Source organism: Prevotella sp. C0026C3 (genome assembly GCF_056590795.1).
In genome coordinates, this window is record NZ_JBWPWW010000003.1 from 173,014 (window position 1) to 230,684 (window position 57,671).

Below are 57,671 nucleotides of genomic sequence, written 5' to 3' on the forward strand. Positions count from 1 at the left end.
GTTTTTCATGACTTTGATGCCTTTGTGTTTATTGGTGCCATGGGTATTTGTGTGCGTACGATAGCTCCTTTTGTGGAAGATAAACATACAGATCCGGCTGTAATTTGTATTGACAGCATGGGCAATAATGTCATCAGTGTGTTGAGTGGACATGTGGGTGGTGCGAACAAACTGACCCATGAGATTGCTAGAATGCTTGGCACTATGCCGGTCGTAACTACGCAAAGCGATTATGAAGGACTTTGGCCGTTGGATACATTGGCTAGACAGTTTGGTTGGACAGCCTCCAAAACGGAACTTAATGACTGTATTTTTGCCTTTACGAACCATAAACCGACGGCCTTACTCTTGGAGGTGAAAGATAGAGGAACAGAGTATTTAGAGCGTACTTGTCCTGATTTTGTGGATATTTATTATTGTTCGGAAGATATTGATACCTCTCGCTATGCTCTCATTTTGTCGGTTAGTTACCGGCAACAGCCTGTTGTTACTGATAGTTTGACGCTAAATTATATACCTCGTTGTATACATGTGGGATTGGGTTTGGCTCATCAGGCACAACCAACAGAGCAAATTCTTGATGAAATTTGGTGTGCTTTGTTGCGTCACAATGTTTCTCGCGATGCTATTATAGACTTGAATACAATAGATGTAAAGGCCGATGAGCCAGTTGTTGCTGTATTGGAAGAAACGTATCCCTTTCATTTCTATACGGCTGAAGAGCTACAGAAGGTAGATGTTCCTAATGGGAGTAAAGTGGTAGCTAAACATGTAGGTACGCCCAGTGTGAGTGAGGCTTCGGCATTATTGGCTGCAAGTGGGGGGCAACTTGTTGTGGAAAAGCAGAAAGGTGAGAAGTGGACATTGGCGGTAGCAGTTGATGTGGCTTTTCAACGTGGTGCGCATATTGAGTTTGTAGGAGCAGGGCCGGGCGATCCTGATTTGATTTCTGTTCGGGGACGCAATCTCCTTGAAACGGCCGATTTGATACTCTATGCAGGTAGCTTGGTGCCCAAAGCAGTGGTAAGTTGCACTAAAGCGGGGGCGACGGTAAGAAGCAGTGCGGATTTAGACCTTGAAGAGCAGGTGGAATTGATGCAGGATTTCTACCAAAAAGGAAAGCAAATAGTACGTCTGCATACCGGAGACCCTTGTTTGTATGGTGCCATTCAGGAGCAAATGGCTTTGCTTGATAAGGCTCATATGAATTATCATATAACACCGGGAATTAGTGCTTTTCAAGCGGCGGCGGCAGAGTTGCGTTCTCAATTTACCATTCCGCAGAAGACACAGACGATCATTCTAACCCGTGGAGAGGGGAGAACCCCTATGCCTGAAAAAGAAAAGCTACACATGTTGGCTCACAGTCAAAGTACAATGTGCATCTATTTGAGTGCGACACTCGTAGATGAAGTGCAGAAAGAATTGTTAATGGAATATCCGGCTGAGACTCCTGTTGCAGCTTGTTATCGTTTGACATGGCCTGAACAGAAAATTTTTAGAGGTCAGTTGAAGGATTTGGCAAAGATAGTAAAGGACAATCGGCTGACACTTGATACATTGTTGGTAGTAGGAGAAGCCATTGGCAACAGGTCAGGATTGAGTGAATTATATTCTAGTCATTTCACCCATTTGTTCAGAAATGCAAAATCCTGAGTTGCGAGACAGAGACCAAGTGGTTGCCGGCAGTGTGCTTGTTTATGGCGGAACGACCGAAGGGAGGATTGCTGTGCAGGTGTTGGAAGAAGCCGGACGAACATTTTATTATTCTACAAGAACCGACTCGCAAGAGGTGACATTACACCATGGTACTAGATTGGTTGGTGCAATGACACATAAGGAGAAGATTACTTTTTGCGAAAATCATGATATTCGTCTCGTCATAGATGCTACGCATCCTTTTGCGGAACACATCCATGAGTCTATAGTGCGATTGGTTAGCGAATTGGAAATACCTTTAATACGCTTTGATAGAAAATCTATAAATCAAAGCTTAAATGTTTGTTGGATAGATAGTTATGCCTCTTTTGTACAAGAGATAAAATTGTTAGAGATGCAATCTCAGAAAACTGTTGTTTTGTCTCTTTGTGGAGTCTCTGCTGTCAAAGAACTTCATACTTTAGAGAGTGTGGCAAATGTGCATTATCGGATACTCAATACGCCTGCAAGCAAAGAAAAGGCTTTGGCTGATGGAGCTGATGAGAGCCATCTATATGATAGTCAGGAGGAACTGGAACCGCTCTTGGAACGGCTGCGTCCGGACATTATCGTTATCAAAGAAAGTGGAAGTTCTGGTGGATTCCAGCAAAAGGTAGAGGCGGCTTTACGTATAGGTTGTAAAGTATATGCTATTAAACGTCCCGATTATCATGCTGTGTTGTCTCGTTTTCGAATACTGAAGAGTTGTTATCAGATAGTGAATGGCCCCTACGGACTACGACGTGCAACCGAAAAACTCTTCCCCAATTTCTTTGAATTGAAGAGTGGGCTCACTACAGGAACATATGCGACGGTAGCCGCTATCGGTGCTTGTAGACGTTTATTGCAATTAGATGAAGCTCCCATTGCGAGTGTTAAAGTTGTCATTCCGAACGGTGAATCGCTCTCTGTACCTATATATGATGGTGAGGATGAAAGCGGAAAAGTTTATTGTATGTGTATAAAAGATAGCGGGGATGATCCTGATGTAACCAACGGATTGGAGGTTTGTGCCTACGTAGAGGTTGATGCTACTGCCAAAGGACAACCGGATGATATTGCAATAGATGGTGGAGTAGGGGTTGGCATAATTACCCTGCCGGGATTTGATACGCTGCCCGGTGAGCCAGCTATCAATAAAGTGCCACAACAGATGATTCGACAAAACCTGCGATTGTTGACTGATGAACCATTACGTGTGACGATTAGCGTACCTCGTGGGGAGGAAATTGCCGGTCGGACTTTTAATCCCAGACTTGGAATAAAGGGAGGAATAAGCATTGTAGGAGTGTCGGGGATTATCAAACCATTCTCAAAAGAGGGTTTTCTAAATTCTATTCGTAAGTGTATGCATGTTGCTAGAGCTACAGATTGTGACCATGTCGTCATCAATAGTGGGGCAAAGAGTGAGCGATATGTAAAGGATTTTTATCCACATTTGCCCTCACAAGTGTTTGTAGAATATGGAAATTTCATAGGGGATACAATTAAAATGGCTGCTGATGAGGGGTTCACTAAACTCTCATTGGGTATTATGCTGGGAAAAGCGGTGAAACTAGCGGCTGGTCATCTAGATACACATAGCAAGCATTCTACAATGGACAAGGCTTTTATTGCGTCGATGATGGTAGAAGCCCGTTGTGGAAAAGAGGTTTTAGAAGCACTTGACAAAATCAAATTGGCTAGAGAGTTATGGAAAATTATGCCTCAATCGGATGTGCAGAACTTTGTGAATGTAGTTCGCAGATATTGTTTATTATATTGTGAACCGTTAGCTCCGGACTGTGAGGTGGAACTCTTGTTAATAGACAATGATGGTCGAATTTGGTAGAATGGAGTCTTAGTACTTTCGTTGTCTAGAGAAAATGATGGAGGCAACGATGGGTGCACCGACTAAAGCTGTGACCGAATTGACAGGTAAAGCCCCTTCAATGCCGGGGAAACGTACCAAAAGATTACAGACAAGAGCCAGTAGACTACCTGTTAACATGGTTGCAGGCAGGAGTATACGGTGGTCGGATGTCTGGAAGATAGAGCGACAAAGGTGGGGGACGGCCAAACCTATGAACATGATAGGACCGCAATATGCCGTAATGATAGCAACGAGTACGCCACTCGCAATAATAACTAAAGTGCGGGCACGCCGTACATTCAGTCCTAAATTTCGTGCATAGTCATCACCCAGTAGAAGCAAATTGAGCGTCTTAACCATTAGCAATTGTAAAGGTAATAGAATACCCATGATACATACAAAGAGCCACATCTCGCCACCACTGACACGAGCAAAGCTGCCCAATCCCCATACTACGAATGCTTTGACGTCTTCTTCAGGCGAAAAGAACTTTAATACTCCAATGATGGCTGTAGCTAGATAACCAATCATGACACCTATGATGAGAAGTGTTACGCTGCCTTGTACCTTCTGAGATACGGCTACGATAAGTGCCATAACTGCCAATGATCCAATGATGGCAGCTGATGTCATGGCTACATCGCCAAAGAAACCAAGTCGGCTGAGAGCTACACCTCCGATGGAACCTGATAATAAGACAACGAAAGCAACGCCTAGACTGGCTCCGCTGGAGATGCCTAATACAGATGGACCAGCCAATGGATTGCGGAAAATAGTTTGCATCTGGAGACCGCTTACAGCCAATCCTGCACCGGCAACAAGTGCCACCATTGCCTGTGGAATACGTGATTTGAGAACGATGTTTCGGGAGATAATCCCTACATCTTGCCCATCTACTAAGAGGTGATAGACGTCATTGAAAGGAACATGCACTGAACCAATCATGACATTGAGAATCCAAAGCAGGATAATCAGTAGGAATATAAGGACAAATATGATGAGATGCTTGTTCAAATGAGCAGGGTTTTTATTTCAGAAGTTGATAATATTTGGGTTTGTAATCTTTGAGTAATTCGGGATGGAAGATGTGAATGAGATCTTTGAGCAGTATATCCGGCTCGACAGGACTACTTTCATAATAAGGAGATTGCTTCATGTTGCAATAGATGACATGTTTTTTCTGCCATGCTTTAAAATCCTTGTTACGTGGGTCGCTCTTTGCTAATGCGTCGTAAGAAAAGTGTCCTTTAAAACTGTTAAGAATACGCCAATAGTCGGCATTAGCCCCTTTAGCATACATTTCTTCGTATTCTAGTGGATAACCTCCGCTGTGTTTATCATGTTGTAGAATGTATTCTGCTCCTGCATCGTGAAAGAGTTGAGCAAGATGGTTGCGCCCTCCGACAGCAAACCAACGTCCGAAATGCATCTCACCACTCATTACGGTAGGACGGTTAGTAGTCCTTAAGGCTAATTTCTTGGCTTCTTCGTAACGCTGTACGATTGCGTTGAATAGCGAGTCGGCTTCTCTTTCCTTTCCTATAAATAGTCCAACAAATTTTAACCATTCTGCTTGACCGAGTGGAGTTTCCTCTTTATATCCTAAGTGTGGAATCAAGACGACACTGGTTTGTTTGATAGCGTCATATCCCCCACGCTTAAATGGAGAGATAAAGATGAGTTGTGGATCGGCTGCTATAATCTTTTCGTTGTCGAAATTGCCCTCGTGCCCAATTTTAACTATGTTACCAGCCTTTACAAGTTGTTTGACTTCTTGGTTGAATAGGTTCTTTGTACTTGTGATACCTGAAACCTTATCTAGTGCATGGAGAGCAATAAAATCGGCCAACTGTAGAGTTGTCATGGCAATACAGCGAGTGATAGGAACTTCAATACGGGTGTATCCGGCTGGAGTTTTTATCTCTGTTCCTCTTGGAATTAAGGCGAATTTGTAGTCTGTGGGCATTTCTTCAACACCTTTCATCGCCTTTATTGGCTTCACTTCAACGAGTTTTACGCCATTAGGGAGACTTTGTACGCTAAACCCTTGAGCGTAGTTGATATGAGTGGTATCGCTCGTTTCTGATTCAATGTTCTTATTGCTGATAGTTTGTTTATTACTTCCTTTGCAAGCAATAAATAATAAGGATGTAAATAACAAGACATATGTGGCATATTTGTTCATATTCATTGTATTCTTATATTATTCGCAAAATTAGCAAAAAAAATGATTTTAGGTATATGTAGACGTATATTTTGGGTAGTTGTATCTATATTGGAATGCGAAAGGAGATACTAAAAATGCCGCTTTTTTACATAAATTTATAGGTCAGATGCGCTTGTTATATGTTTTTTCTATACCTTTGCCAGCATGTCTAAATCTAATTATTAACTAATTAACAATCTATTATGCAAGAAACACTTCACAAAGTTTTATCGGGTGATTTCAATAAAACGAAATTCCTGATGTTTGCGATTACGATGCTTGTCACCGTAATCGTATGGAATCTTCCAACTTCTTTTTTCGGTATTGATGGACTTACTGTAGTTCAGCAACGCGTTATTGCTATCTTCGTCATGGCTGTCTTGCTGTGGATAACTGAGGCGATTCCCGCGTGGGCAACCTCCGTTTGTATTATCTTCGTGCTGCTCTTCTTTGTATCCAACAGTTCTTTTAAGTTTTTCCAAGGTGCAGAAGGGCAGTATGGACAGTTGCTTGACTCTGTGGGTATCATGGCTTGCTTTGCCGAACCAACAGTTATTCTGTTCTTAGGTGGTTTTGTTTTGGCTATCGCTACAACCAAGAGTGGTCTTGATGTGATGATGGCTAAGGCGATGATAAAGCCCTTCGGTAATAAATCAGAGAATGTTCTTTTGGGCTTTTTGCTTATTACCGGTATCTTCTCTATGTTTATTAGTAATACGGCTACAGCTGCTATGATGCTGACATTCTTGGCTCCTGTGTTTCGTGCATTGCCTCCTGAGGGAAAAGGGCGTATCGCTTTGACATTGGCAATCCCTATTGGTGCAAACATCGGTGGTATGGGTACACCTATTGGAACACCTCCAAATGTATTCGCAGTCAAATATCTGAATGACCCGGCAGGATTGAATATGGGGATTACTTTCGTCCAATGGATGATGATCATGATACCACTTGTTATTGTCTTATTGACTATTGCATGGTATCTTCTTACTAAATTGTTCCCCTTTAAGCAAAAGACTATCAATCTAGAAATCAATGGTAACATGAATCGTAATTGGCGTACGGTTGTTGTAGCTATTACATTTATTGCCACGATTTTGTTGTGGGTATTTGGCGATAAAGTCGGTATTAATGCTAACACTACAGCTATGTTACCAATTGCTGTGTTCGCTTTTACCGGTGTTTTGAGTGCTAAAGATTTACAAGATATTGACTGGGGCGTCATTTGGATGGTAGCTGGAGGATTTGCTCTAGGTATGGCTATGAATGGAACAGGCTTGGCTGAACAGGCTATAAAGAGTATTCCATTCGGCAATTGGAATCCGTTTGTTATTCTTATTGTGGCATGTTTGATTTGCTATGTGTTAAGTAACTTCATTAGTAATACTGCTACAGCGGCTCTATTACTTCCTATTCTTGCCGTAGTTTGTAAGGGTATGGGTGAAAATTTAGGTGCTATTGGTGGTACAGTAACCGTTCTTGTGGGTATCGCAGTCGCTGCTTCTGCTGCTATGTGCTTGCCTATTAGTACTCCTCCTAATGCTATAGCCTTCTCAACAGGGTTGGTTCGCCAAAACGATATGCTTAAAGTTGGTATCATGGTGGGTGCTATCACGCTTGTACTAGGTATTAGTGTCCTAATCGTATTTGGTAAATTAGGTATATTCTAGCAAGATATTAGATTAAAAAAATATTTCTATATCGTATTAGGGGCTAATTCTTTATTGAAGGATTAGCCCTTTTCTTTTGGGTAAAATAATTACTCTTTAAAATAAAAATACATAGTTCTCTAAACAACATTGGCTCTTTAACTGTAGTTTACATTCCTAAATAGAACATAATTATTTGATTTGGAAAGCATTATAGGATTAATTAATTGTTAAAATGATACTGAATTAACAATTCTTATTATTAAGAATCGAACTTCCTTTTTAATTTAATTTTATATTTGTATCAATCGAAGTAAAATAGAATTATACGGATACTATGTCGCAATCTATCATGAATAAAAACTCCATTTAGATTTGTGTATCATGTATTTGTATGGTATTAGAATATATTTATAAGATGTTAAGTCTGATTGCTATAGTATTCAAAGAGTATGAATACTGCATGAAGGGTAGATATTAGGTATTTTATCTATCTGGTTTTTAATTCAAATTGGGATATGGTTGGGATTTCGCCGTGAGGTGTAATCCCTTCTTTTTTATATAGTGGTTGGAAAATTATAAATTGTTTGAATCTTAAAAGAATATATATGACTTTGATATAAATATAGTATCTTTGTAGCAAACTATTATACTAAACAATCAATGAAAACATTTAAAACATTTTTTTTTGGGGGGTATTATATCTTGTTATGCCTTAAATGTAGCGGCAAAAGGCTATGTACAACAAGGTGATAAGTTTACCATTCAAGTAGAGAAACAGTCTTCGGAGAGTCCAAGACTAGTTCGTCTTCAAGTGATTAACGATAAGATTATCCGTGTAGAGTCTACAAGGGAAACTTCTTTCCCTGTGAAGAGTAGTCTTATCATCGTCCCACAATTGGTGACACCGAAGTATAGTGTGACAGAACAAGATAATACGTTAACAGTCACTACAAAGCAGTTGCAAGCAATTGTGGATAAGCAGACTGGCCGTGTACGCTTTTTAACTCGTGATGGTAAGCCTCTATTATCAGAATCAGAGTCGCAAGGCAAGACTTTTAAACCATTTGTAGTTCCACAACGTGAGATTGGAGTAGGAACACTTACCGATACTCAAAAGAATGGATGGACGTGGCGTGCTGTTTTTGATAGTCCTGCCGATGAGGCTTTCTATGGATTGGGGCAGCATCAATCTGAAGAGTTATCAATGAAAGGTAAGAATGAAGATTTATTTCAATACAATACGAAGATTAGTGTTCCTTTTGTGATAAGTAATAAGAATTATGGCCTATTATGGGATAGTTATTCTTATTGCCGATTTGGTAATCCAAATGATTATTTACAGTTGAGCAGTGCTTTTAAGCTGTATGATAAGAATGGAAAGGTCGGCTCGTTGACAGGAACTTACATTTCAAAGGATGGACATAAGTTGGAACGAACCGAAGACAGTATCTATTTTGAAAACTCAGAGACGATAGGTAATCTTCCTCAAGGATTTAAACTTAACGGTTCACATGTGACGTATGAAGGATTTGTAGAGGCTCCTGTTGACAACCTTTATCGCTTTATCCTTTATTATGCCGGTTATATCAAGGTGTTTATAGATGATAAGGAAGTGGTTCCGGAACGTTGGCGTACGGCTTGGAATCCCAATTCTTATAAGTTTACCTATCCCTTGAAGAAAGGTGTAAAGGCACGTTTACTGATAGATTGGTATCCGGATGGTGATGTTTCCTACTGTGGATTGCGAGCTGCTGTGCCACAAAGTGAGGCAGAACAAAATAAACTCAGCATTTGGAGTGAGATGAGTCGTGATATGGATTACTACTTTATTGCTGGACAAAATATGGATGATGTAATTTCCGGTTATCGTACATTGACCGGTAAAGCACAAGTATTTCCTAAGTGGACATTGGGCTTCTGGCAGAGTCGGGAGCGCTATAAGTCATCTAATGATATTGAAAGTACGCTTGCGGAATTTCGTAAACGTCATATTCCTATTGACAATATTGTACAAGATTGGAACTATTGGAAACTAGATAGTTGGGGAAGTCATGTCTTTGAACAGTCACGTTATCCCAATCCGCAAGCTATGCTCGATAGTGTACATGCTATGCATGGGCGTTTTATGATTTCTGTTTGGCCAAAGTTCTACTGCTCTGTAAAGAACTATAAGGAGCTGGATTCCAAAGGTTGGATGTATCATCAGGCTGTCAAAGATAGCATTTACGACTGGTTAGGTTTCATGGGTTCGTTCTATGACGCTTATGATGCGGATGCTCGTAAGATGTTTTGGCGTCAGATGGATGAGAACCTATACACTAAATATAAGTATGGTATAGATGCTTGGTGGATGGATGCGAGCGAACCAAACGTCCGTGACTGTACCCCGATGTGGTATCGTAAGGCTTTAAGTGGCCCTACTGCGCTAGGTTCAAGTACAGAGTTTTTCAATGCCTATAGTATTGTTAATGCCGATGCCATCTATAATGGGCAACGCTCGGTAAATCCTAATACTCGTGTATTCTTGCTTACTCGTAGTGGTTTTGCCGGCGAACAACGCTATGGAACAGCATCGTGGAGCGGTGATATTGGTACACGTTGGGAAGATATGCGTGCTCAGATGACGGCCGGTATGAACTATTCGCTGTGTGGATTGCCTTTTTGGGGCATGGATCAAGGAGGCTTCTGTGTAGAGAATCGCTATATGGCTGCTCAGCAACATTTTGATGCTACGGGTGAAGAGAATGCTGACTTGACGGAATGGCGTGAATTACAAACACGTTGGAATCAGTTTGGTTGTTTTATTCCATTGTATCGTACACACGGTCAATGGCCTTTGCGTGAGGTGTGGAACATAGCTCCTGAGTCTCATCCGGCTTACAAAACGATAGTTGCTTATGATAAGTTGCGTTACCGATTGATGCCTTATCTTTATAGCATGGCAGGTGCTGTACACTTCAAAGATTATACGATGATGCGTGCTTTGGTCATGGACTTTACCAGTGATGCAGCTGTTAATGACATTAAAGACCAATGGATGTTCGGTCCGGCATTGATGGCTTGTCCTGTCAGTGTGTACAAGGCACGTAGTCGTCAAGTATATTTGCCTAAGCAGACGGGTTGGTACGACCTTTATACAAATCAGTATTATCAGGGTGGTCAAACCATTACGGCGGATGCACCGTATGAGAAAATTCCTGTATTTGTACCACAGGGTGCTATCATTCCTTTCGGTCCTGAAATAGAATGGAGTGATGAGAAACAGCCCGACTTGATTACTTTGTATGTTTATGCCGGTAAGAATGGAGAGTTTACGCTGTACGAAGACGAAGGTGTGAACTATAACTATGAAAAGGGAAAATATACTACTATCGCAATTAATTACGATGATAGCAAGCATACTTTGACCATCGGTAATCGTCAAGGAGAGTTTGATGGCATGTTGAAGCAGCGCAAATTTAAAATAGTATTGCGTACTCCCGATCAGAAAGTGGCGGGGCTCAATGTAGAACAAGCGCAAGGTCGTGTCGTGACTTATAACGGTAAATGTATAACAGTAAAGTTATAATATGAAGAAAACTTTTGCTTTTTTATTCCTACTGATGGTCTGCCGACTATCAGTAGGCTATGCGCGTGAACGCCAACTGTTTACTGACAGTTGGCTATTTGCTTTAGCCGATTCTGTGGAGATGTCTCAACCTGATTACCAAGACAAGTTTTGGAGACCGCTCAATTTACCACACGATTGGGCTATAGAGGGCGATTTTCATGCCTCAAATCCGTCCGGAGCCAATGGTGGTGCTTTGCTGGGGGGCATTGGTTGGTATCGTAAATATTTTACATTACAAAATATAGAACGAGGAAAACGCTATTTTATCGAGTTCGATGGTGTTTATATGAACTCTACTGTTTATATAAATGGACATAAACTAGGTCAGCGCCCGTATGGATACATTGGATTTGAATACGATCTTACCCCGTACTTGGTTAAGGGAGACAATGTGATAGCTGTCAAGGTTGATAATTCCGATCAGCCCAACTCGCGTTGGTATTCGGGTTGTGGTATCTATCGTAATGTTTGGTTTACGAAGACAAGTTCTCTACACATTGCTCATTGGGGAGTACATGTACAAACGACTCCTAAAGGGAAAGTCGCAATAAATGTCTCATTGGTAGATGAAGACCATTTAGGACAGAAGCCCACAATTCGTAATACCATCTATAATGCTAATGGAAGTGTAGTTGCACGCCATGCAAGCGGAAGTTCTACGTGTCAAGAATCCCCGCTTGTGGTCTACGGATATTCCTTATATATATAAGGTGAAGACAGAAGTTATTATTGCAGGAAAGACGATAGATGAGGTAATCACCACTACCGGTTTTCGTGATTTCCGCTTTGATAGTAAGACCGGTTTTTGGCTGAATGGTAAGAATATGAAGATAAATGGTGTCTGCGAGCATCACGATTTTGGTTGTTTGGGCTCTGCTATCAATAACGATGCCATTGTACGAAAATTACATTTACTAAAAGAGATGGGCTGTAATGCTATTCGCTGTTCTCATAATCCACCTGCTCCTGAGCTACTTAACCTCTGCGATTCTTTAGGATTCATAGTGATGGATGAGAGTTTTGACATGTGGCGACAGAAAAAAACGGAGTTTGATTATGCTAGATTTTTTGATCAGTGGGCAAAACGTGATTTGACAGATTTAGTACTTCGTGACCGTAATCACCCCTCTATTCTCATGTGGAGTTTAGGAAATGAGGTGTTAGAGCAATGGAATCCTAAGAAGGGGGTAACAACTGGTGATGTCAATATATTGTTAAATGCAGCCCGTGACTCATCTGCTCTCCGACAAAATGGCAAGTCATTAAGCGACAATGCACGTTTGACGATTTGGCTAGCTGATATAGTTCGTAAGTTGGATACTACACGTCCCATAACAGCAGGTTGTAGTGAACCCTCTCCACAGAATCATCTTTTTAAGAGCGGAGCACTTGATCTCATTGGCTTTAATTATCATCATCAGAACATCAAAGATGTTCCGACCAATTTTCCCGGTAAGCCTTTTATCATGTCTGAATCGGTATCGGCTCTTCAAACTCGTGGTTACTACATGATGCCAAGTGACTCTGTGTATGTAGCTCCCACAGATTGGCGCCTGCCTTATACAGATCCTTCCTTCTCATGTAGTGCTTATGACAACATGCATGCACCATGGAGTAGTACGCATGAAACTACTTGGGATGTAGTGAAACATACTCCTTATGTGGGCGGCCAGTTTATATGGACCGGTTGGGATTACATTGGTGAACCCACTCCGTATAGTTTCCCGGCACGTAGCAGTCATTTTGGCATTATTGATTTGGCTGGTTTCCCGAAAGATATTTATTATATGTATCAGAGCGAATGGACTGGCAAGCCTGTTTTACATTTGTTCCCACATTGGAATTGGTTACCGGGGCAGGATATTGACATGTGGTGTTATTACAACCAAGCCGACGAGGTGGAACTTTTCGTCAATGGGAAGAGTGCCGGTGTTCGTAAGAAAGGAGAACACGATTACCATGTGATGTGGCGTGTAAAGTATGAGCCCGGTGCGGTGAAAGTGGTTGCTCGAAAGGGTGGAAAAGTTGTACGTGAGCAGGAAATACATACAGCCGGAGCACCAGCCCATCTACGTATGTCTGTTGATAAGCCAACTTTGAAGGCTGATGGAAAGAGTTTGGCATTTGTAACTATTGAGGTTGTGGATAAAGACGGAAACGTTTGTCCGAATGCCAACAATCAACTTTACTTCTCGATACAAGGGAATGCGAAGATAGTGGGAGTAGATAATGGCTGTTCATACTCTATGGAACGCTTTAAAGATAATAAACGAAAAGCATTTAATGGGCGTTGTCTAGTTGTGTTACAGGCAGGGAAAGAGGCCGGACAAATTCAATTGAGTGCACGTGGCGTTGGGATAAATGATGGAATAATAACCTTGCAGGCAAAATAATTCCTCACTCCTGATTCTTAATTGATAATTTGTTTACTTATCGGCGAGTAGACTTCAAAAAACTGTATGGGCTTTTCAAGTCTGCTGTTCGGGCTTGTCAGCATTGCTGCCATGGCTCTTCAGAGTGGTTGCTAGGCCATAGCAGTGATTGAAGAATAGTATTTAAGGAATAAATTAGAAGTGATATGAACTATTCATATCACTTCTTTTCATTTGTTTGGAATGTGATACGGACATTCTCATAACCCATGGATTTGAAGAGACTATAGAATTGCCGTGTGGCATTTTCTTGTGCATGTTCTATGTTTTGCGGCGTAAGACATCTTTGTTTCATCAGCTTATATGCTTTCTTATAAAGTAATTCACGGTCGACATTGGTCCATTTGCCTTCTTCATAAAACGATTGTGTTTTTGTCTCATCAATGAAATCGTTGTCTAGAAGTTTGATAGGTGGGAGCGTGGCTTGGATGGTATCACCATCGGTTTGAATCCAATCGGGTGTGGCTTCATGCATGTTGATACCTATTCGGAGCGTTCCGTAATAGATACGTGCAAGTTTAGAATCGCCGAAGAAGCCTCGTTTCACAGTGTCTACAAACTCTTCGTCGCTGATAGACAAGAACTCCCATTCACCGATATTCTCGATAGACCGAATCTGAGTAGGGGTTATATCTATACGATTGTCGCTGTTGATGGCTACATGATTGTCGCGATTATACCATGTAAAGGTAGTAATGGCGAGTATTATCAATAAGAATAGGGTGATGATGGTAATCCATACAGCTTTTGAGAGATGTTTTAAAGCTGCGAGTATGGGATTGTTATTGGGGTGCTCCATGTGTCTAATTGTTGATCTTCTCTATTGTTGAATAGTCTAATAGTGTTGGTAAGTCGCTGATAGTAAACTCTTTGCGGAATGTTATAATGACATTTTCTTCTGTATATCCCATTTGTTTGATGATAGGAATCAAGGTCCGTGCAGCGCTCTCTTTGGCTTGATTGATGATGCCTAAATGGGGAATATCGTTGATGATAGCTTGTCGCCCTTGCTTCTCGAACGATGTAAGTTCGGCATCACTGAAGTCGGAACGAGTGAACGCTACATATTGTTTTACTTCTCGATGGTTTATCTTCGAACTGGTAAGAACTAGTTTCGGGTCTGGTAATATAATGTTGATTTTATCTCCTTTTTTACGTATGTTCTCTTTTGAGAAGTTGTCGAAGTCAATGTATGCTTTGATGGTTGCGTTCATTGGAATGGCAACTTTGCGATTACCGAGGGGAAGATTGATACTGAAATCCTTGCTCATGAACGAGCCAGAAATCTTCTTTTGGTCATCATGGGTGATGATTTTATGTACCTTACATTCTGCCGTATAGAGCCGAGATGTTCGCTGTATTTGCATAATCATCTGTGGGATGGTGTCAATAGGAGACTCGTTCAATATTTCTGTAGTCTTATGTTGAGAACAGGAACAAAAGAAAACTACAGACATAAATATGTAAAAAAAGAGATATTTCATTTAATGATACTTGTTTAATTGGTGCAAAGATAGTGTAAATGAGCCCAAAGAAAACTTTTTTCTATTTGCCAAATGCAACCTATCTTATGCAAAGATAGTAAAAAAACATAGATGTCTCGTATTTCATATATATTTATTAATTGGGCTTGAATCTTTTGGCAGTAGAAACTGCTAAATTTGTTTTAGCGGTAGATGCCGTTGTTTTTATCGCGGTTTTTTATTAACTTTGCTTCCTAAATGAACCATTGTACGATGCAACGATTTTTATCTTTCATAGTGATAAGCATGCTTGTTGGTGGACTTACTGGCTGTAAGGAAGCCAAAAAGAGCCAAGATATTATCACCCATAAGCCTAAAGCTCAGGTGATAAATAAGAAACCGCAAAAGATTGGAGACTATTTACAAACGCGAAATGTGGAATGGATTGGAGCAACTTATAAGGTTGTGGTATCCAGACAGGCCGACGAAACTTTGAAATTGGTTGTTGATGATAGCGGAAATCGCTACTATGATAACAAAATAACTGTGAAAATACTGCGTAAAGATGGTTCGGAATTCTTTAATCGTACTTTCACTAAAAGTGATTTCGAATCTTATGTGGATGATATTTACAAGAAAAATAGTGCGCTGTTAGGCGTCGTGTTGGATGCAGCACAGGGCGACAGATTGCGCTTTGCAGCCAGCGTGGGCTCACCAGATAAGATGAGTGATGAATACGTTCCTCTGGTTTTGATGATTTCAAGGACAGGAACTGTTGCCATTTCGAAGGATACCCAATTGGATACAGGAGATGGAACACAAAAGACAGAAGACGAGTTGTCTGAGGAAGAGGGGATTTAGTCCCCTCTAATTGTTTATTTTAGAAGTTTTTTGCGAGCAGCTTCAAAGGCTTTGGGATACTTGCTGATGAAGCACATGTTGACTAGGCAATTGGCCAAAATCTCTGCGTTGCTGAGGTCTACACCGCCTTCTTTTGAGATATCTTTGCCAAGGCATACCTCCCATGTAGTCATGAAAGCACTGTCCTCTGCCCCCATATACTGTTCTCCCTTATTGTCTGAATCCATTATTTTATAGCGGATTGCAGCTTTGTTTGGGACTGGTTTCATCTGAAGGATGAGATTGTATGCTGTTTCTAGTGGTTCTCTGTACTTGCTAGTTCCGGGGAACATATCGTTGATGATGGGCATGACTTCATCGAAATCGTATGCCTGAAAGAGTTGATGTAATTTCATTTTGTTTTATTGAATGGGTTGCTTATAATATCTTAATAGCTATATGGGCGCATGCTTCAGCATCGGCTAAGGCGTGATGGTGGTTTTCTAGTATGTAACCGCACTTGGCTGCGACTGTATGTAGTTGATAGTTGGCAATCTCAGTCTTGCGGAATCGTCGGCGTGCACTAGCGAGAGTACAGAAGAAAGGATAGTTTGGATAGGCCAATTCGTAGGCATTGAACACGGCTTTCAAACAGCTTTCGTCGAAAGCTTTGTTGTGAGCGACGAGTGGAAGATGCTTAATCTTGGGAGCAATCTCAGCCCAAACATCAGGAAAACTAGGTGCATCGTCAGTGTCTTCGCGCGTCAATCCATGTACAGCAGTATTGTATGGATTGTAATAATTAGGTACAGGACGAATGAGGTGATAGTATGAATCGGTTATAATCCCATTCTCTACTATCACCACACCTACACTACAAACGCTTGTTCGGTAACCATTTGCAGTCTCAAAATCTATAGCTGCAAAGTCTTTCAACTATACTATTCTTTAGAATTTAGCCATCTTAATGGCAACAACCGCGCATTCATCCCCCTTGTTACCCAGTCGACCACCACAACGATCTTGAGCTTGTTGCAAGTCGTTAGTGGTCAATAGACCATAAACTACGGGAATTTCACTTGTGGCATTGAGCCTTGCGATGCCGGCAGTTACGCCTTGACAGATATAATCAAAATGCGGTGTTTCACCACGAATCACGCATCCTAGAATGATAACAGCGTCATAGCCGCCATTGAGAATCATCTGATGTGCTCCATAAACAAGCTCGAAACTTCCGGGAACAGTCTTCACATGGATGTTCTCTGGCAACGCTCCATGCTTCTCAAGAGTCTTCACTGCGCCATCAAGTAAGGCTCCTGTTACCTCAGGGTTCCATTCTGAGACAACGATACCGAAGCACATGTTGCTTGCATCAGGAACCTTGCTGAGGTCGTAATCTGAAAGATTATGTAATGCTGTTGCCATTATCGTGAAGCGCGTTCTATGTATTTGTCTATTTCCTGACTTTGAACGAGGGCTGAGTTTACATACTTGCTCTTGATATCTTGATAGATTTTCAGGGCTTCATCTTTCTTACCTTGGCTCTCCAATAGTTCACCGGCTTGCAATAAGAAAGTTGGTGACAGACTTACATTTACACCATCATTGCCTTCGCTATCGGCCATATCTGCAGCTTTCTTCAAGTTGCTGATAGCCTTATCCAATTGGTTTACATGAGCGTAAGCATTGCCTAAAGCAGCAACTGCAGCCGGACTTATCATCGCATCATCAGCAGGTGAATACTGATCGAGATATTTTACAGCATCATTCCACTTCTCTAAATTGGCGTAGCAAAGACCTGCATAAAGGTTAGCCAAGTTAGCTGCGTCTGTTCCACTGAAGTCATCTGCAATCTTAACGAAGCCGGCATAACCAGCACCATCGCCATTGAGAGCCTTGTCGAACATCTCGTTGTTAAAGTATTCCTGTCCCTTTCCTAGTTCCGTGCTTGCTTTTTCTTCACGTGGACCGGCTACATAAGCCTTGTAAAGGAAGAATCCTACAATGATAACAATAAGGGCAATGACTGCACCGATGATGGCTTTCTTGTATTTATCAAAGAAAGCTTCTGACTTGTTGAGAGCTTCATTAGCTTCGAAAACTCCCTGTTCGTTCTGTTTTGACATTACTTTATATGTTTTTTATTATTTCGGCTAAAAAGCAAAGGTATACATGTTGAGACCTGTATACCATATTTGTCGCAAAAGTACTGAATATATCTCATATATTGAAATTTATTTATCCCTTTTTTTCGTTTATGAATATCAAAACCCCTAACTTTGCATCTACGATGTTATTGGATAAGATTTCCATTATTAATTTTAAGAATATTGAGTCGGCTGATTTGCAGTTGTCTCCGAAATTGAATTGCCTAATAGGAAGTAATGGTGAAGGGAAGACCAATTTACTAGATGCTATTTACTATCTTTCTTTTTGCCGAAGTGCTTTCAATCCGATTGATTCCCAAATCATGAAGCACGATTCCGACTTCATGGTTTTGGATGGTAAGTATCTCAATGATGCCGGGGATGTAGAGGATGTGTACTGTGGTATGAAGCGCGGACAGCGTAAACGATTCAAGCGGAATAAGAAAGATTATAAGCGATTGGTTGAACATATAGGACTAATACCATTGGTCTTTGTGTCTCCTGCCGACAGTATTTTGATTGAGGGGGGCAGTGATGAGCGTCGCAGATTGATGGATATTGTGATTTCACAATATGATCATGGCTATATGGAAGCCCTGATGGCTTACAATAAAGCGTTGCAGCAGCGTAATGCTTTGCTCAAAATGGAGGCCGAACCTGATGTGCAACTGATGGAAATTTGGGAACAACAGATGGCTGAGAATGGTGAATTTGTGTTCCAAAAACGTGATGCTTTCATCCGGGAATTAGTGCCATTATTCCAACAGATATATCAATCTATTTCTGAAAATAAGGAGACCGTATCCCTAAACTATGTATCACATTGCCAACGTGGCCGCCTTTTGGATGTGATACAACGTGATAGATTCAAAGATAGGGCAGTGGGTTATTCGCTTCACGGTATCCATCGTGATGACATAGAGATGCTTCTTGGAGGCTATCAGTTAAGACGCGAAGGGAGTCAGGGACAGCATAAGACATTTGTATTGGCACTTAAATTGGCGCAATTTGATTTCTTAAAGCGCACATCTTCCAATACAGTTCCTTTGTTATTGCTTGATGATATTTTTGATAAACTGGATGCTCGCCGGGTTGAGCAAATCGTAAAACTGGTATCGGGAGATAGCTATGGGCAGATATTTATGACCGATACTAATCGCGACCACCTTGATCAAATTTTGCAAAGTAGCCATTGTGATTATAAGCTATTTTCAGTTGAGAATGGCGAAATAATAGAGAAAATATAATCAGATATGTTCAAACGACAGGTCTTAACACTCGATGAAGTCCTTAATAAGTTTTTGCGTGTAGAGGGATTGGAGATTCCTCTCAAGCAAAAACGGCTGATTGATTCATGGCCGACAGTCGCAGGACCGACCATAGCTCGTTATACTCAGTCTCTATTTATCAAAAACCAAACCCTCTTGGTCAAGATTTCTAATCCGGCATTACGTCAAGATCTCAGCATGATGAAAGGAAAGTTAGTCACTCGTTTGAATGAACAGGTGGGGGGATTTATCATCTCTGATATTAAGTTTTACTGATTCTCGGCGTTATAAGACTTCATCCATAGGAACATCGTATTCCGATGTCGGTACATAATCTACTTTCTGAAAGTCGAAACATACACCTATTTTATATAGATGTGGTATCTGTGTGAGCAATCTATCATAATACCCTTTGCCCCTTCCGAGTCTGTTTCCATGATTGTCGAAACTCATACCGGGGATAATACCTACCTCTATTTTCTCATACTCAGTAAATAATTCGCCCGTCGGCTCCAATATATGAAAGGCATTATCTGCTTTCAAATCTTGTGTGCCGGTGTATCTTCTAAGGATTAAATCAGTCTCACCGACTATGACAGGTAGGAGGATTTGCTTTCCCATAGCTATCAGTTGGTCGGCTAAGCAATGCGTATCAATTTCGTCGGGAAGCGAATAATAGAGTAGTATATATTTAGCTTGCAGGATACGAGGATGTGAAAGCAATCGTGTAACAATTTCCTTTGACATGGCAGTCAATTGTTCTGGAGTATATTGTTTCTTTCGTTCCCGTATGATTCTGCGTAATGCTTTCTTATCTGTTATTTTCATATTATGATAGCAAATAGGAGTGTGGAATTTCCACACTCCTATCTTTTTATTTCTTGTTCTTTGGAGTCGCAGGCTTTTCAATTACTTTTGGGAAAGCTGCATTTGCTTTGAATACCGCCAAAGTTCGACTGATAACCGGATCTGAAATGTTGATATATTCATTCCATGCTTCTTCATCTAGCATATTATAGATGATTCGGCTGTTGATATACTTGTTGAGTAGGGAGTAGCTACGTTTGATAAGTAGATTACGGCGTTGCAGTCCTTTACCCTCTGCATAGGTTGCAAACTTATCTACTAAGTTCTGCTTTGCAAGATAATCGCTTAACTCCGACATTTCTTTAAAGTTGTTCAACTTCAGTCGATTGTCGTCTGTATAGGTGAAAGCATACTGCAAGATGAGTCCGCTTATGGCTGCTTGCTTGTAGTAAGAAGTCATACCAAGCGTATCTTCCGGTACGAATATGTCCGGCGTAATGCCACCTCCACCATATACTGTACGTCCTATGCCAGTGTGATATGCTGGTCCTGTATGTTTAATACTGTCTTGCGAGAAGTATTCACCATGCTGATAACGGCTTATCAAATCCTGTTCATACTCATTGTATTTGCCGCCTGTATAAGGCTTTTGGATACATCTTCCCGATGGAGTGTAGTAGCGTGCGATGGTTAGTCGAATCATGCTGCCGTCCGGAAAACCGATTTGTTTCTGTACCAATCCCTTTCCGAACGAGCGCCGACCGATGATAGTAGCGCGGTCATTATCCTGCATGGCACCGGCAAAAATTTCAGCCGATGAAGCCGAACCTTCGTTGATAAGTACTATCATTGGGATTTTCTGATAACTTCCATGTCCATCAGAACGATAGTCTTGGCGTGGACTCTTACGTCCTTCAGTATAAACGATAAGCTTATTCTTTGGTAAAAACTCGTTAGCCATTTGTACGGCAGAGTTCAAATAACCGCCTGTATTGTCGCGAAGGTCTATCACTAGATTAGAGAAACCTTCTTGTGAGAGCTTCGCCAATGAGATAAGGAGCTCCGGATATGTAGTTTCTCCAAAGTTCTTAATGCGTATGTAACCGGTATTATCATCAAGCATATAAGTGGCAGCGATGCTCTTTACCGGAATATCAGCACGTGTAACAGTGAAGTATTTAGCCTCTTTGACACCATAGCGCAGTACTCCAATCTTGACTTTTGTGTCTTTCGGACCTTTCAATCGGTGCATAGCTTCGCTTTGTGTTACCATCTTTCCGGCGAAAGGTTTACCGTCAATGCTTACGATTTTATCCCCTGCCAAGATGCCAGCCCTTTCTGCCGGCCCGTTTTTAATGACGTTTTGGACGTGTATAGTATCTTCTCTAATGGTGAATTCAATACCGACTCCAGAGAAAGAACCTTTCAAATCATCACTGGCAGCCTGTACGTCTGCTGCACTGATATAGACTGAGTGGGGATCCAATTCAGACAGTATCTGCGGGATGGCATGGTCTACCAAAGAGTCCATATTCACCTTATCCACGTATTGATCATCAATGATGTGCAGCAGATTGTTGAGCCTGTTACTACCCGAATTGATAATATTCAGTCTGTTTCCAGAGAAATGATTGGCGTAAAATGTACCGATAATAATACCTAAGACAACACTAAGTGCCATCAATAGCGGCATATAACGATTCTTATTTTGATTCATTGTCGTCAGGATTTAAATATATTACTTCTATATTTGCCCTCTTTAATAAGTTGATACCATCTTCCAAACGGTACTTCTCACCGTAAACAACGCGTTTGATACCGGCTTGGATAATCAGCTTGGCACACTCTATACAGGGAGAAGCCGTCACATAGAGCGTACTCCCATCGCTGTTGTTTGACGATCGTGCCAACTTGGTGATGGCATTGGCTTCTGCGTGTAGCACGTAGGGCTTGGTCAACTTGTTCTCGTCTTCGCACACATTTTCAAAACCACTGGGCGTTCCGTTGTAGCCGTCACTGATAATCATCTTGTCTTTAACCACCAATGCGCCTACCTTTCTGCGCTCACAATAAGAGTTTTCTGCCCATATTCTAGCCATGCGCAGATATCTTAAATCTAGTTTCTCTTGCTTCTTATTCATGGTTATGCTTGCTTGATACCATTGCGAACCAACAATGCTTCAATGGTAGGCTCTTGTCCGCGGAATCGCTTATAGAGCGTCATAGGGTGCTCAGTACCACCTTTTGATAGCACGTTATCTCTAAAACTTTGGGCTGTTTTTACATCGAAGATGCCGTTTTTCTTAAATAGACTGAACGCATCAGCATCTAATACCTCTGCCCACTTGTAGCTATAGTAGCCTGCCGCATACCCTCCGGCCATAATGTGTGAGAACTGCACGGTCATACATGTATCGGGTTGTTGCTTGGTAATGATTGCTTCTTCCCATGCCTTCTTCTCAAATGGGATGATGTCGGCATCGAAAACATCTTTCCGTGTGTAGTAAGCCATATCTAAAAGTCCAAAACTTACTTGGCGTAAACAGTTGTAGGCGGCCATGAAGTTGCGGCTACGGACAATGCGGTCTATCAACTCGTCGGGTAATGGCTCGCCTGTTTGATAATGGAAAGCAAAGGTGCGTAGAAACTCTTTCTCTATCGAATAGTTCTCCATGAACTGTGATGGTAGCTCAACAAAATCCCACCATACGTTGGTACCACTTAGGCTCTCGAAGCGAGTATTGGCAAACATGCCGTGGAGGGAGTGTCCAAATTCGTGTAAGAAAGTTTCTACTTCGCTCAGTGTCAGCAATGCAGGCTTCTCGTCGGTAGGTTTGGTTAAGTTCATTACTACGCTTACGTGCGGACGCACGTTCACTCCTTTGTGGTCTATCCACTGGCCTTGGAATTCTGTCATCCATGCCCCGCCTTGTTTGCCTTTGCGCGGATGGAAGTCGGCATAGAATACAGCCAAATAGCTTCCGTCTTTGTCGTAGACCTCGTATGCTTTTACATCAGGATGGTACACCTGTATATCTTTGGCTTCTTTGAAAGTGATTCCATAAAGCCGGTTGGCCAATCCGAATACGCCATCAATAACTTTTGACAATTCAAAATAGGGGCGGAGCATTTCTGCATCAAGATTGTACTTCTCCATTTGCAGCTTGTGGCTGTAGTAACCGAAGTCCCATGGCTCCAGTTGGAAGTTGTCGCTTTCGGTCTGTTTAGCCAACTGTTCAATCTCTTTTACCTCTTCTATGGCAGTCGGTTTGTATGCTTTGAGGAGGTCGTCTAGGAGTTTATATACGTTGTCTATATTGCTGGCCATACGATGTTTCAGTACATAGTCAGCGTAAGTGTCGTATCCTAACAGTTGGGCAATCTCTCTTCTAAGGTTTACTAGTCGCTTGCATATCTCCAGATTGTTCTCGCTGTTGTTGTGTGTACACTCAGTGTTGCGAGCCATGTACATTTGCTTGCGTAATTCTCGACATGCAGAATAGGTCATGAAAGGACTGTAGCTGGGGTAATCGAGTGTGAATATCCATCCCGTCTCATTCTTTTCTTTTGCTGTTTGCGCAGCAGCTTCGATAGCTGTATCAGGCAGTCCTGCAAGGTCTTTCTCGTCTGTCAGGTGTAGCGTGAAAGCTTTATTCTCTTTCAACAGGTTTTGTGAGAACTGTAAAGAGAGTACGCCGGCTTCTTCTGTCAGTTTGCGTAAGGTCTCTTTTTGTTCATCATTGAGCAGCGCACCACTTCTAACAAAACCGTCATAACTGGTTTCGAGCAACATTTGCTCTTCGGGTGTAAGGTCGCGATGATGGTTGTAGACATATTGGATACGCTCGAACAAACGCTTGTTTAGTTTGACATCGTTGGCGTGCTGTGTCAATATTGGGCTGAGTTTTTGAGCCAATTCGTCTAGCTCATCGTTGGTCTCGGCACTCAACATGCATGAGAAGACGTTGGATACGCGGTCCAATAAGTCGTAATAATGTTCGCCTTTCTCTGTGTCTACACGTATAATGGTGTTCTCGAATGTCGGTGTTTCCTTGTCGTTGATAATCTTCTGAATCTCTTCATCATCACGACGGATTCCCTCCATGAACGCCTCTTCAAAGTCAGATGTCTGAATGGAGTTGAAGGGGATAGTATCATGTGGAGTATTATACGGTTTTAAAAAAGGATTAATACGATTTTCTTTCTCTATTTGATTCTCATTCATACTAATTTAGTAAAAGCTATTTGCAGCTGTAAAGTTACGCTAAATCAGGATAATAACAAAATTTACTATCGCTTTTTTAGCTAATTTATGGAACCGAGCATACTATGCTTGTTTTGCTGCAACAACTTGGCAATATTGCTGTTTAGATTTTTCAGTAAAACTGCCGTTTTTAGGCAGGGAAATTGTTAGGCCTCTGCAGTCGTCTGATAAGAAATATATGGTAAGGTAAATGAGTCATGAATGCATCATAACGATGTCTTGATAGACTGTATAAAAAGAAAATCGAGTAGTCCGATAACAGACTACTCGATTTTCTTGATGCTTATAATCCCTTTGCCTTGAGCAGTGCTGCGGCATCAGGTTCTTTTAATCCTGTGAAATCGGAGAAGATGCTCATTAAGTCAAGGGTGTTGCCCTTGCTTAATACTTTGGTGCGGAAAGCGTCACCAACTTGGCGTGTCAATGCTCCATGGGTAGCGAAATAGTCGGCAACATTGACTGCTAACACCTCACTCCAAAGATAGCTATAGTATCCGGCTGCATATCCACCGCCCCATACATGATTGAAATATGAAGTGTGATAGCGGGGAGGTATCTGATTGTCTAAGAGGCCAATCTCTCTCAATGCTGTAGCTTCAAACTCGTTAGCCTTATCTGCTGAAGGCACTTGAGAAGCCTCAAGGCAATGCCATGCCATATCGGCACAAGTGGCAGCGAGGTTCTCGCCAAGGGCGTAAGCAGATTGGAAGGTGAGCGAGTTCATCATCTTGGCTTTCAAATCTTCGGGCATCGGCTCGTTGGTTTGATATTGGCGAGCATAATTGTTGAACACTTCGGGAATGCTGGCAAATGATTCATTGAATTGCGATGGCATTTCTACGAAGTCGCGTGTTACAGCTGTTCCACTTAAAGTATTGTATTTACAATTGGAAAGCATACCGTGGAGGGCGTGTCCAAACTCGTGGAATAGCGTACATACATCGTCCCATGTGATGAGTGTTGGTTGTCCTTCGGGAGCCTTTGCGTAGTTGCAAACGTTGTAGATGAGTGGTAATTGATCACGTAGTTTGCTTTGTTTGGCAAACGAACTCATCCACGCTCCACCTCGTTTGGTTGGTCTACGATAGTAATCGCAATAGAATAAAGCTATTTGCTTGCCGTTCTCGTCCAGCACATCAAATACTTGCATGTCCTTATGATAGGTGGGCAGATCCTTACGTTCTTTGAAATTGAGACCGTAAACACGATGTGCGGCGTAGAAAACACCCTTGATGAGTACGGTATCTATATTGAAATAAGGTTTTACATCGTCGTCAGAAAAATTGAACTGCTCCTTTTTCATCTTTGCAGAATAGTAGAAACGGTCGTAAGGTTGGAGTTTAAAATCAGCTCCTTCTGTCTTACGAGCATATTCTTCGATAGCTTTTGTTTCGGCTTCAGCTTTAGGTTGGTATGCTTTGATGAGTTTTTTCAAGAAGTTGTAGGCATTAGTTGGATTCTTGGCCATTGCTTTGTCTAGAGAGTAAGAAGCGTAGTCCTTGAATCCCATGAGTTGAGCTTTCTCAGCACGCAAGCGTGCAATCTCCGATACAAGTGGGAATGTGTTGAAGCTACCGGTGCCATCAGCGCGGTGGATTGAGGCCTCGAAGACACGTTGACGTAAGTTTCGGTTAGCAAGACTTGCCAAGATTGGCTGTTGTGTGGTGTTGGTAATGACGATACAGTAAGGCGCTTTACCACCACGACTTTCGGCATCTTTCTTGCATTGTGCAATATCTGTATCGCTCAATCCCGCGAGTTCCTTGACGTCATTCACCCATACGGCTGCGGCATTGGCAGCTTTGGGAAGCATGTTACCAAACTCTTGTTGTAGTTTGGCCAAACGATTATTGATGGTCTCCATGCGCTTCATTTTCTCAGGAGACAGCAAGGCGCCGGAACGCACGAAGCCTTTATAGACGTCTTCAAGCAGTTTGCGATCTTCTCCGGTAAGCGATTTCTGTTGATGATCGTAGACGTATTTGATACGTTTGAAAAGCTTTTGATTGAAGCTAACTTCATTTTCAAAGGCTGTGAGTAGCGGTATAATGGTATTCTCTGCTTGCTCTAACTCCGATGTTTTGTCGGCTTCGGCCACAGCATTGAATATACTGCTAACGCGGTCTAAGAGTAAACCGCTCTTCTCGTATGCCAAAATCGTGTTGTTGAAAGTTGGAGTTTGCTTGTTATTAACGATGTTGGCAATCTCCTGTCGTTGCTGTTTGATACCGGCTTGAATAGCAGGTACATAGTCGGATGACTTGATTTTGCTGAAGTCGGGTGCACCAAATGGGAGTGTACTGGGTGTCATGAGTGAATTGGTTACGCGAGTTTGTGCTTTCTTTTTAGTTACGCCTTGAGTCATTTGTAAGCATGGAATGGCGCAAGTAAACATAGCGATAAGAAGCACTTTCTTTGTTTTTGTGTTCATAATTTATATGCATTGCAAATTAAATATTTTTGGAATTTTATGTGATAGGCTTACCTAAATGCTCTAAAGCTGGAATGATGATATAACCACGTTTAAGAGTTAGTTGGCCTAAGTCTTGCATTTCGTTGAGTGCACGGGATATGTCTAACCTACTATCATTCAGTTCTTCAGCCAGTTGTTGCATCTTTATTTTGATTGTCTTTGGCCCTGCTGGGCGTAGACAGCGGTCGGTGACGAAGCGAGCAATACGCTCCTTGAGGTTTTCTGGAACGTGTCTTAAGGGGGCATGTTGCATTCGCTGACTCTTAGTAGAGATGATGTTGAGTAGGCTCATACGGAAGATGGCATACTCAGTTGATAATTTCATTATCTCGTTTTTGTCGAGACTCATCACGTAACATTTCGTTTCGGCGGTGAAGGTTTTGCTGAAACGTTGTGTAAGACCAAAAAGATGTTCGGGTTGAAGAATGTCTGGAGCCGAGATGTGTTCTGTGATTTGATAGCTGTAATCGTCGGCTTGAGTCGTGACAAGCAGGTTACCTGTCAGTAGAAAATAAAGATGTGTGCAGGGCGAATCGGCAACAACAATGGGTTGTCCGGACTCGTATTTGTGGAAACCAAACTTGGTTTCTCCCACAATCGTTTCAAGTTCGGAGCGACTTAAGCCTTGGAATAGTGGGAGAGTAACGAGTTTGTGATATAAATGAATATCATATTCTTGCATCTGTATAGAGGTTCCTATTTTACAATCTTGTTCTTAAGCGATGGCGAATACCATACTGCTAGGCGGTTGTTATTATCGGAATAGATGAAATAGGCCATGAGGTCAGGGTGCTGGTTCAACACTTTCTTGGCTTCATCAATACCCAATACCATGAAAGCTGTGGCATATGCGTCGGCTTTGGCGCATGTATTGGCAAGCACAGTAGCCGATAAGAGGCTGTGTTGGACGGGATACCCAGTATGCGGATCAATGGTATGAGCATACTTCTTGCCACCTTTGTAATAGAAGTTGCGGTAGTTTCCGCTGGTAGCCATGGCTTTGTCGGTGACGTTCAAGACGGTTTGGAGTTCTTGATTGATTTGCAATGAGTCGTCGGTAGGTTTGGTTACACCAATCTTCCATGGTATTCGCTTCTCGCTGATACCACATGTTACAACCTCGCCACCAATTTCTATCATGAAGTTTTTGATACCTCTGCTTTTCAAGAATCTTGCTACACAGTCGCTTCCGTAGCCTTTTGCGATGGCACTACAGTCAAGCATAACACGCGGGTCAGCCTTGGTTACAGTATTGTTCTTGAGTGATACCTTGTTGTATCCAACGATATTTAAGAGTGAATCAATCTTTTGCTTATTGGGATTCTTGCCTTGTTTAAAACCGAATCCCCATAGATTGACAAGTGGAGCCACGGTAATATCAAAGGCACCATGGGTCTGTAGAGAAATCTCTTCGGCCATGTTGAAAACCTCATTGAACAGTCTGTCGGTCTTGACGGTCTGGTTATTGTTGATTCGTGTGATGATGGAAGACTTGTTAAAAGTCGATAATGAGTTATCTACTTTATTCAGTTCTGCAACAATTTCCTGATTCAGGTCGGTTTCACTTTGGTAAGTAATGTTATACACAGTACCAAAGATATTGCCTGTATTGTGCTGATAAGGCATTGAACGTTGCTGCTTGATAATATAAATTGTACCGATAATCAGTACAATCAAGAATGGTAATTGCCAAGCGAGTTGTTTTCTTTTTTTCGTCTCCATATCTTTTCGTATTGTTAAAAGATTAGAATTCAAGTGCGACATTAAATGTTCCACCTAGTCGGGCATTGCCATATCGTCCGTATCCCGGTACATACCACGGAGCACCAATGTCTCCATGGTTGTGTATTAAGCGCCGACGATAGCGGAAACTCCAACCTAATCGGAGTGGTCCCCATATTTTTGCATCAATAGCAAAGAGTGCTTCGAGCCAATGAAAAGAACCACTGATACCGGTAGCAGAAATGTTTGTATTGCCTTTCCAAATCGGATCTACAAGTCCGGAACTAGCTACATTATATTTAAAATTCGTGAAAGCATAGCGAAAACCGCCATATATGCGGTATATATCGTGCTTATCTTTCATTAGATTGAAGTCTACACCTGCTTTGAAATAAGGCGCATTTGTTTTATAAGTGAGTTTGGTTGAGGCATTCTCGGCATTGGCTTTACCATAACCAAGTTCCACTGTCGGAAAGTATTTATCTTTTAAATTCACTTTAACAGCACCTTCGTATTGTCCATAATCGCTCACGGCAAGTTGCACAGGACCTACTAAATCGGTTGAAACTTGCACTCCGCGGAATGTTGGTATCGTGTCTTGGACCGGTACAATTTTCTTTTTATACTGTTGTGCAAAGGACGGAATGCACACCAAGAACAAAAGACTACTGATAGCGATCTTTGAAAGTGATGTTGAAATGGCTTGGTGTTGCATCGTAGTTTACGTTGGCATTGTTAATAGAAAGATTCTCAATCATGTGGGTAGTGAAGCGTACCGACTTGATAGTATGAAAGACAACTGCATTACAATCTACCGATTCAAAGTGTGGTTGATTAGTCTTTTCCACAACAATGGTATCTCTTCCGAGCTTACCGCTCTTATTGGCATATAAGAAATAAAAGGTGTCTGCGTCGTTGGCATAGCTCATTGGTAACTGAAAACTATCCACTTCAATAGCTCTATTGAGAACGATTGAATCGACGCCATTGCCCAAATTAGCAAATACTGTCAACGAATCTTGCAGTTTCTTCACAGTACCTTGAAGCTTATACGTGGTATAAACTCGACTGTTCATGGGGCATTCGATACTCGAACAAGCAGCTAACAGCACACCCGATAAGATGAGTAGAATCAGTCTTCGCATCTTAATTTCTTTTCTATTTGATAATCATTGCGACCGGGATTGCTTCTGCTGATGAGGTCACCAAGGAATCCTGCAAGGAACAACTGGGTGCCGATGAGCATGGTGGTCAATGCTATATAAAACCAAGGGGAACTTGTAATCAGGCGTTGGGGAATCCCGTTAGAGAGGGCATAGAGCTTATCTGCTCCAATCAAGAGAACCGCAATGAAGCCTATAAAGAACATGATTGAACCCAAAAGGCCAAATACATGCATTGGTTTTTTACCGAAATTGCTGAGAAACCACAGGGTTATCAAGTCTAGATAGCCGTTGAAGAAACGATTGATACCAAACTTTGTAGAGCCGTATTTGCGTGCTTGGTGGTGCACAACTTTCTCGCCAATTTTATCAAATCCTGCATTCTTGGCCAAATAAGGGATGTATCGATGCATCTCTCCATACACTTCTATGTTCTTTACAACCTCTTTACGATAAGCTTTCAAGCCACAATTGAAGTCGTGAAGATTAGGGATGCCACTGATTTTTCGTGCTGTTGCATTGAAAAGTTTGGTAGGAATGGTCTTTGATAGTGGGTCGTAACGCTTCTGTTTGTATCCGGAAACGAGGTCGTAACCATCTACTGTAATCATTCGATATAGCTCAGGAATCTCGTCGGGAGAGTCTTGTAAATCGGCATCCATGGTGATAACAACGTCTCCTTGTGCCTCTTGGAATCCGCAAAAGAGTGCCGGACTCTTTCCATAATTGCGACGGAACTTGATTCCTTTGACGTTATTATCTTTCGTACTAAGTTCCTCTATGACGTTCCACGAGTTGTCTGTAGAACCGTCATTGATAAAGATTATCTCGTAAGTAAAGTTGTTGGCCTTCATCACACGCTGAATCCAAGCGTGCAATTCGGGTAAAGATTCATCCTCATTATAAAGAGGTACAACTACTGATATATCCATATTTAGTGTTTTATAATGTTCTTTTTAGTTCGTCTGAAGCAGAAAAGGGCAATTACAGGCGTAACGATGAAACCTAAAATGATTTCATCTATCATGAAGATGGAGGTCAACGACAGAGGCGACATTTGAGTATAGAAGCTTATGGCTTTAGTATATTCGTGCCCTTTTGAGCCGGTTATGGTGTCCATTAATATGGCCGTTGATGTCAACATCGAGGTGAACTGCCCATCATCTACAAGGCTTAGATAGAAAAATTGGAATGCTGAAAAGATGAAAGCACCGCAGAAGAACACATCCATACAATATAGTATAGCACGTCCAAGAGGAATGATGCCATCTAAAGCGTAGTCTCTAAATTTTGTCAATCGCCACCCTACGAAGAACGGAGTGAACAAAACAAGGAACCCACCAATTCCTATTTCAGGTAAATAGATCGTGCTTAGGAAACTTACAATCCATAAAATGGCCAAATAGACACCGTCTAATCGGGCGAAAGCTTGCATTTGTAAGATGGAACGAATGTTTATCATTAACAGAAAAATGCGTTTGTATTTAGTTGCAAAAATACGCAAATTCCCGCATAATATGCCATAAGTTGAGAAAAATTGTGTTTTTTTAGACGGGAGCTAGAGGTCTGCTTGAAAATGTAAAAGGAACAGAGCTACAATGAATGTACGTTCTATTCCTTCTTGAGCCTCTTGTCGGATTCGAACCAACGACCCCGAGATTACAAATCACGTGCTCTGGCCAACTGAGCTAAAGAGGCAGGTGGGCAAGCTGTTCATATCGCGCCGCTACAACCTAATACCCTTGCTGCGTTCCCACCCTGGGGGATTCAAAGGGAGCTGGCCGTATGAGACTTGCCCATGTTTTGCTTATAAAGCGGGTGCAAAGGTACATAATTTGAATAATAAAAGGAAGAAAGCAGCTTGGAATTCTGCTTTTATTAACATATATTTATAACTTACATGTCCACGACGGTGATTCCTGCACCACCGAATTGTACGTGTTCGTCGGCATATCTAATGACGTTAGGGATAGTCGCGAGATATTGTCTGATGAGTTGGCGGAGGATTCCATTACCTTTCCCGTGGAGTATTCTGACTCGGCTCATGCCCACAAGAATAGCGTCATCAATAAAATATTGCACGGCATTCAGTGCTTCGTCGCCTCGCATACCTCTCACATCTAAGTCTTGATGGAAGTTTTGTCGGTGGTCATCAATGGTGTCGCGTGTCTGCTTATTTACTCCTGTAGAGATTTTCTCAATGGTTTTATTGCTCTTTGTCAAGTTGGTTTCCGGAAGGTCTTGTACTGCTTCTAATCGATCAAGTTTCAACTTTGAACGCATGCCACCGAATATTGCGGTACATGAGTTGCCCTCTATAGTTTCAATCGTACCAATCGTTTTTAGTCCCTTGATGCGTACGGTATCACCCACAACAAGCGGTTTGTTATGGGTGCTAGGTGTACGTTTGTCTGTAGCATTGCGCAAAACCTCAACCGCATGTGCCTCTTGGTGGGCCTTGTCTTTCTTGCGTTGAGCTTTTCTCTCTTTGCGTTGTTTAATCTGTTCAATCTTACGAGCGATGAGATCGTCGTTAGCTTTTGTGTCAATATCGCTGATGCTTTCCTCAAATTTCTTCAGTTCTTGTCGAATACGTTTGGTTTCTTCTTTCTCAGCTTGTTTTTCTCGAATCTCTCGAATTGTATTCTCAATACGCTTATTACTCTCTTTGATGAGTTCTTCTGCTTGCGCTTTTGCCTTTCTAAGTATTTCTTTGCGCTGTTGCTCAATCTCGTTGATGCTGTCTTCGTATCGGGCTATAGTCTTTTCCATGTCTTTCTCACGGAGTCGGGCAGTCTGTCTTTTGCCTTCCCAATATCGTTTGTCGCGTACAATGTCTTGTAGATATTTGTCGCTTTGAATGTAATCGTTCCCCACAATCTCTGATGCTTCATTGATAACGGCTTCGGGTAAACCGGTCTTTCGTGCTATCTCGATAGCAAAGGAACTTCCCGGTCGGCCGATAGCCAATTGGAAAAGCGCTTTCATTTCATGTCGGTCATAGAGCATTGCACCATTTGCGGCGCAGTCATGATTGTCTGCGAAATGCTTTAGATTCTGATAGTGAGTGGTGATAACGCCCCAAGTTCCTTTGTCGGCAAGATTGTTGAGTACACTTTCAGCAATAGCTCCACCAATCTGTGGCTCCGTTCCTGAGCCAAATTCATCAATCAATATAATTGTTCGATCATTGGCTTGCTTCATCATATTCTTCATGTTCATCAGGTGACTGGAGTATGTACTTAGGTCGTTTTCCATGCTCTGTTCGTCTCCGATGTCAATCATGATGTCTTCAAATACACCTGCTTGCGAACGGTCGCCAATCGGGATGCTCAGTCCGCATTGCAGCATATATTGTAATAATCCTACAGTCTTCAAGCAGACACTTTTTCCTCCAGCATTGGGACCGGATATAATGAGGATACGCTTTTCTTTAGTCAGCGTAATGTCTAAGGGTACTACACGCTTCTGTTGTTTCTCTAGGGTAATCCGTAAGAGTGGATGAATGGCTTGTATCCAATCGATTACTGGTTTTGACTCTACTGTAGGCTCGAAAGCAAGCATCTGTTTTGCAGTCTCCGCCTTAGCCCGTATTAAGTCTACCAGTCCCAAGAAATGATAGGCGTCGAGCAACTCGTGTACATGTGGACGAATCTTCTTAGTGACTTCTGTCAATATGCGAATGACCTCATGTCGTTCATCGCTTTCTAGTTCTCGTATTCTGTTGTTGGCTTCTACCACTTCGGTGGGCTCTATATAGACTGTTCGTCCCGTTGCCGACTCATCATGTATGATACCTTTAATTTTGCGTTTCAGGGTCGGGGCAACAGGTATTACGAGGCGTCCATCGCGCAAAGTGGGAGTCACATCTTTGTCTACGACTCCTTCGCTTTGTGCCATACGTAATATATTATATAAGGTACGCGAGATAGAACCTTCTGTTCGTTTCAATTCGCGACGTATGTTGAGAAGAGTGGGAGAGGCGTTATCGCGTAGACGACCAAATTTATCTAGAATTTGGTCTATACGCTGTATGAGCAGCGGAAAGGTGGCAACACCGTCGGCCAATGTGTAGAGAGACGGGTATTCTCCACGTTCTCCGGGCGTGGCAGTATAATCACTGGCTTCGTCATCTTCCTCTACACCACGTGAAAGAAACTTCACAATGCGTCCGATAGTGTCTATTGAACGTCTTAAATCGAAAAGTTCTTCCTCTTCCAAGTGGGTGTTTTCGAGTCTGATGCGAGCTATGGCAGCACGCATATCGAAGAAATATTCCAATGGGAAATCTTCCTGTGATTCCAATATACGACGGAATTCTCTGATTTGCTTCATCCACTCGTTGATGGTATCGGGTTCGTCAGTGAAGGTTATCTTGTCTATTTCTTCTTTACCCAGTGTCGATAGGCAATGCGTTTTTAGCAGTTCTCGGATTTCCCGAAATCCTATTTTTTCCTCAAAACTAGTGGGATATATCATGATAGAGTAGCTTCTTTTCTTTATTGAATATGGGCGCGAAGTTACACATTTTTCTTCGACTGTGAAAATATTCGGTTTCTGATGTAATAAAGACAAGTCCACGTCGTTTAAATAATAAAACCAATAAACATTGCCTATGAAAATTTTTACCCAAGAAGAATTGAAACCGTCAGAGCAGACCTTGCATATTATTAGGCAGATAGCCTATCATTATCGTGTTGCCAATGTGAATGGTAAAGAAACTGTATGTTGTTTTAATTAATCCCATCTATTTAAAGAATGAAGACTATTGTATCTCCTTCGTTGTTGTCGGCCAATTTCATTGACTTGAAGAGCGATGTGGAAATGATTAATAAAAGTGATGCCGACTGGTTGCATATGGATGTGATGGACGGTGTGTTTGTGCCGAACATATCATTTGGTTTTCCTGTTTTGGAAGCTGTAAGTAAAGCTTGTAATAAGCCGTTGGACGTGCATTTGATGATTGTGAACCCCGAACGCTATATAGAGCAGACTGCTAAATGCGGTGCCGAATATATGACAATCCATTATGAAGCATGCACCCATCTGCATCGTGCTATTCAACAAATTCATGCAGCAGGAATGAAAGCGGGAGTAAGTTTAAATCCCTCTACACCAGTTTGGGTGTTGGAAGATGTTATCAAGGATTTGGACTTGGTATTGTTGATGAGTGTGAATCCCGGATTTGGTGGACAGAAATTTATAGAAAATACAATTGATAAAGTGGCTCGACTTCGCGAGTTGATACAGCGTACAGGTAGTCATGCGCTCATTGAAGTCGATGGAGGGGTGCAGGGGGAAACGGCTCCCCGGCTCGTAGAAGCTGGAGTAGATGCACTTGTAAGTGGTAGCTATGTGTTTAAGTCAAGGGACCCTATAACCACCATCCATTCTCTAAAAGAATTGAAGAAAATTTAATCAATCACCAGCGCTACGTTGTGTTCTTTAGCCATTCTGCGCATATTGAGCAGAGCGTAGCGCATTCTTCCCAACGAAGTATTGATACTTACATTGGTAAGCTCGGCAATTTCTTTGAACGATAATTCTTGGTAATAGCGCATGAATACCACCTCGCGCTGTGGGGCTGGGAGTAGATTCATCATCTGCTTTACGTCGTTGAGTGTCTGTTGATAGACGTAATAGTTTTCTATATTGCTTGTGATAGTTTGCTGTACATGCAGGTTTGAAAGGTCGTTATCTTGTGTCGGCTCAACTATCTTTTCCGTTTTTTGGGCTCTATACCAGTCCATGATAACATTATGGGCTATACGCGTAAGCCAAGCAGAGAATTTCCCACTTGTCGTATACTTACGTTGTTTGAGTTTGCAGATAACTTTAACGAAAGTTTCTTGGAATATGTCGTCAGCAACTTCGCGGTCTCTGACAACGAAAAGTATGTAGGAGAAGAGTTTGGATTGGTTGCGTGACAATAATAAATCAAAAGCCCTATTGTCTCCGTCTATATAACGGAGAGCCAATTCCTCATCGGTCATCTCTTGGAGATTGTTCATTTCTTAAAAGTTAATTGTTTCAAGTAAATGTGTATCGATAGGCTGATAAACTTATAAAACTATTGTCTTAGAACTGTTAATTATATGCAAAGTTAAGATGATTTTACCAATTTACCAAATTTATGATATAAAAAAGAGGTTGGTGCAGGATGCTACCAACCTCAAAAATAGATTTCGATAAAATGGTCGAAATCATGAAAACTAATACCGCAAATGTAGGTTTTTCATTTGATAAAAGCAAATTTTAGACCCACAAAAGTCTTTTTTTTAACATAATTGTCTATTTCTTGACCTTGTTGCAAGAGCTTAACAGTATGGCTGCCAAGCTTTTGCAGCATTGCTGAAAAGGCAAGACAGCACTCTTGCCGAGGCTTGGCAGTAAGTGGAGAATGATGAGTTAGGAGTGAGAAGTGGTGAGTTAGGAGTGAAAAACGATGCGGTATGAGTGAAGAGTGAGGGGATTATGAGTGGACAGAGTGATTGGTGTAGGAGTTTAATCGACGCTTGAAAAAATAATAATATAGGATTCCTGCAGTGGTCAGGCCAATGGGGAAGGCAGCCCAAATACCCAGCAGGCCGTATTGATAGCGTATGCCTAAGAAGTAACCGGTGGGTAGGGATATGACAAAGTAGGCTATAAAGGCAACGATGGTTAGTGGCTTTACATCTGCCATTCCACGTAAAGCATTGGCGTAGTTACATTGCATGCCATCGCCAAACTGATAGATGAAGAGTACGATGATGACTTCTGATACAAGCGTTGTCACCTCTAGGTTGTCGGTAAAGCAACCACCGATAGAGCTACGAAATGCCAATACGGGGATAGAGATCATTACTGCTATCGCGAGAACAAGATGAAAGCCGGCTGTAGCTGTGCATTGGATATTCTTATAATCGTGCTGTCCATGGAAGTGACTGGTTCTTACGGCGACAGCAGCAGCCATGCCATAGTAAACCATATAAAAGTATTGTGAAATGGTTAAAATGACTTGATGGGCTGCAAGAGCAGTGGTTCCAATCCATCCTACCATAATAGAGCTGAGACTGAAAGCTGCAGTTTCCATTCCCATCTGAAATGCCAATGGCCATCCTAGTTTGTTGAGGTGGACGAAATCTTTGCGATTGAGATTACCTTCATGATAGCCTCGGCGTATTTCCTGATGTCTGTTGGTGAAGAAAAATATGTAGAAGTATGCAATGGCCATGATTATGCGAGAGACCATAGTAGCGATTCCGGCACCTAGCAGTCCTAATTCCGGCAGCCCCATCTTGCCATATATCAGAATATAGTTGCCTAGGATGTTTAAGAGATTGCCACCTAACAGTATCCACATGGGTGTCTTCGTGTCGCCAGTACCATCGGATAATTGCTTGAATGTGTTGAACCATGCAACAGAAGGTATGGAAACTAGATTGATGATGAAATAGGGACGCATAAGCGGAAGTAACTCTTTGGGCTGCCCTAAATGGTGTATATTGAGATATAGAAAGCCTAGTAAGCCCATAACAATGATGGCTAACAGGCTGTTGGCAAGGAGACTGTTCTTTAGAAATTCGCCAATTCTTCGGCTTTTTCCTTGTCCAAACAGCGAGCCTACAATAGGGGTGAAACCATAAGAAAAGCCCATGGAGAAGATGAGGACTAATACAAACAGATTGTTGACAAAGGCTGCTGCCGCCAGTTCTTGCGTGCTATGATGTCCTATCATCAGTGTATCGGCAGTACCGAGAATAATGGTTCCGATTTGCCCGACAATGATGGGAAACCCTAAAGTGAGTAACGACTTGTAATGATTGGAATATGAATACATCTTTAACATATGAGTGCAAAGATAGTTAAATTATGAGGTGTGGTGGGTATGAGAGATGGGAAAAATATAAAAAAGTACCGTTTATGGTGGGTTGGTACAGGAAAATGAATAACTTTAAAGGTGATTTTAGCCAAAGAAAGAGGAGATGGAGAAAACGGAAATCTTGATAAATAAGCGTAATTGCCGTATGTATGGAAATGTAGATGCAAATTATGTGCTGATCCAACCGGTTGATGAGCACAATCTAGAAGTGCTTGATGAGGAAGTGGCTATGATTGCGGGAGCGGTTGATGAATCATTTCTGCTTGTCGCATATCCCATCGAACAATGGTTGGAAGAGTTGTCACCGTGGTCGACTCCGCCTGTATTTGGGAAACAAGCGTTTGGTGATGGTGCAGCCGATACGTTGCAAGTTATTATAAAACAGATGATTCCTGCATTGCGAGATAAGCGTGTTGTGGCGAAGTCACCTATATGTATAATAGGTGGTTACTCCTTGGCGGGGCTATTTGCCTTATGGGTTGGCTGCCAGTCAAATATGTTTCAAGCAGTTGTAGCAGCTTCTCCGTCGGTATGGTTTCCGCGTTGGTTGGAGTTTGCAGAGCATCATCCGCAGCATGTAAAGGCTGTCTATTTAAGTTTGGGGGATCGCGAAGAACATACTCGCAACCAACAGATGGTTTTGGTTGGAGAATGCATTAGGCGACAATATGAATTATGTCAACAGCAAGTGGGGATGTCATCAATCTTGGAATGGAATCCCGGTAATCATTTCCAACAGTCGGTTGAGCGAACCGCCAAGGGCTTTATATGGGCTTTGAGGCAATTGTCAGCGTCGTAAAGCAAGGTTGTAATTATAGTAATCGGCATTGCCGGTGATGTCTTTGATGACTTTAATAAAAGGTGGAAACTTCACGTCTTCTTGCTTTTCTACCCCTTTTGTCTCAAGTATCACAAGGTTTTCAATGGGGCTGAGATACGTGTCGAGTTCAAAATATTGTCCTTTCCAAATGAAACTCTTGCGCATTTTACGAATCGTTTGTCGGTAAGGATCGGCCTGTTGTAGCATCGATGCATAAAGGTTATTGCTGATTTGACGCTCTGTCTCTAGTTGTTCTGTTTCGGAAAGCCTCTTCTTAGTGGTGTGTACATTTACATTTTTACCATTCCAACTACGCTGGCGAAGTCTTACTTCGCAGCCGGGGTCGGCCACTAAGTAGGTTTGTGTTATCTCGCTCTCAATGCTTCCGGGGATGTCGGCAATACATTCTACGATATATTTCCGTTCCTCAACAATAGGCTGGGGAAGTCCAAGTACACTTGAGATTTCTTTGAGTACGCGATAGAGTTTGTTATCGAAATTCTCGTGATTGTTGATGACGCGCAAGTGCGGATGGCCTGTCCAAGCTTCGATAACTTTCTTATCAAGTTGCCGAGCTAACTCCAATCCCTCGCTTCGATGCTTGTTGTTGCTATTGGTGTAATAGTTTTCTGCACCGTCGGCAGCCGAGACTAGGTGGAGTACGGCGTCGTATCGAGCATCGCGCAATTGTGCTGTTGTGACGCCAATATCGCCAATAATCTTATCCCACATCTCAGATTTCATGTAAGCAGAGATGTCCATTACGCCACGATCACAAATGATGACAACGGGTTCTGTACATGTTTCGGCCATGCGAATGAACTTGTTTTCAAGCTCTAATTGTACTTCTAAGGTGGCTTTTTCACCTTCGTAGAACAGTTGAGGGTTTGAGGTGAGATAGTCCATACCTGATTGACTGAAGAGAGTAGGGACTTCAGGAATAGTAAAAACTTTAAAGCCTAGGCTGGAAAAGTGCTCTATCACCTTGACTAAAGCTGTGGTTTTACCGGCGCATGGGCCACCTGTAAGTACGATTTTCTTGATTTCTTTCATTCTCTTCAATCTGTTGTTATGGTTGTAAATGAGTGACAAAATTAGTCAATTTCCTGCATAGTGCCAAATTATACCTTTATATTGTAGTTATTGATAATAAGCTGTCGACTCATAATTGTCAACAGATAGATAAATAAAAAAGGTCTGGAAAAAGTGAAGATAAAATTTGGTAGTATTAGAAAATGTTGTTACCTTTGCACTCGCAATTCAGAAATTACGGTTTCTAAACATTGCAACGGGGTGTAGCGCAGCCCGGTAGCGCGCCTGGTTTGGGACCAGGTGGTCGCAGGTTCGAATCCTGTCGCCCCGACAAAAAAGCATACCAATTAGGTATGCTTTTTTATTTTCGTTTACTCAATGATTCTCGACATATTGAGTTCTGTTATCTTTCCGTCGGGACCAGTCTTCGCATTGAATCTGTATTTGGTCTTCGTATTCTTGCTAGCATCAGTATATTCAGTACTTTGTATGGCAGAGAAAGTGACGGTATATTCGTATTCGTCTAGCCCAACTTCTTTCTTTGAAATCTTATAATTATTGTTGAGAATCCATTGCATACTCGTCATGTCGTCCTTATATATCTTATGCATGAAAGTAATAACATCGCTTTTGATGGCATCTTGCTTGCCTAAGAATGAGGTAAGGATGTTATTGACTGTGCTTAGTAGAGCATCTTCGTTCCTTGTTTCAATGGCATGGAAGAAGTTACGGAAACTTGTGCTAATCATTTGTAGCTCTTCCGGTTGAACAGTTTTGGCCTTGATGGTCTTGATGGCATCCTTGGCTTGCTCGAAGAATGCACCACTTGGATGGTCTTCCATGTATGAATTGTAAGCGTCGATACTGTTGGCTGTCGACACCGTTTGCCAATCTATGGAGTCAATCTTGCTGAGAGTTTCTTGCTTATGGGGCGAATTCGGGTGAGCAGCTAGGTAATCTTCCAGCATGGATTTGGAGTTGCTGACCACCGCATTGGTCCAGTCTTTATCAATAGACCTTAACATAGATAAGTGGGCTTGGATGCTATCGCGATGCTCCTCCGGTGCGTCGGCATAGCTATCAAGGTAACTCTGCAGTACGTTAGGGTCTGTACTCTTCATCGCGTATTCGTATGCTTCCTTCTCTTTATTGCCGGATGTGTTGGTATAAAAGTAGAAAAAGATACCACAAGCGAATATGGCAATGACGAAACCAAGGATGAATGAAGTGCGTTTACCGCTTTTTTGATTGTTTTCTGTTGGTGTCATAGTAAATGATTTATCTGTGTCTGAATCTGATTTCTCTTAGACTGTGATTGCCCATCATGCGACTTTTGTCTACGTATCCATTGATACCATTGATTCTACCTTTACCGGTATATTGCCACATAATGAAGTCTCTGTTGTCTTTCAAGACCGGTTCTCTCTGTGTATATTGGGCTATCATTAACTCGTAGTTGTCGAGTTTGCCCAGTAGATAGTTGTCGTAGAAGTTTGTGAAAGTGTATATTAGTGGCTTTTGATGGTATGCAGCTTCTACCATGTCAATGAATTTGAAGAGTGAATCGCAAAATTCGTCAGTAGAAAGACCACTTTTTGTCTCAATATCAATCATTGGAATGAGGTCTTGGTCGGCTGGTCTACACTGTGTCATGAAGTTTTGTAACTGTGCCGTGAGATTTGTTTTAGGGCGGAAGAAATGGTAGGAGCCTACTTTAAGTCCGTATTTATGTGCCAACTCAATGTTGCGTTCGTACTTAGCATCAATCCTGTCTCCCCCCTCGGTAGCTTTCAAATACACGTATGCCATCTTGGTGTTGTCTCCTATTGTCTCCCAAAATACATCGCCTTGATAGTGACTTAGGTCAATACCATGGATATGTGAACAAGTGTCTTCACATTGTATATAATAGTCCTGAGCTTGTAATTGGATAGAGAATAAGAGCCCGAAAAGGATATATATAGCTTTCTTTAGAAATTGATTCATATTTGCAAAAATACGGTAAAAGGCAGTAATGACAAAGAAAATTAAATATATTTTGCTTATTCTTCTATCTCTGAAAGCGATCGTGCAAAGTTTCCTATGAAGTTACTAATGGTCTCTATGGGTGCAAACTTGACATAGCGAATGCTTCTTCTCAGGTTTTTGCGCAATAAGGTAGGGTTGTTATGCACGAATCCAGTTTTATCTTGTCTAAAGTGCCATTCTTCTTTTTGGTCGGATTCTGTGTGAGTTACCGTCCTATTCATGAGCCTGAAAGAGTCTTTTTCTAGGAATTCGACAAATGGAATCTCATCTATTTCAAAGCCAAAGAACTGTATAAGGATACTTCCTTGCAACTGAGCTATTCGGCTGATGTGCAATTTCCGAAGCCATTGTTCTAGTTTTATGAAATCTACCTTATCGCCTTTGGTGCGCAAATATTGTCCCAATAGAATGATTCCTTTGATAGAAATACCGCTGTTTATGGTTGCATTGATGTTGGAAACAATAATATTTAAGAGGTCGAGTGTTTCCATAGAAGTGTCTATGGCATGTCGTTCCGCCTCTTGAATATGTTTCAAGCGTCTGTTGAGAATAGGAGTACTAAGTGTTGCTTTCCCTTTGTTGTTATAGTCAATATTCGCCAATAATCCCTCTAATCTTTTTTGTTTGAATCGAGACATTGGCTCCGGCTTTTCGTCGGAGGCAAAGTGTTGTATTCTTAACTCTGCAAATAGGTTTCGTTTGATGATGTCCATACTTGAATCGTTTTAAGAATATTGTTTTGGAAGTCTAAGTAGGATGGCCAGTAAAGCAAATACTCCAATCGCCATAGGGTAATATAGACAAGGGATAATATCTATCGGATTGATGTCGGCAAGGCCCGCAGCCAACAGCATTTGTATGCCGTATGGTATGACACCTTGCACACAACAAGAGAATGTATCCAGTATACTAGCTGCCTTTCTATTGTCTACACCATATTTATCTCCTATCTTTTTAGAGATATTACCAACTGTCAAGATAGCCACGGTGTTGTTTGCTGTACAGATATTGACGAATGATACCAGTGCGGCGATGGTAAGTTCGGCACCTCGTTTACCGTTAATATGAGCTGTCATTTTTTGTATGATGAAGTCTATACCTCCATTCTCTCGTACGATTTCCAACATTCCTCCAGCCATCATGGCTATGATAATGAGTTCTCCCATGCCTAGTATACCGGTTCCCATCGTACCAAACCATTGGAAAATATTGTAATTCCCATTGATAATACCAATGATTCCACAAAGCAGAAGTCCGATAGTCAGCACCGCCATGACGTTCATTCCCAAAATAGCAGTTATCAAAACCACGAGGTAAGGAACTACTTTTACGTATTCCACAGGTGGAAGTTGGGATGGCAATTGTACATCCGTGCCGATGGTAGCGTATGCTATCAGTACCAATATGGCTGCAGGAGCTACAATACGAGCATTTACTTTGAACTTATCGCTCATCTTACAGCCTTGTGTTTGTGTGGCAACGACAGTGGTATCTGATATGAATGAAAGATTGTCTCCAAAGTATGCGCCTCCCACAATAATCGCTGTTACCAATGGAATATTGAAGTTTGTGGAATGGGCGATGCCTACTGCGATAGGTGTCAGGGCTACGATGGTTCCTACACTTGTCCCTATTGAGATAGAGATGAAGCATGCTGCCAGAAAGAGACCGGGCAAAAGGAGACTCGCCGGTAGCACACTCATGGCAAAATTTACTGTTGCGTCGATGCTTCCCATGCTTTTGGCGGAAGACGCAAAAGCCCCTGCCAAGATGTAAATCCATAGCATTAGCAGTAGATTGCTACTTCCCGCTCCTCGGCTATAAATCTCTATCTTTTTGTTAAGAGATGATGTTCCGGGTATGGCAATGGCATATACGCTGGCCACAAGAAAAGCTACTGTTAGCGAAAGGTTGCCCTCTTGGTCTGTCTTGCTAACAGAATATATAGTGAATATCACAATGAATGTGAGTAATACAGCAAGTGGCGTGAGTGCCAACAACCCTCTCTTGGTTTTCAATATTTTATATCCTGCTAAAACGATTTATAATTGTGTGCGACGGTAGAATTCTACATTCTCTTTCGTGAGAAGCTCTATCGGCATGTAGTTGACCGGTTCTACTTTCTTTTTCAATACGATAGCTTTGAACAAAGTCTCTATACAACCGTAGCCTTGTTGGAATGCATGTTGTGCAATCAAGAAAGATATGCTACCTTGTCTGAGGCATTGAGCATTCTTCTCTACCATATCATAGCCCATAATCTGAACGTCCCGGCGATTTGTACGGAGTAGGAAATCACCGACAAGATGTGCTTTAGAGTTCAGTGTAATACAGTGATGCAGGTGTGGATGTGTCGAAAAGAATTGCTCAAGAATATGGTCGTATTCTCTCTTAGAGCCATCTTGAGGCAGATTAACTTCGATAATCTTAATCTCAGGGAAATGGTCATTCATGTAATGTCTAAGTCCAACTTCGCGGTTATTTTGCTGTTTACTGACCACGATACCATTCTTCATCTGCTTCATCAACATGATTTCCGACTCTTGTGAAGCTATCAACATCAGCATCTTGGCTGCAAAGTATCCACTAGCAAACGAGTCTTGACCGAGGAAAGACAGTGGTCTTAAATCGGGCATATAAGAGTCTAGCATGATGAAAGGGATGTTCTGATCGTGCAGTTTATCCGTAAATCTGCGTGTGATTTCTAATAATACCGGTACTACAACTACACCATCGGGAGCGGCTTCCAGACAAGTCGCACATGTATTGTTGAAAGACTCGTCATCAAATCGGTCGTAGAAGAGAATTTGGATTTCGATATGAAAATCTCTACGAGCTTCTGTTGCTTTCTTTGCCCCTTCTTCAATCTCTTCCCAATAGGCTTCCGAGTCGTGCTTGGGTAGGATGAGATAGAATGTATACGACTTGTTATAGGCCAATGCGCTAGCATACATATTGGGCTGATAATTCATTTCTGCCAATGCTTTCTCTACCTTTCTACGTGCTTCTGCCGACACATTGGGGCGGTTATGTAGGATACGGTCTACAGTTCCAACGGAGACTCCTGCTCTTTTCGCAATGTCTTTGATTCTGATTCTTTCAGTCATTGAAATTCTAATAGATAGTTTGCAAGAACATAACGACAAAAGGATGATTCCCTCACCGTATGCTTTTATACATATTATACTTTGCAAACTTACATATTTTTTTTGAATTTTACGCGCTTAAAAAGAAAAAGGTGTGTGCCTACACAATGAATTTTAATTTTGTGCTTTTAGTTTTTCTGCTTTGCAAAATATTGTTTATATTTGCCGAAAAGATAATCAATATCTGACAAACAATAAATTAATTGTAATGGCAAAAGTAGTAACAATGGGCGAGATTATGCTTCGCCTGTCTTCTCCCGGACAAAAAAGATTTGTACAAAGTGATTCCTTTGACGTAGTTTATGGAGGTGGTGAAGCCAATGTAGCAGTGAGTTGTGCCAATTATGGAGATGAAGCTTACTTCGTTTCCAAGGTTCCTGTTCACGAGATAGGGCAGTGTGCTGTTAACGCTTTACGGCGTTTTGGAGTCAATACATCGTATGTGGCACGTGGTGGTAATAGGCTTGGAATCTATTATTTGGAAAGTGGTGCGAGCATGAGACCGTCGAAAGTGATATACGACAGAGCCGGAAGTAGCATGGCCGAGGCTGAACTTTCAGACTTCGACTTTGATGTGATAATGCAGGATGCACAGTGGTTCCATTGGAGTGGAATAACTCCGGCTATCAGCGATAAGGCTGCTGAACTCACTAAGTTGGCTTGTGAAGCCGCACAAAGACATGGTGTAACCGTGAGCTGTGATTTGAATTTTAGAAAGAAACTATGGACACCTGAAAAGGCGCAAAGCATCATGAAGCCTCTTATGCAGTATGTCGATGTGTGCATAGGTAATGAGGAAGATGCTCAATTATGCCTTGGATTTAAGCCTAATGCCGATGTGGAAGGGGGCAAAACAGATGCTGAGGGATATTACAATATCTTCAAAGCCATGATGGAACAATTTGGTTTTAAGTATGTTGTCAGCACGTTAAGGGAATCTATCTCTGCTTCTCATAATGGTTGGAAAGCGCTCATCTACAATGGTAAAGAATTCTATCAGAGTAAGCGTTACGACATTTTGCCTATCATAGACCGCGTTGGTGGAGGCGATAGTTTCTCTGGTGGACTCATTCATGGACTGTTAACTTACGACAACCAAGCTGATGCTTTGGAGTTTGCGGTGGCTGCCTCTGCTTTGAAACATACGATTCCCGGTGACTTTAATATAGTCTCTGTTGCAGAAGTAGAGAGTTTGGCAGGGGGTAATGCAAACGGTAGAGTACAACGATAAAACAACTACGACAATGGCAAGATTTAATAAAGTTCAGGTGATAGAAGCCATGCGGGTTACCGGAATGGTACCTGTATTCTTTAATAACAATGTAGATATTTGCAAGAATGTCATCAAAGCGTGCTATGAGGGTGGCGTGCGAGTGTTTGAATTTACCAATCGTGGTGACTTTGCACATGAAATTTTCGGTGAATTAGTAAAGTGGGCAGCGTCTGAATGCCCTGAGATGATACTGGGTGCAGGTACAGTTATAGACGCTCCTACGGCTGCCTTGTATATGCAATTGGGTGCCAACTTTATTGTAGGCCCTAATTTTAATCCCGAAATTGCACCGGTATGTAATCGTCGATTGGTACCTTATTCTCCCGGATGTGGCAGTGTCAGCGAGATTAGCGATGCACAAGCAGCCGGTTGCGATGTCACGAAGGTATTCCCTGCAGGCAATGTTGGTGGTCCGTCGTTTGTGAAGAATGTGCTTGGTCCGTTGCGTTGGAGCAATATCATGGTGACTGGTGCTGTGTCGCCCGATGAAGAGAACCTCACTTCGTGGATAAAGTCGGGGGTACTTTGCGTCGGTATGGGGTCGCAATTGTTCCCTAAAGATGTGATAGCAGCTGCCAATTGGCAGGCTATTACTGCTAAGTGTAAAGAGGCTTTGGGCTATATTGCCAAGGCTAGATAGAACATATTCTTTAATAAGAATACTGTTATTAATAATTTTAATAGCCTCTGTGATATTACTGCACGGCTGTGGCAGCATTGCTGAAAAAACCAAACAGCAACGCTGAAAAGTCTAGGCAGCGATATTGCAGAGGTTTTGCAGTATATAAGGAGTGATTGGGTAGGAGTGAGTAGTGATGAGTTTTTAGTATTAATTTGATGACTGTTGCTTTATAGATGTGTGTTGTTAAAAAAGTCCAAAGGCTAGAATGTATGTAGAAAAAAAATACTACCTTTGAATAATCATGACCTTATCGGTGTACCATACGTGTCATAAACGGCTGATAGAGAGGTTGTTATTGGTAGTCTTTTGGATTATCAATCTGTCTCTTTTCGTTGCGTGTACTCATTCAAATCATCAAATTGTGGATGAATTGAATGCTCGTTCGTATGCTTTCCATTACCGTGATTTGGATTCAACTTTAAAGTATGCCAACAAGGCTTATGCTTTGTCCCATGGTTATGCCGACGGGCGGGCGGAGGCACTGAATAACTTGGCTTTTGTCAGCATGGTCAAAATGGACTATAACCGTGCTGCCCAATATTTGTCAAAAGCTCAAGACGCTACCGATAATCAGGTAGAATTATTGGTGGCTGATGTCCAGTTTATGCGTTTATGCCAGCGACAATCCCGGAACAAAGATTTTTATAAATACCGTGAACGTGCTTCTCTTAGATTGAAGCGTATCAATGAAGAGGTCGGGACATTGAATGTTCGCCAGCAGATGCGTGTAGCTTATGCACAGAGCGAGTATGCTATTGTGGAGTCTACCTATTTCTATTATGTGGGACTGTCGGCGCCTTCTCTCAAGGCAATGGCACGTATTGACCCTAACGGAATCGTATCTAAGGACACCGCCCAGCTACTATCTTATTATTATAATGTAGGTTCTGGTGGTATTATCACGCGTGGAACGGAAGAGGAAATCAGTCAGACGGAGTTCGATTATTTGGTGCGTTGCTATATCATGTCGCGCGAAAACGACTATCCTTATTGGGAAGCTAATTCTATGCAAGCTATCAGTGAGCATTTGAAATCACCTCAATCGGCTCAGCGACTGATTAAGAATAATCTCCCGGCAATTAAATATCTCAATGTAGATCAAATGCCCGACTCGCTTTTGGCAGGCAATTTGGCACAGCGTGCGTTAGCTTTGTTTAAGCAATATGGTGATGTTTATCAGATAGCAGGTGCTTATCGAACGTTGGCAGAGTGCTATTGGGGACAGAAAGATTATCGTTCTGCTATCATTTGTTTGAACGATGCGTTGAACTCAGATACCGTTATCAATCGTGCGCCCGATCTAGTTGCGTCTATTCGAGAGCAATTAAGTCTTGCCTTTTCGGCTATTGACGACAAGCCACAGAGTGATTATAATCGCAATATCTATTTGGATATACAAGAGATGACACGCCAAGACCGATTGCTAGAGGCACGTGCTGCACAGCTCGACCAGTCGTCGCAAGTATTGAATCTGATGATTGTTGCTGTGGTTGTGACGATAGTTTTGATTATCGCATTGCTTATCGTATTCAGTCGAATGCGTAAGCGCAAAGACCAAGAATTAGATACCGAGAATCTGTTTGAGCCATTGGAGCAGTGGAATAGGCAGTCTGAACAGCAGCTAGTAAGCCAACAGAATAAACTGGATGAGATAGAAGAGGAAATCCAGATGATGCACTTCCGCATATTGGATAATCGTAAGCGAAACTTAGAACAGCGTGCCAAGATAGCACTAGTCAATAGTATCACTCCATTGATAGACCGTATTTCCAATGAAGTTCAGCGACTTACAAATTCTCATGAAGATGAGGATATGCGTCAAAAACGCTTGATGTATATCTCGGAGTTGACGAGTCAAATTAATGCCTATAATGATAAATTGACTCAATGGATACAGTTGAAGCAGGGACAATTGAACCTTCACATTGAGAGTTTCAAACTACAAAATTTGTTTGAATTACTCAAAAAAGGTGGAATGAGTTTTGCCATGAAAGGCATTACTTTACAGGTGGGAGACACGGATAGTGTTGTTAAGGCCGATAAAACATTGACCCTGTTTATGCTTAACACGTTGACAGACAATGCACGTAAATTCACTCCGAAAGGTGGAACGGTGTCTGTGTGCAGCCGTTCGGCCTCTGATTATGTTGAAATCTCCATATCTGATACCGGTGTAGGTATGGATGAAGAGCACATTGCTCACATTTTTGACCATAAACACTTACTTGATGAGAAAAAGATAGAGACATCAGAGAAATCTCATGGTTTCGGCTTGATGAATTGTAAGGGTATCATTGATAAGTATCGCAAGGTGAGTCAAATATTCAATGTGTGCTCTATCAGTGTGGCCAGTGAGGTAGGGAAGGGTAGTGTATTTTCTTTCCGACTGCCTAAAGGGATTAGTCGGATTCTTATATTTGCCATCTTATTGTTGGCACCAAAAGAGATGAATGCTGCGAATAAGGACTTATCTATAGCCTTACAGTATTCTGATTCAGTATACGATAGTAACGTTCGTGGGGATTATAGTCGTACGCTCGTTTATGCCCAAAAGTGTATTGACGCTTTAAATGCATTCTATCTGTCCAAGAAAATGGGTACACCTTATCAGATGAAATTGTATGATAATGGAGATATACCGGCCGAACAGATTTGGCTTGAAGATGGTTTGCGTACCAATTATGATGTGATATTAAGGGTAAGAAATGAGAGTGCAGTGGCAGCTTTGGCCTTACATCAGTGGAAATTGTACCATTATAATAACAAAGCTTATACTCAGTTGTTTAGGAAACGTTCGGCAGATAGAAGCTTGGGAAACTATGTGACGCTGATGCAACGGTCGGAAACCAATAAGAATGTTGCTATTGCTATTTTGATAATTCTGCTGTTAAGTATCTTACCGGCTTATTATTTCGTTTACTATAGGCATCGCCTTTATTATCGTTTCTGTGTAGAAAAGGTGCGCAAGATAAACGAAGTGTTGTTGTCGAGCATGACTCCTGAGGAGAAATTGACATTGATTCAAAGGATGTGGAAAGGACTGAATCATCCTTTACATCCCCGTTATGCAGGATTAAATGCGCTTGTAAGTCAGGTGCAATTGTCGCTAAGCCAAAGTATCCAGCACAATCAAGAGACAGAAAACAGATTGGAACTGGCCGAAGATGAGTTGAATAGGACTCGTTACGAAAGCGATCGGCTGTATGTAAGTAATAGTGTGCTAGATAATTGCTTGTCTACATTGAAGCACGAAACCATGTATTATCCGTCTAGAATCAAGCAATTGATAGACGATAAAGGAGACTTGCAGGTTATAAAAGAAGTCGTAGATTATTATAAAGAGCTGTACATGTTGCTGAGTATGCAGGCTATGCGACAGATTGATAGTAATGTTACGATAGACGATGACATTCTTAAATACTTGCTAGATAAGCTCCGTAAGTTGACCGGAACATCCAATTTGCAGTTGGAAAGTAGGGAGCGTGATGGCATTTATAGCATTGTAACAGTTGAAATTCCGCAGTTAGAATTGTCTGATAAAGAATGTTTGGAACTCTTTACGCCTTCTTCTGTAAATATAGAATATATGATTTGCAGGCAGATAGTGCGCGAGATTGGCGAGACGACAAATGCAAGAGCCAGTGGAATACAAGCACGGCATAGCGCTGTAACTGGTGGTATAGCCATTGATATTGTATTACCTAAACAGATAGCAGATAAATTAAAATAACCGAATATGAATAATTTCAAGATTGTAATAGTAGAAGATGTCCCTCTGGAACTGAAGGGAACGCTTGGTATTATCCGTAATGATATACCGGAAGCGGAAATACTTGGAACGGCCGAAAACGAACAGGCGTATTGGAAACTGATGAAACAAAACTTGCCGGATCTTGTCTTGTTAGACTTAGGATTGGGTGGTTCGACGACCGTAGGTGTGGAAATATGCCGACAGACCAAGCAGTCTTATCCCCTAGTTAAGGTGCTTATATTCACAGGTGAAATATTGAATGAGAAGCTATGGGTGGATGTTTTGGATGCCGGATGTGAGGGTGTCATCTTGAAAAGCGGTGAGTTGCTCACGCGTGGGGATGTATCTAGCGTAATGGATGGGAAAAGATTGGTATTCAACCAGCCTATTCTAGAGAAGATAGTGGAGCGTTTCAAGCGTAGTGTGAACAATCAATTGATGCGTCAAGAGGCTTTGGTCAACTACGAGATTGATGAGTATGATGAGCGTTTTTTACGCCATTTGGCATTGGGATATACCAAGGAGCAAATTACAAACTTGCGTGGTATGCCGTTTGGAGTAAAGAGTTTGGAAAAGAGACAAAACGAGTTGGTGCAGAAAATGTTCCCCGATGGAAACGGAGGAATGGGAGTAAATGCCACAAGATTGGTGGTACGGGCTTTTGAATTAAGAATCCTTGATATAGATAATCTACGTCCTGATGAGGAATAGTTACCGAATATGGGGCTTTGTGACACTGGGTTTACTGTTGGCTCAGTTTGTTATTATATTACTGTCGTGGCTGGTTACTGCAGCCATGCCGGAAGAACCGTTGCGCTCTTTATTGAGTAGTGAGGGAGTGAGATGGTACTTCGGCCATATGATAGAGAATTTTTCATCTCCTTATCTTAGTTGGTTATTGTTGCTATGTGTGGCTCTTGGCGCTGTTAAAAGTAGTCGTATTTTCAGTATTAAGTTCCCTCTGACGTTTCGACAACGCCTTGCTTTGCAACTTGTAGGAGTGGAGTTATTAATCTTCCTTGCCATTATTGCATCTTTGACACTGCTACCTCATGCCATTCTGTTGAGTGTTACGGGACATTTATATCCCAGCAGTTTTTCGCAAGGAATTATTCCTATTGGTGCATTTGCGCTAATAGCATTCTCTATTAGTTATGCTGTTGTCTGCGGAGAAGTGCAAAAGATAGAGGATGCTTTTAGTATGTTAACTGCCGGTATTATTACTGCTGCACCGCTATTTGTGGTTTATCTCTTAGCGGTGCAGCTGTATGCCTCTGCTGTTTTCATGTTGACTGTGAATTAAGCAAATTCTGCTAGTTCCAGCCAACGCATTTCCTTGGTATCTAATTCATCCTTGAGCAGAGGCAACTCTTTACTTTTTTCTGTAAGCTCTTCTACACTTAACGTGCCACTACACAAGGCTGTCTCAATGTCTTTTATCTTTGTTTCTAAGGCAGAAATGTCTGCTTCTAATTGCTCGTATTCTCTCTTTTCCTTGAAAGAAAGCTTTCGTTTGGTGACATTATGGTAGTCGTTTTTGGTAGTTGTGGTTGTCTGTGAAGTTGCCTTCTCTTCCTTTTGCGATTTAAGGGCGTTGTATTCTCTATATTGTGTATAGTTTCCGGGGAAGTCTTGTACCCCTCCATCGCCCTCGAATACCAAAAGATGGTCTACAACTTTATCCATAAAGTAACGGTCGTGACTCACTACAATGACACAACCGGGAAAGTCTTGCAAATAAGCTTCTAGTATTTGGAGTGTCTGGATATCTAAATCGTTAGTAGGTTCGTCTAATACTAGGAAGTTAGGATTCCTCATGAGTACGGCACATAGATAGAGTTTGCGACGCTCTCCACCGCTCAATTTGTATACGAAGTTATGTTGTTCTTCAGGCGAGAACATGAAGTGTTGCAGGAATTGGCTTGCTGTAAGATGCTTACCTCCACCAAGATCGATGTATTCGGCAATGTCTGTGATGACGTCAATAACCTTCTGTTGCTCGTCGAATTGCAGTCCCTCTTGTGAGAAATAGCCGAAACGCACGGTCTCGCCAATATCAAACTTACCGCTGTCGGGCTGTATTAAGCCCAGTAACATCTTGATAAAGGTGGATTTACCGGTTCCATTATTACCTACGATTCCCATCTTTTCGAATCGTGCAAAGTTGTAGTAAAAATCTTTGAGAATCACTTTCTCTGAGCTCCATGCTTTTGATACATATTGGCACTCAAAGATTTTAGATCCTATATATACATTTCTTGCTTTCAGTCGAACCTGTCTTTCTTCGATTCTTTGTTTGGCTTTGGCTTCCAATTCATAGAAAGCTTCTTCGCGATAACGTGCTTTGTGTCCACGTGCTTGTGGCATACGGCGCATCCATTCCAACTCCGTTTTATACAGATTGTTGGCTCTTGCTATCTCGGCTCGTGTGTTGTCTATGCGTTCTTGGCGTTTTTCCAGATAATAAGCATAGTTACCCCGATAAGTATAAGTCTGCTTGTTGTCGAGTTCTACGATGAGATTGCATACCCTGTCAAGGAAGAATCTGTCGTGTGTAACCATCAAAAGAGTCTTATTACCTCGCAACAAATAGCCTTCAAGCCATTCTATCATGTCAAGGTCGAGGTGGTTGGTAGGCTCGTCAAGAATCAAGAAATCCGGTTCGGTGGTAAGCACATTAGCCAATGCGACACGTTTTTGTTGGCCACCACTCAGCTCTCCCATCTTCTGATTCATGTCGCTGATTTTAAGCTGAGTGAGTATTTGTTTGGCCTTGAGCATCTTTTCTTCAGAGCCATGATGATTGAAACAAGCATCAAGGACTGTTTCTTCCGGGTCAAAGGCAGGGGATTGTTCTAAGTAGCCAATCTTCAAATCATTGCGATAAATGATTTCTCCTGAATCCTTACCCTCTTTTCCTGTGAGTACAGAGAGTAGGGTAGACTTGCCCGTTCCGTTCTGAGCAATCAAGCCTACTCGTTGCCCTTCGGCTACGGAAAAAGAGATTTTGTCGAATAAAACCAAAGCTCCAAAACTCTTTGTGAGGTTTTGGACATCAAGATAAGGGCGTTGTACTGGCATCAGAGAGTCTTATTGATTTCGTCAATACAGTTGAGAACTTCTTCTCGACCTATCTTCTTTTCAGAGCTGGTAATATAATATGGTGGCAGCTCTTCCCATCTGTCTTCTAGTTGTTTCATCCAAGCTGCAGCATTCTGACGCGCTTTTACTGCCCCCAGCTTATCGGCCTTGGTAAATATAATGGTGAATGGTACATTGCTTTCGCCCAACCAATCGATGAATTCTCGGTCTATTTTCTGTTGCTCATGCCTTACATCGATGAGCACAAACACATTGATGAGTTGTTCCCTTTGTAGGATATAAGAACTTATCATTTGCTCCAATTTCTTCTGCATCACCTTTGAACGCTTTGCATAACCGTAGCCGGGAAGGTCTACAAGATACCACTCATTATTGATAATAAAGTGGTTGATGAGCAATGTTTTACCCGGAGTAGCTGATGTCTTTGCAAGATTTTTATGGTTGCAAAGCATATTGATGAGGCTGGATTTACCAACATTGGATCTGCCAATGAATGCATATTCAGGCTTGGAATCCTTTGGACATTGGGTTACAGTCTGAGATGAAATGACAAATTCAGATTTTTTGATTTCCATATATTCGTGTTGTTATCTTCTGCAAAGATACAAAAAATAGCTGAATAGATACTTGTTGGATACTTTGAAGCACGAAGTTTGTTTGTTTTTTGTTCTACATTTAGGAATCACTGTATTTATACTTACCTTGCTGCAAGGTTTGGGCAGCGTTGCTGCATGGCTTATTCAGCATTGTTGGTAAGCCTTTGCAGTTTTTCTGCCTCGATTTTGCAGTGAAGTGCTGTCAATACTATAAAGTATTTACTGCAATGTAATGGGAAAATAAAAAGATTTGGATTTTGAGTTGATAGCTTGATATTGTCGTTGTTATAAGTATAGCAACAGCTTCGTAGGAACGTAATTTTCTCATTTACATTAGATATTACGATTATTTTATTTACTTTTGCAGAGAGTACTCTACTATAATGATAAAAATGACAAGCAAGAAGTTTTTGATTTTATTTTGCATGGCATCGTGTCTGCCTGTAGTTGCACAACATACTAATAGGGAAGGGATGAATCTTCGAGATTCTCACTTTGTAGAAAGCTATATGGACTCTCTGGCACAGCATAGGCCCGATACGATGTCGTCTGATATGACTCCTCAAATAGGATTTAGTAGGTTTACACCGTCGCCTACTTATGCAAGACTGTTTTTACCATTGGCTTACTATAAGAATGTAAGCCATCGTATGCTATCGCTAGATAGTGATATGCAGAAGATATCGCCTACTGAACTGGCCTTGGAGCGAGCTCTGCTATCTGTCTATATGAATCATCCGCAATTGGTATCTACGACCCAAAGTAAACTTGATATTATTGGGCCGACATTGGAAGTAGGTGAACAGACAAGGGAGTCACATCCTGATTTGGTAGAACAAGTGGCCCCAACGCCTATAGAACCAGATTTGATAGCTGCAGCACCGATTATTCATAAGCCTAATTTTTGGACTTTTAGTGGAGATTATTATTTGCAATTCTTGCAGAATTATGTCTCTAGCAACTGGTATAAGGCGGGCGAAAGCAGCTACTCGATGGTTGGTGCTGTGACGCTTCAAGCTAATTATAACAATAAGCAGAAGGTGAAATGGGACAATAAGTTAGAGCTAAAACTAGGACTACAGACTTCAAGAGGTGATAGCCTTCATAGTTTGAAGACCAGCGAAGACTTGATTCGTTATACTGGAAAGTTGGGATTCCAAGCTACTAAGAAATGGTATTATGCAATTCAGTTGATAGCCTATACTCAGTTCATGCGTGGCTATGCTTCGAATAATCCCTTTGTGTTTAGTGATTTCATGAGTCCTTTTGGGGCCAATCTGTCTGTCGGTATGGATTATACGGTTGACTTTTTTAAGAAGAAACTTACAGGTACTGTTCATCTAGCTCCTGCAGCTTATAATTTTAAATATGTCAGCCGTTTGGCTCTTGCACCGCGATTTGGACTTGATGAAGGAAAACATCAGTTGCATGATATAGGTTCGGAAATCACCGTAGACTTGAACTGGAAATTCAGTGATATGATTAGTTGGAAGACTCGTCTCTATGGTTATACCACTTACAGTCGTACAGAATTGGAATGGGAAAATACCTTTGTGTTTAAATTCAACAGGTATATATCTACTAATATCTTTATCTATCCGCGCTTTGATGATGGCTCTAAAAGGGATAATCATCATGGATATTGGCAGTTGAAAGAGTATGCTAGTTTAGGATTTGCTTATTCTTTCTAATCTCCTCTGTAGTTTTTGATAGCTCTCAACAGCGTGGCTTTATTTCTTGTTTTGGCAGAGATTAAATATCCAGAGTGTATTAAGGGTTGCTCAATGCTTATTACAAGCAAGATAGAAGAGATAGAAGTAAGTTGAGATAAGGCCTTAAATTTGATGATCTATGTATCAAATAAAAACAAGAAAGCCATGGAGTCAACTCCATGGCTTTCTTGTTTTTATTCGATATTGCGTCCGTGGCAATTCTTGAACTTCTTACCACTACCACATGGACAAGGGTCGTTGGGGCGTGGCATCTTGTCTGCTACGTACGGTGTATGATTTACTTCATTGTATCCCTCACGCGTATCGCGGTGTGCGGCAGCTTGCTGTGCGGCTCTTTCTAGTTGCTCGTTGATGTCTTCTTTCTGCTCGTGGTAGAGCTGAGAATGTTCTTCGGGAGCAGCTTCTTGTACTTGTTGCTGTACTTCTGGAATCTGAGCACGCATCAAAATCGATGCTGTACGATTGTTCATGTCGTCAATCATCGTATCCCATATCTTCACACTTTCGAGCTTGAAAATCAACAATGGGTCTTTCTGTTCGTATGAAGCGTTCTGTACAGAGTGGCGTAATTCGTCGAGCTGACGTAGATTCTCTTTCCAGTTATCATCAATGATACGGAGCATTGTGACTTTCTCGAACTGCTTAACGACATCTTTGGCTTCTGTATCGTAAGCTGTTTTGAGATTGCAAGGTATCTGATAAATCATCTTACCATCTGTGATTGGTACCATGATACGTTCATAGAGTTGTCCTTGATTCTCTTGAACATCTTTGATAACAGGCCATGCAACACTCTGAATACGGTCTACTTTACGCTTAAAGGCAGCCATAGCGGCTTGGAAAGCACGTTCGGCAAGGTCGGATGTAGATGCGTTTTCAAATTCGTCTTGTTCGAAAGGACATTCCATAGCAAGCACTTTCAAGAATTGCTCTTTAGCTCCTTCGAAGTCATTCTTCTCTACGATGTTGACACAACGATCCCAAATGATGTTGGTAATATCCATACCGATGCGTTCGCCCATCAATGCATGGCGACGCTTTTCGTAAATAACGGTACGTTGTTTGTTCATCACATCGTCGTACTCCAACAAGTGTTTACGAATACCGAAGTTATTCTCTTCAACCTTCTTTTGGGCACGCTCAATGCTCTTAGAAATCATTGGGCTTTCGATACGCTCGCCATCTTCAAAGCCAAGACGGTCCATTACTTTGGCAATACGCTCGCTGGCAAAGAGGCGCATCAACTTATCTTCAAGACTTACGTAGAACACAGAAGAGCCCGGGTCTCCCTGACGACCGGCGCGACCTCGTAACTGGCGGTCTACACGACGGCTCTCGTGACGTTCGGTACCGATGATGGCCAAACCTCCGGCAGCCTTTACTTCATCGGTCAACTTGATGTCGGTACCACGACCAGCCATGTTGGTAGCGATGGTTACAGCACCAAGTCCGTCTGTAGAACGGCCTGCCTCGGCTACGATTTGTGCCTCTTGTTGGTGTTTCTTTGCGTTCAATACGTTATGTGGAATGCGACGCATCTTGAGCATTTTGCTCAAAAGTTCACTGATTTCAACGGATGTTGTACCAACAAGACATGGCCGACCACTGTTGCGCATAGCTTCAATCTCGTCGATGACAGCTGCATATTTCTCACGAGCAGTCTTGTATACGCGATCGTCTAAGTCCTTACGGAGGATGGGACGGTTTGTCGGAATCTCTACAACATCGAGCTTGTAGATGTCCCAGAATTCTCCTGCTTCGGTAGAAGCTGTACCAGTCATACCAGACAACTTATGGTACATACGGAAGTAATTCTGCAATGTAATCGTTGCAAAGGTCTGTGTTGCAGCCTCTACATGTACATGCTCTTTGGCTTCAACAGCCTGATGTAGCCCGTCACTCCAACGGCGACCTTCCATGATACGTCCGGTCTGCTCGTCGACAATCTTTACTTCTCCATCGATAACCACGTATTCGTCATCCTTATTGAACATGGTGTAAGCCTTCAGAAGCTGCTGCAATGTGTGTACACGCTCACTTTGAACGG

47 protein-coding genes, 2 tRNA genes and 1 pseudogene (2 of these 50 only partly in view) are annotated in these 57,671 nt (G+C 41.8%); 18 read left to right on the forward strand and 32 right to left on the reverse strand.

All coding sequences use genetic code 11. From position 1 onward, the window contains the following. Positions 1 to 1,656: the 3' portion of a precorrin-4 C(11)-methyltransferase gene (cobM, locus tag AC1EK4_RS03055; RefSeq protein ID WP_480356957.1), read on the forward strand. It extends 105 nt beyond the left edge of the window; only the last 1,656 of its 1,761 coding nucleotides appear in the window; its start codon lies beyond the left edge, outside the window; the stop codon is at positions 1,654 to 1,656. Further along, on the forward strand, positions 1,643 to 3,529 hold the full coding sequence (cbiD, locus tag AC1EK4_RS03060; RefSeq protein WP_480356958.1) for a cobalt-precorrin-5B (C(1))-methyltransferase CbiD: 1,887 nt from the start codon (positions 1,643 to 1,645) through the stop codon (positions 3,527 to 3,529). Before cobM ends, cbiD begins: the two co-directional genes overlap by 14 nt. Before the next feature lie 9 nt (positions 3,530 to 3,538). On the opposite strand, the gene AC1EK4_RS03065 is transcribed toward cbiD, so the two are convergent. Together AC1EK4_RS03065 and AC1EK4_RS03070 are read right to left on the reverse strand one after the other, a co-directional pair. Beyond that, on the reverse strand, positions 3,539 to 4,564 hold the full coding sequence (locus AC1EK4_RS03065; protein ID WP_480356960.1) for a FecCD family ABC transporter permease: 1,026 nt from the start codon (positions 4,562 to 4,564) through the stop codon (positions 3,539 to 3,541). A gap of 13 nt (positions 4,565 to 4,577) precedes the next feature. Next, positions 4,578 to 5,735: an ABC transporter substrate-binding protein gene (locus AC1EK4_RS03070; protein WP_480356996.1), complete on the reverse strand. Its 1,158-nt coding sequence runs from the start codon at positions 5,733 to 5,735 to the stop codon at positions 4,578 to 4,580. A gap of 224 nt (positions 5,736 to 5,959) precedes the next feature. Here AC1EK4_RS03070 and AC1EK4_RS03075 point away from each other — a divergent pair, with 224 nt between their 5' ends. The 3 genes and pseudogenes from AC1EK4_RS03075 (at position 5,960) to AC1EK4_RS03085 (ending at position 13,411) form a co-directional block, all read left to right on the forward strand. After that, positions 5,960 to 7,426, forward strand: coding sequence for an SLC13 family permease (locus AC1EK4_RS03075; RefSeq protein WP_480356962.1), 1,467 nt, complete (start codon positions 5,960 to 5,962; stop codon positions 7,424 to 7,426). A gap of 667 nt (positions 7,427 to 8,093) precedes the next feature. Further along, the gene (locus tag AC1EK4_RS03080; RefSeq protein WP_480356963.1) at positions 8,094 to 10,976 is read left to right on the forward strand and encodes a TIM-barrel domain-containing protein; all 2,883 of its coding nucleotides are present in this window, start codon (positions 8,094 to 8,096) and stop codon (positions 10,974 to 10,976) included. Position 10,977: 1 nt separating this feature from the next. After that, positions 10,978 to 13,411: pseudogene (locus AC1EK4_RS03085) on the forward strand (glycoside hydrolase family 2 TIM barrel-domain containing protein). A gap of 199 nt (positions 13,412 to 13,610) precedes the next feature. Here the strand turns inward: AC1EK4_RS03085 and AC1EK4_RS03090 are convergent. After that, entirely contained in the window at positions 13,611 to 14,249 is a 639-nt protein-coding gene (locus AC1EK4_RS03090) for a DUF4230 domain-containing protein (protein WP_036896519.1), read from the reverse strand. A gap of 4 nt (positions 14,250 to 14,253) precedes the next feature. Then, positions 14,254 to 14,934 carry a DUF4230 domain-containing protein gene (locus AC1EK4_RS03095; RefSeq protein WP_480356964.1) on the reverse strand — a complete coding sequence of 227 codons (681 nt, stop codon included), beginning with the start codon at positions 14,932 to 14,934 and terminating at the stop codon, positions 14,254 to 14,256. 252 nt (positions 14,935 to 15,186) lie between these two features. On the opposite strand from AC1EK4_RS03095, the gene AC1EK4_RS03100 reads away from it, so the two are divergent. Continuing rightward, entirely contained in the window at positions 15,187 to 15,774 is a 588-nt protein-coding gene (locus AC1EK4_RS03100) for a DUF4738 domain-containing protein (protein ID WP_480356965.1), read from the forward strand. A 14-nt stretch (positions 15,775 to 15,788) separates the two neighbouring features. Here AC1EK4_RS03100 and AC1EK4_RS03105 read toward each other — a convergent pair whose 3' ends face one another. The 4 genes from AC1EK4_RS03105 to AC1EK4_RS03120 are packed head-to-tail and all read right to left on the reverse strand — an operon-like array spanning position 15,789 to position 17,879. Beyond that, positions 15,789 to 16,169 carry a DUF6557 family protein gene (locus AC1EK4_RS03105; protein WP_036896516.1) on the reverse strand — a complete coding sequence of 127 codons (381 nt, stop codon included), beginning with the start codon at positions 16,167 to 16,169 and terminating at the stop codon, positions 15,789 to 15,791. Positions 16,170 to 16,191: 22 nt separating this feature from the next. Continuing rightward, complete coding sequence (locus AC1EK4_RS03110; protein ID WP_480356967.1) at positions 16,192 to 16,689, reverse strand: 3'-5' exonuclease; 498 nt, start codon at positions 16,687 to 16,689, stop codon at positions 16,192 to 16,194. A 12-nt stretch (positions 16,690 to 16,701) separates the two neighbouring features. Beyond that, positions 16,702 to 17,178 carry a 6,7-dimethyl-8-ribityllumazine synthase gene (gene ribH / locus AC1EK4_RS03115; RefSeq protein ID WP_036896514.1) on the reverse strand — a complete coding sequence of 159 codons (477 nt, stop codon included), beginning with the start codon at positions 17,176 to 17,178 and terminating at the stop codon, positions 16,702 to 16,704. Continuing rightward, positions 17,178 to 17,879: a tetratricopeptide repeat protein gene (locus AC1EK4_RS03120; RefSeq protein WP_062434792.1), complete on the reverse strand. Its 702-nt coding sequence runs from the start codon at positions 17,877 to 17,879 to the stop codon at positions 17,178 to 17,180. Before AC1EK4_RS03120 ends, ribH begins: the two co-directional genes overlap by 1 nt. Before the next feature lie 164 nt (positions 17,880 to 18,043). On the opposite strand from AC1EK4_RS03120, the gene recF reads away from it, so the two are divergent. Continuing rightward, positions 18,044 to 19,147, forward strand: a complete 1,104-nt coding sequence (recF, locus tag AC1EK4_RS03125) for a DNA replication/repair protein RecF (RefSeq protein WP_036896512.1) — start codon at positions 18,044 to 18,046, stop codon at positions 19,145 to 19,147. Between the two features lie 6 nt (positions 19,148 to 19,153). Next, on the forward strand, positions 19,154 to 19,444 hold the full coding sequence (locus tag AC1EK4_RS03130; RefSeq protein WP_480356969.1) for a DciA family protein: 291 nt from the start codon (positions 19,154 to 19,156) through the stop codon (positions 19,442 to 19,444). 9 nt (positions 19,445 to 19,453) lie between these two features. Here the strand turns inward: AC1EK4_RS03130 and AC1EK4_RS03135 are convergent, their stop codons facing one another. The 13 genes from AC1EK4_RS03135 to AC1EK4_RS03195 form a co-directional block, all read right to left on the reverse strand. Next, positions 19,454 to 19,996: a 5-formyltetrahydrofolate cyclo-ligase gene (locus AC1EK4_RS03135; protein WP_480356970.1), complete on the reverse strand. Its 543-nt coding sequence runs from the start codon at positions 19,994 to 19,996 to the stop codon at positions 19,454 to 19,456. 46 nt (positions 19,997 to 20,042) lie between these two features. Next, a complete protein-coding gene (locus AC1EK4_RS03140; RefSeq protein ID WP_062434805.1) occupies positions 20,043 to 21,692 on the reverse strand; it encodes a S41 family peptidase in 1,650 nt (549 codons plus the stop codon). Continuing rightward, the gene (locus tag AC1EK4_RS03145) at positions 21,679 to 22,116 is read right to left on the reverse strand and encodes a deoxycytidylate deaminase (RefSeq protein WP_036896505.1); all 438 of its coding nucleotides are present in this window, start codon (positions 22,114 to 22,116) and stop codon (positions 21,679 to 21,681) included. The genes AC1EK4_RS03140 and AC1EK4_RS03145 overlap by 14 nt, the downstream gene beginning before the upstream one ends. A 2-nt stretch (positions 22,117 to 22,118) precedes the next feature. Then, positions 22,119 to 24,200, reverse strand: coding sequence for a M3 family metallopeptidase (locus AC1EK4_RS03150; protein ID WP_480356972.1), 2,082 nt, complete (start codon positions 24,198 to 24,200; stop codon positions 22,119 to 22,121). 322 nt (positions 24,201 to 24,522) lie between these two features. Beyond that, positions 24,523 to 26,604 carry a M3 family metallopeptidase gene (locus AC1EK4_RS03155; protein ID WP_480356997.1) on the reverse strand — a complete coding sequence of 694 codons (2,082 nt, stop codon included), beginning with the start codon at positions 26,602 to 26,604 and terminating at the stop codon, positions 24,523 to 24,525. A 103-nt stretch (positions 26,605 to 26,707) separates the two neighbouring features. Beyond that, positions 26,708 to 27,394 carry a Crp/Fnr family transcriptional regulator gene (locus AC1EK4_RS03160; RefSeq protein WP_480356974.1) on the reverse strand — a complete coding sequence of 229 codons (687 nt, stop codon included), beginning with the start codon at positions 27,392 to 27,394 and terminating at the stop codon, positions 26,708 to 26,710. A 14-nt stretch (positions 27,395 to 27,408) separates the two neighbouring features. Further along, positions 27,409 to 28,434 (reverse strand): FAD:protein FMN transferase, encoded by a 1,026-nt coding sequence (locus AC1EK4_RS03165; protein ID WP_480356975.1) that lies wholly within the window; start codon positions 28,432 to 28,434, stop codon positions 27,409 to 27,411. Positions 28,435 to 28,456: 22 nt separating this feature from the next. Beyond that, positions 28,457 to 29,149 (reverse strand): DUF6048 family protein, encoded by a 693-nt coding sequence (locus AC1EK4_RS03170; RefSeq protein ID WP_480356976.1) that lies wholly within the window; start codon positions 29,147 to 29,149, stop codon positions 28,457 to 28,459. Further along, positions 29,100 to 29,579, reverse strand: a complete 480-nt coding sequence (locus AC1EK4_RS03175) for a DUF6452 family protein (protein ID WP_036896498.1) — start codon at positions 29,577 to 29,579, stop codon at positions 29,100 to 29,102. The genes AC1EK4_RS03170 and AC1EK4_RS03175 overlap by 50 nt, the downstream gene beginning before the upstream one ends. After that, positions 29,567 to 30,529, reverse strand: a complete 963-nt coding sequence (locus tag AC1EK4_RS03180; protein WP_036896497.1) for a glycosyltransferase family 2 protein — start codon at positions 30,527 to 30,529, stop codon at positions 29,567 to 29,569. Before AC1EK4_RS03180 ends, AC1EK4_RS03175 begins: the two co-directional genes overlap by 13 nt. Before the next feature lie 2 nt (positions 30,530 to 30,531). Then, positions 30,532 to 31,059 carry a DUF4199 domain-containing protein gene (locus AC1EK4_RS03185; RefSeq protein ID WP_036896495.1) on the reverse strand — a complete coding sequence of 176 codons (528 nt, stop codon included), beginning with the start codon at positions 31,057 to 31,059 and terminating at the stop codon, positions 30,532 to 30,534. 162 nt (positions 31,060 to 31,221) lie between these two features. Beyond that, positions 31,222 to 31,295, reverse strand: a tRNA-Thr gene (locus tag AC1EK4_RS03190). A 198-nt stretch (positions 31,296 to 31,493) separates the two neighbouring features. Continuing rightward, positions 31,494 to 34,076: an endonuclease MutS2 gene (locus AC1EK4_RS03195; RefSeq protein WP_480356977.1), complete on the reverse strand. Its 2,583-nt coding sequence runs from the start codon at positions 34,074 to 34,076 to the stop codon at positions 31,494 to 31,496. 136 nt (positions 34,077 to 34,212) lie between these two features. Between AC1EK4_RS03195 and AC1EK4_RS03200 the strand changes: the two genes are divergently transcribed. Together AC1EK4_RS03200 and rpe are read left to right on the forward strand one after the other, a co-directional pair. Beyond that, positions 34,213 to 34,338, forward strand: coding sequence for a hypothetical protein (locus tag AC1EK4_RS03200; protein WP_255347956.1), 126 nt, complete (start codon positions 34,213 to 34,215; stop codon positions 34,336 to 34,338). A 17-nt stretch (positions 34,339 to 34,355) separates the two neighbouring features. Further along, the gene (gene rpe / locus AC1EK4_RS03205) at positions 34,356 to 35,015 is read left to right on the forward strand and encodes a ribulose-phosphate 3-epimerase (protein WP_480356978.1); all 660 of its coding nucleotides are present in this window, start codon (positions 34,356 to 34,358) and stop codon (positions 35,013 to 35,015) included. Here the strand turns inward: rpe and AC1EK4_RS03210 are convergent. Together AC1EK4_RS03210 and AC1EK4_RS03215 are read right to left on the reverse strand one after the other, a co-directional pair. Further along, on the reverse strand, positions 35,012 to 35,608 hold the full coding sequence (locus AC1EK4_RS03210) for a sigma-70 family RNA polymerase sigma factor (protein WP_036896492.1): 597 nt from the start codon (positions 35,606 to 35,608) through the stop codon (positions 35,012 to 35,014). The genes rpe and AC1EK4_RS03210 overlap by 4 nt on opposite strands. A gap of 461 nt (positions 35,609 to 36,069) precedes the next feature. Continuing rightward, positions 36,070 to 37,419, reverse strand: coding sequence for an MATE family efflux transporter (locus AC1EK4_RS03215; protein WP_480356998.1), 1,350 nt, complete (start codon positions 37,417 to 37,419; stop codon positions 36,070 to 36,072). A gap of 145 nt (positions 37,420 to 37,564) precedes the next feature. Here AC1EK4_RS03215 and AC1EK4_RS03220 point away from each other — a divergent pair, with 145 nt between their 5' ends. Then, complete coding sequence (locus AC1EK4_RS03220; protein ID WP_036896490.1) at positions 37,565 to 38,260, forward strand: alpha/beta hydrolase-fold protein; 696 nt, start codon at positions 37,565 to 37,567, stop codon at positions 38,258 to 38,260. Here AC1EK4_RS03220 and AC1EK4_RS03225 read toward each other — a convergent pair. Further along, positions 38,249 to 39,334, reverse strand: a complete 1,086-nt coding sequence (locus AC1EK4_RS03225) for an AAA family ATPase (RefSeq protein ID WP_036896489.1) — start codon at positions 39,332 to 39,334, stop codon at positions 38,249 to 38,251. The two genes, AC1EK4_RS03220 and AC1EK4_RS03225, sit on opposite strands and share 12 nt — an antisense overlap. A gap of 236 nt (positions 39,335 to 39,570) precedes the next feature. Between AC1EK4_RS03225 and AC1EK4_RS03230 the strand changes: the two genes are divergently transcribed. Beyond that, positions 39,571 to 39,644 (forward strand) — tRNA-Pro (locus AC1EK4_RS03230). A 40-nt stretch (positions 39,645 to 39,684) separates the two neighbouring features. Here the strand turns inward: AC1EK4_RS03230 and AC1EK4_RS03235 are convergent. The 5 genes from AC1EK4_RS03235 to AC1EK4_RS03255 are packed head-to-tail and all read right to left on the reverse strand — an operon-like array spanning position 39,685 to position 44,448. After that, positions 39,685 to 40,581 (reverse strand): outer membrane protein assembly factor BamD, encoded by an 897-nt coding sequence (locus AC1EK4_RS03235; RefSeq protein WP_052052768.1) that lies wholly within the window; start codon positions 40,579 to 40,581, stop codon positions 39,685 to 39,687. 10 nt (positions 40,582 to 40,591) lie between these two features. Further along, positions 40,592 to 41,299, reverse strand: coding sequence for a glycoside hydrolase family 25 protein (locus AC1EK4_RS03240; protein WP_062434828.1), 708 nt, complete (start codon positions 41,297 to 41,299; stop codon positions 40,592 to 40,594). 56 nt (positions 41,300 to 41,355) lie between these two features. After that, positions 41,356 to 42,054, reverse strand: coding sequence for a hypothetical protein (locus AC1EK4_RS03245; RefSeq protein WP_480356980.1), 699 nt, complete (start codon positions 42,052 to 42,054; stop codon positions 41,356 to 41,358). A gap of 12 nt (positions 42,055 to 42,066) precedes the next feature. Continuing rightward, complete coding sequence (locus tag AC1EK4_RS03250; protein WP_480356983.1) at positions 42,067 to 43,359, reverse strand: Na+/H+ antiporter NhaC family protein; 1,293 nt, start codon at positions 43,357 to 43,359, stop codon at positions 42,067 to 42,069. Positions 43,360 to 43,383: 24 nt separating this feature from the next. Next, positions 43,384 to 44,448 (reverse strand): LacI family DNA-binding transcriptional regulator, encoded by a 1,065-nt coding sequence (locus AC1EK4_RS03255; protein WP_036896486.1) that lies wholly within the window; start codon positions 44,446 to 44,448, stop codon positions 43,384 to 43,386. Between the two features lie 247 nt (positions 44,449 to 44,695). Between AC1EK4_RS03255 and AC1EK4_RS03260 the strand changes: the two genes are divergently transcribed. The 5 genes from AC1EK4_RS03260 (at position 44,696) to AC1EK4_RS03280 (ending at position 51,496) form a co-directional block, all read left to right on the forward strand. Continuing rightward, a complete protein-coding gene (locus AC1EK4_RS03260) occupies positions 44,696 to 45,718 on the forward strand; it encodes a sugar kinase (protein WP_036896484.1) in 1,023 nt (340 codons plus the stop codon). Between the two features lie 13 nt (positions 45,719 to 45,731). Continuing rightward, a complete protein-coding gene (locus AC1EK4_RS03265; RefSeq protein ID WP_036896527.1) occupies positions 45,732 to 46,400 on the forward strand; it encodes a bifunctional 4-hydroxy-2-oxoglutarate aldolase/2-dehydro-3-deoxy-phosphogluconate aldolase in 669 nt (222 codons plus the stop codon). Positions 46,401 to 46,683: 283 nt separating this feature from the next. Beyond that, positions 46,684 to 50,172, forward strand: coding sequence for an ATP-binding protein (locus AC1EK4_RS03270; RefSeq protein ID WP_480356985.1), 3,489 nt, complete (start codon positions 46,684 to 46,686; stop codon positions 50,170 to 50,172). Between the two features lie 6 nt (positions 50,173 to 50,178). Further along, on the forward strand, positions 50,179 to 50,904 hold the full coding sequence (locus AC1EK4_RS03275; RefSeq protein ID WP_036896481.1) for a DUF5932 domain-containing protein: 726 nt from the start codon (positions 50,179 to 50,181) through the stop codon (positions 50,902 to 50,904). Then, on the forward strand, positions 50,894 to 51,496 hold the full coding sequence (locus AC1EK4_RS03280; protein WP_036896478.1) for an AbgT family transporter: 603 nt from the start codon (positions 50,894 to 50,896) through the stop codon (positions 51,494 to 51,496). The genes AC1EK4_RS03275 and AC1EK4_RS03280 overlap by 11 nt, the downstream gene beginning before the upstream one ends. Here AC1EK4_RS03280 and AC1EK4_RS03285 read toward each other — a convergent pair. Both AC1EK4_RS03285 and yihA read right to left on the reverse strand, forming a co-directional pair. Beyond that, on the reverse strand, positions 51,493 to 53,274 hold the full coding sequence (locus tag AC1EK4_RS03285; protein ID WP_480356986.1) for an ABC-F family ATP-binding cassette domain-containing protein: 1,782 nt from the start codon (positions 53,272 to 53,274) through the stop codon (positions 51,493 to 51,495). The two genes, AC1EK4_RS03280 and AC1EK4_RS03285, sit on opposite strands and share 4 nt — an antisense overlap. After that, complete coding sequence (gene yihA, locus AC1EK4_RS03290; RefSeq protein WP_036896474.1) at positions 53,274 to 53,870, reverse strand: ribosome biogenesis GTP-binding protein YihA/YsxC; 597 nt, start codon at positions 53,868 to 53,870, stop codon at positions 53,274 to 53,276. The genes AC1EK4_RS03285 and yihA overlap by 1 nt, the downstream gene beginning before the upstream one ends. A 413-nt stretch (positions 53,871 to 54,283) precedes the next feature. Between yihA and AC1EK4_RS03295 the strand changes: the two genes are divergently transcribed. After that, a complete protein-coding gene (locus AC1EK4_RS03295; RefSeq protein WP_480356999.1) occupies positions 54,284 to 55,582 on the forward strand; it encodes a DUF3078 domain-containing protein in 1,299 nt (432 codons plus the stop codon). Between the two features lie 215 nt (positions 55,583 to 55,797). Here AC1EK4_RS03295 and secA read toward each other — a convergent pair whose 3' ends face one another. Further along, a protein-coding gene (gene secA / locus AC1EK4_RS03300) for a preprotein translocase subunit SecA (protein ID WP_036896469.1) crosses the window boundary here: on the reverse strand, positions 55,798 to 57,671 show its 3' portion. It continues 1,468 nt past the right edge of the window; only the last 1,874 of its 3,342 coding nucleotides appear in the window; the start codon falls outside the window, past its right edge; its stop codon occupies positions 55,798 to 55,800.

Coding starts and splice junctions, on each gene's coding strand:
- cbiD (WP_480356958.1), top strand. CDS start 1,643: ATGCAAAATCCTGAGTTGCGAGACAGAGACCAAGTGGTTGCCGGCAGT.
- AC1EK4_RS03070 (WP_480356996.1), bottom strand. CDS start 5,735: ATGAACAAATATGCCACATATGTCTTGTTATTTACATCCTTATTATTT.
- AC1EK4_RS03075 (WP_480356962.1), top strand. CDS start 5,960: ATGCAAGAAACACTTCACAAAGTTTTATCGGGTGATTTCAATAAAACG.
- AC1EK4_RS03090 (WP_036896519.1), bottom strand. CDS start 14,249: ATGGAGCACCCCAATAACAATCCCATACTCGCAGCTTTAAAACATCTC.
- AC1EK4_RS03095 (WP_480356964.1), bottom strand. CDS start 14,934: ATGAAATATCTCTTTTTTTACATATTTATGTCTGTAGTTTTCTTTTGT.
- AC1EK4_RS03100 (WP_480356965.1), top strand. CDS start 15,187: ATGCAACGATTTTTATCTTTCATAGTGATAAGCATGCTTGTTGGTGGA.
- AC1EK4_RS03105 (WP_036896516.1), bottom strand. CDS start 16,169: ATGAAATTACATCAACTCTTTCAGGCATACGATTTCGATGAAGTCATG.
- ribH (WP_036896514.1), bottom strand. CDS start 17,178: ATGGCAACAGCATTACATAATCTTTCAGATTACGACCTCAGCAAGGTT.
- AC1EK4_RS03120 (WP_062434792.1), bottom strand. CDS start 17,879: ATGTCAAAACAGAACGAACAGGGAGTTTTCGAAGCTAATGAAGCTCTC.
- recF (WP_036896512.1), top strand. CDS start 18,044: ATGTTATTGGATAAGATTTCCATTATTAATTTTAAGAATATTGAGTCG.
- AC1EK4_RS03130 (WP_480356969.1), top strand. CDS start 19,154: ATGTTCAAACGACAGGTCTTAACACTCGATGAAGTCCTTAATAAGTTT.
- AC1EK4_RS03135 (WP_480356970.1), bottom strand. CDS start 19,996: ATGAAAATAACAGATAAGAAAGCATTACGCAGAATCATACGGGAACGA.
- AC1EK4_RS03140 (WP_062434805.1), bottom strand. CDS start 21,692: ATGAATCAAAATAAGAATCGTTATATGCCGCTATTGATGGCACTTAGT.
- AC1EK4_RS03145 (WP_036896505.1), bottom strand. CDS start 22,116: ATGAATAAGAAGCAAGAGAAACTAGATTTAAGATATCTGCGCATGGCT.
- AC1EK4_RS03150 (WP_480356972.1), bottom strand. CDS start 24,200: ATGAATGAGAATCAAATAGAGAAAGAAAATCGTATTAATCCTTTTTTA.
- AC1EK4_RS03155 (WP_480356997.1), bottom strand. CDS start 26,604: ATGACTCAAGGCGTAACTAAAAAGAAAGCACAAACTCGCGTAACCAAT.
- AC1EK4_RS03160 (WP_480356974.1), bottom strand. CDS start 27,394: ATGCAAGAATATGATATTCATTTATATCACAAACTCGTTACTCTCCCA.
- AC1EK4_RS03165 (WP_480356975.1), bottom strand. CDS start 28,434: ATGGAGACGAAAAAAAGAAAACAACTCGCTTGGCAATTACCATTCTTG.
- AC1EK4_RS03170 (WP_480356976.1), bottom strand. CDS start 29,149: ATGCAACACCAAGCCATTTCAACATCACTTTCAAAGATCGCTATCAGT.
- AC1EK4_RS03175 (WP_036896498.1), bottom strand. CDS start 29,579: ATGCGAAGACTGATTCTACTCATCTTATCGGGTGTGCTGTTAGCTGCT.
- AC1EK4_RS03180 (WP_036896497.1), bottom strand. CDS start 30,529: ATGGATATATCAGTAGTTGTACCTCTTTATAATGAGGATGAATCTTTA.
- AC1EK4_RS03185 (WP_036896495.1), bottom strand. CDS start 31,059: ATGATAAACATTCGTTCCATCTTACAAATGCAAGCTTTCGCCCGATTA.
- AC1EK4_RS03195 (WP_480356977.1), bottom strand. CDS start 34,076: ATGATATATCCCACTAGTTTTGAGGAAAAAATAGGATTTCGGGAAATC.
- AC1EK4_RS03200 (WP_255347956.1), top strand. CDS start 34,213: ATGAAAATTTTTACCCAAGAAGAATTGAAACCGTCAGAGCAGACCTTG.
- rpe (WP_480356978.1), top strand. CDS start 34,356: ATGAAGACTATTGTATCTCCTTCGTTGTTGTCGGCCAATTTCATTGAC.
- AC1EK4_RS03210 (WP_036896492.1), bottom strand. CDS start 35,608: ATGAACAATCTCCAAGAGATGACCGATGAGGAATTGGCTCTCCGTTAT.
- AC1EK4_RS03215 (WP_480356998.1), bottom strand. CDS start 37,419: ATGTATTCATATTCCAATCATTACAAGTCGTTACTCACTTTAGGGTTT.
- AC1EK4_RS03220 (WP_036896490.1), top strand. CDS start 37,565: ATGGAGAAAACGGAAATCTTGATAAATAAGCGTAATTGCCGTATGTAT.
- AC1EK4_RS03225 (WP_036896489.1), bottom strand. CDS start 39,334: ATGAAAGAAATCAAGAAAATCGTACTTACAGGTGGCCCATGCGCCGGT.
- AC1EK4_RS03235 (WP_052052768.1), bottom strand. CDS start 40,581: ATGACACCAACAGAAAACAATCAAAAAAGCGGTAAACGCACTTCATTC.
- AC1EK4_RS03240 (WP_062434828.1), bottom strand. CDS start 41,299: ATGAATCAATTTCTAAAGAAAGCTATATATATCCTTTTCGGGCTCTTA.
- AC1EK4_RS03245 (WP_480356980.1), bottom strand. CDS start 42,054: ATGGACATCATCAAACGAAACCTATTTGCAGAGTTAAGAATACAACAC.
- AC1EK4_RS03255 (WP_036896486.1), bottom strand. CDS start 44,448: ATGACTGAAAGAATCAGAATCAAAGACATTGCGAAAAGAGCAGGAGTC.
- AC1EK4_RS03260 (WP_036896484.1), top strand. CDS start 44,696: ATGGCAAAAGTAGTAACAATGGGCGAGATTATGCTTCGCCTGTCTTCT.
- AC1EK4_RS03265 (WP_036896527.1), top strand. CDS start 45,732: ATGGCAAGATTTAATAAAGTTCAGGTGATAGAAGCCATGCGGGTTACC.
- AC1EK4_RS03270 (WP_480356985.1), top strand. CDS start 46,684: ATGACCTTATCGGTGTACCATACGTGTCATAAACGGCTGATAGAGAGG.
- AC1EK4_RS03275 (WP_036896481.1), top strand. CDS start 50,179: ATGAATAATTTCAAGATTGTAATAGTAGAAGATGTCCCTCTGGAACTG.
- AC1EK4_RS03280 (WP_036896478.1), top strand. CDS start 50,894: ATGAGGAATAGTTACCGAATATGGGGCTTTGTGACACTGGGTTTACTG.
- AC1EK4_RS03285 (WP_480356986.1), bottom strand. CDS start 53,274: ATGCCAGTACAACGCCCTTATCTTGATGTCCAAAACCTCACAAAGAGT.
- yihA (WP_036896474.1), bottom strand. CDS start 53,870: ATGGAAATCAAAAAATCTGAATTTGTCATTTCATCTCAGACTGTAACC.
- AC1EK4_RS03295 (WP_480356999.1), top strand. CDS start 54,284: ATGACAAGCAAGAAGTTTTTGATTTTATTTTGCATGGCATCGTGTCTG.